Consider the following 57,671-nt stretch of genomic DNA (forward strand, 5'->3'; position numbering starts at 1 on the left):
TTGAGACAGGGTCTTTCCTGCCAAAGGGTGGTTGATTTTAACTAACCCAACAAAATCATCTTCACCAATCACTTGGTGGGTAAATTGCTTATTGGTGTCGATCGGCGAATAGTTGATGGCCGCTTGAATTTCGCCATCGAGCAACTTTTTGAGTGTTTGAGAACCCCAATTCACGATGTTTACTTGTGCGTTTGGTGCCTCTTCAATCACCGCGAGACACAAGCGTGCACCGAGCCAGTTGGAGATAAAACCGTTAATCGCAATGGTAATGTTGCCTTGGTAGTCGGCAGGCTCAAACGTTGGCGAATCTAGAATCACCTCATCCAAACTTTCCATGATCATCGGCAGCTTGTCACCCAGCTCAAGTGCACGAGGCGTTGGCTTTAAGCCAGAGTGAACACGAGTAAACAACTCATCATCAAAGTAATCACGCAGCCTTCCCAACGCTTTGCTGACTGCGGGTTGGCTCAACGCTAATTGGTCACCCGCAATACGCGTGTTCTTAGTTTCAAGTAACACCAGAAAGATACGGAGTAAGTTGAGATCCAGTTGCTTCATCGTGATTCGTTCCCTAATACAACGCTGTTTAGTATCGGCTATTCATTCCGAATCGGTGCGACATGTCATCGTCCATACGACCGCCTTTCCAACCACCCGAACCAAGTAGATTCAGTACATCTTGTGCGGTGTAATCACCACCATCGAAAAAGTCGTTCGAGACATCGGCACGCAAGGAAGTAAGCTCAGCTCTAACTTCTGCGGTCAGTTCTTGAGGATCGGCATACAGAGCCAAAGCGATCTGTTGTTGGCGCTTGCTCAACTCGCTTGTGCTGCTTTGTACTTGTCCGATAGAGAAATACTCGCGACTTCCATAGCCCTTAATCAATCTGGCAGAAAGCAACTTAATGACCTTCTTGATTCGACGACGTTGAATGACTCTCAGCACATTAATTCCCTATTTCTCTTTTCAAAAAAGTATCTGTTATCAAAAGTCACGTTATATTTTGTGCATAACGTGATGATGCTTTAGAGTGTCACGGTTTAGTACAGTGTTCAATAAGCATGGAGCGCCAGTGTGAAAATCGACGATCTTAAACTCTTCATTAAAGTGGTTGAGCTAGGAAGCTTTACCGCTGCGGCAAACGCATTGGATCTGCCGCGCGCGAATGTGAGTCGACGAATTGGCGAATTAGAGCAATCCTTAGGCGCTCAGTTATTCCATCGCACCACACGCAGTTTATCGCTAACCAATAATGGCGAAGCCTACTACGAGAACCTGCAAAAAGCGCTGACGATGCTCGATTCGGCGAACGAACAAGTCAGCAACGACACCAATGAAGTTCGCGGCCGCATCAAACTCGGGTTACTGCCAGAAACCGACGAACTGGTTCGCCCAATTCTGTTTAACTTCCACGATAAATACCCTCATGTTGAGTTGGATATTCGCAACATCAACAATGGCTTTAGTGACATGTTCCAACAGGGCTTGGACATCGCTTTTCATGGTGGCGCCCTATTTGATTCCGACATCGTTGCCCGTAAGCTTTTGACACTCGACCGTTGTTTAGTCGCTTCTCCCAATTACCTTGAAACACACGGCATGCCAGAGAACCTAGAACAACTGAAGGAACACCAGTGTGTCTGTTTTCGTTGGCCAAATGGTGAGGTAGACAATGTCTGGCACTTCCAAGAGCAAAGTGTACAACTGCACCCGAAGCTCATTTCCAACAACATTGGCTTTATTAAGAACGCGACGATTTTAGATCGTGGTATCACCTTTATGCCCAAACTACTGGTGAAGCGAGAGTTGGAATCCGGCAGCTTGGTGCAGCTATTGTCACAATATTCTGTCACTGAAGAATCGGGATGGTTGCTTTACCCTCAGCCTAAGACATTGAGTCAGGCGAGCCGATTACTTATTGACCACCTCATTAAAGAAGTCCCAAAACTCGTTTAGCCGAATACATTGTCTCGTTTTTTGAGACAGTGAGTCTCACTGCCGAGTGATTATCTGAACATTGTACAATTGTATGATGGCACCAAAATTATGGAGCCATCGTATGAATCGTCTATTCAAAACTACTGCATTAGGTGCCGCGACATTGGCACTGTTTGGCTGTAATCAAAGCCAAACCACGTTCACCGAACCAGAGTCCCCTCGCCCAATTCAAGTTGTTGAAGTCACGGGTGAAAATACGGCGTTGAACAAATCGTTTAGTGGCATTGTTCAAGCAAAAGAGACCGCCTCCCTTTCTTTTCGCGTTCCTGGCACGGTTGACCGCGTTTTGGTGAAGAAAGGCGATCATGTCGAGAAAGGACAGGTCATTGCTACGCTTGATCCTCACGATTACCAAGTTTCTTTGGAAGAGCTTCAAGCACGTATGCTGGAAGCGAAGTCTGCGCATAAACTGGCAAAGGCTGAGCTAAAACGCGTGAAACAAGCCACCGATGATGACGCGATTGCCAGTGTGAATTTGGATAGAGCCATCAGCGGTTATGAGCGTAGTTTGTCTGCCGTAAAAGTAGTAGAGAAGAATATCCAACGCGCGGAAGATGCCTTGGCTTACACCACACTGCGTGCACCATTTTCTGGTAGCATTGGCGAGGTACGAATCGACGCATTCGAGCAGACACTGCCGGGCGTTAGCGTCGCTACTCTTCAACAAGACGGTCAGTGGGAAGTGGATATCGATGTGCCTGAGAACATGATTCGTCAGTTTAATCTTGGGCAAACAGCGGCACTGTCTTGGTATGGCTCAGAGCAAACATACCGTGCTAACGTCGCTGAAATCGCGCCTAAAAAGCATCTCATCAAACAAACTTACCCTGTCACTCTAGCTATCGATTCAATTTCTAGCGAACTGTTCAATGGCAAAGCCGTTACGGTCACAACCTCATTTCAGCCCGATCAATCCAGTCATTGCTTCCCCTATTCTGCGATTTTAGGTGAAAAGAAATCGCTACACGTCAATGTCGTTCGTGACGCTATCGTGCACACCGAGCCAGTGAGTTTGCAATCCATCGACTCTCATCAAGCGTGTGTCTCTGGCGCTTTCCACCAAGGCGACTATGTGGTCATCAGCGGCACTCATTATCTTCAAGCTGGCGACAACACGCCGAATTTAACCATCAAAACGCTATAGGCTCGAATCATGATCAATTTAGCTGAATTCGCGATAAGACAGCGCACTTTCGTGTTGTTCTTTATCGCCTTAAGTGTGGTGGCAGGGCTGTATTCTTACTTCGATTTAGGCAAGTTGGAAGACCCTAGCTTCACGGTTAAAACCGCCGTCGTTGTCACCTTGTATCCGGGCGCCTCGGCGGAAGAAGTGGAACAACAAGTCACCGATACCATTGAGACCAAGCTGCAAGAAATGGCCGAGTTGAATCGCCTGCGCTCATTGTCTCGTCCGGGGATGTCGATGGTATTTGTCGACTTGAAAGAGAGCCTCAATTCCAAAGCGCTTCCGCAGCAATGGGATTTACTGCGCCGCAAAGTCGACGACGTAAAACTGCAACTGCCGTCTACAGCGCAAATCAGCATTGTTCAGGATGAGTTCTCTGAAGTGTATGGCATGCTTTTCTCTATCCATAGCCAAGACGCCGCACCTGAAGAATTACGCCGCTACGCAGAAGAATTGCAACGCCAAATCAAAGCTGTAAAAGGCATCAAGAAGATTGAGCTACACGGCGTGCAACCGCGAGTGGTTTACATTGATATGCCTGACGAACGTCTGGCTCAATATGGCTTGTCTGTCGCGCAGGTGTGGAACCAACTCAGCACACAGAACATGACCTTTGAAGCAGGCAAGTTCGATGCTGGCACCGAGCGCATTCGCATCACTCAAACCAGTGAATTTCAATCATTAGATGATATTCGCAATTTAGTCATCAAAGGTGGCGTGAGTGAGCTAGGTACAGGCTTGATTCGCTTAGGTGACATCGCCGATGTATCCATGGGCTATCAAACACCAGCACTAACAGAAAGCCGATTTAATGGTGAGCCTGCGGTGACGCTAGCGGTCAGCCCTGTTGAAGGCATTAATGTGGTCTCGCTCGGCGACACGATTCGCGACATCATCCAAAACTACCAACAAACACTGCCGCTTGGCGTTGATATTTCTACTGTGGCTTACCAGCCTGAAGAAGTACAAAAAGCGATTGATGACTTCGTTGGTAACCTGCTCGAAAGTGTCGGCATTGTGTTTGTGGTGCTGTTGGTGTTCATGGGCTTTAAGAGCGCGACAATTGTGGGTTCGAGCTTATTGCTGACTATCCTGCTCACGCTGATCTACATGAACATTGCAGGCATTGATTTGCACCGAGTCTCGCTTGGTACCTTCATTCTTGCTTTGGGTATGTTGGTGGACAACGCCATCGTGATCACTGACATGATGATCGTAAAACTGAGCAAAGGCATCGAACGCACACATGCTGCGATTGATTCAGTTAAGGAAACCGCCGTCCCTCTGCTTGGCGCAACCGTCATTGCCATCATGGGTGCAAGTCCGGTTCTGTTCTCCAAAACTGACTCAGCCGAATTTGCGGGCTCAGTATTCTACATCGTCGCGTCTTCGCTTCTTTTGTCTTGGTTGGTCGCGATGACCTTCACCGTACTGATGTGTTGGATGTTCATCAAACCAACACCTATCGATGAAAACGCAAAGCCAAGCCGTTACAAGCAGTTGGTGTTTTGGACAGTTGATAACCCAATGAAAGCACTGACAGCATTGATTCCTCTGCTTTTGGTGACTGCTGTTGCTGTGCCTTACGTGGCGGTGAACTTTATCCCGCAATCGGATCGCCCTATCGTGTTCCTTGATTACTGGCTACCGAATGGCGCCAAGATTGAGCAAACCTCAGCTGACATGCGCAAAGTCGAGCAGTGGCTACTCAAGCAACCAGAAGTAGAAAGCATCTCTAGCTACATGGGCGCAAGTGCACCGCGCTTCTCGGTGACCGTAGAACCAGAGCCGCTTGATCCTGCATACGGGCAGATATTGATAAACACCAAGGATTACGAAAGCATCAGCCAACTTGTTGAACGTGGTGACAAATGGTTGCAGAACACATTCCCAGACGCAGAACCTCGCTTTAGAGCATTAAAACTGGCGACCTCAGACAAGTATGCGGTAGAAGCGCGCTTCTCTGGCCCTAATGAAGCGGTGTTGCACCAACTGGCGGATCAAGCAAAAGCCATTTTTGCTACTCACCCAGGTGCCAAATACGTTCGTGATGACTGGCGTCAAGAAAGCAAGGTGCTGAAACCCATCATCAATCAAGACAAGATGCGCCAAGCTGGCATCAACCGTGCGGACATCGCCTTTGCTCTGAAACGCGCTTCTGATGGCATGCCATTAGGTCAGATGAACCTAAATGACGAGTTGATTCCAATTCAGCTGCGTGGCACGTCTCAAAACATGGCGTCACTAGAAACATTGCCCGTGCGTTCGCTACTTGGCATGCACAGTGTGCCTCTAGGACAAGTGGTTGATGGCTTTGAGCTAGTACCAGAAGAGAGCATGATCTGGCGCCGCAATCGCGTCAAAACCATCACAGCACAAGCAGGTGTTGAGCGTCACTCTACGCCAGCAACGGTAAGAAATGCTGTCAAAGAGCAGATTGAAGCGATTCACCTTCCTGTGGGTTACAGCATGGAATGGGGTGGTGAGTTCTACGACGAGCACAAAGCGGTCACAGATATCTTTAAACAGCTACCAAAAGCCATGCTGATCATGGTGATCATTTTGGTCGCAATGTTTAACGGCTTTAAGCAACCAATCATCATCTTTTCGACTTTGCCATTAGCCGCGACGGGCGCCACCTTTGCGCTGCTTGGTTTTGATAAACCATTTGGTTTCATGGCGTTAATTGGTGCAGTAACACTGACGGGGATGATCATCAAAAACGGCATTGTACTGATGGATCAGATTGAACTTGAACGTGCGAATGGCCGCCCTTTATCGGATGCCATCAAAGAAGCCACCGTTAACCGTACCATGGCGATATCGATGGGTGCTTTGACAACGGCTCTTGGCATGATCCCGCTGCTTTCGGATCTCTTGTTCGACCAAATGGCAGCCACCATCATCGGCGGTTTAGCAGCGGCAACCGTATTGTCACTGTTCATCATGCCGGCACTGTATCGCTTGGCATACAAAGACAAACCACAAACGACCCAAACTGACGCTGAATTGAAGGAGGCGTAATCATGAGAAAGTTCGTTATCGCGCCACTGGTGTTGGCAATGAGTCTATCCGGTTGCGCCGTTGGACCAGACTATCAAACGCCAACCACCAGCATGGCAGACACTTATTTGTATGCCGATCAAAATGGCGTCAGCCGCCATGCTGAGAGAGAAGCGTTTTGGTGGACAGAGTTTAACGACCCAACGTTGAACGATTTGGTGCTTGATATGCAAAGCCAAAACATCCCACTTAAGGTCGCAGCAGAGCGCATCAAAATGGCAGACAGCTATAAGACCGTTGTTGAGTCATTCAAAGTGCCGACCATCAATGTTGGTGCCGGATACGTCAATTATCAGCTGAGTAAGAACGACTCGCTGCTTGGCCCTGCGCTGAACCCAATTGGTGATTCCGCCGCTGGCCTGCCACCACAAATTGCCAATACAACCTTGTTGGACAATCAGCACGATGGTGTGTTTGCCGGCGCAAGTATCGCTTGGGAAGCGGATTTGTTCGGTCGCATTGATCGTCAATCCAATGCCGCACAAATTCGTGTTGAGCAAGCAGAGATTTATCAAAGCGGGCTGACGACTTTGCTTACTGCGGATTTGATTCATAACTACTTGCAGTATCAAGGGGCAAGCGAGCGTCTCGACTTAGCTAAATCAAACCTTGAAGACCAAAGGAAAACCATGGACTTGGTCGAGAAAGTGGTTCGTAGCGGTTATGGCTCGGATCTCGATTTAGCGCAAGCCAAAGCGACGCTTGCAGCGATGGAGTCAATCATTCCTCAATTGGAAATCGCGCAGCAAGTACACAAACATCGTATCGCGGTACTGCTTGGTGAGCCTTTATCGAAAGTCGAAGTGCGACTTGCAGAGACGCAAGCTATACCAGCAATGCAAAATGTCGTGCCAATCGGATTGCCTTCAGACTTGCTGCAACGACGCCCTGATATCCGCTTAGCGGAGCGAGAAATGGCAGCCATCAATGAAGAGCTTGCGGCAAGTATTGCCAATCAATATCCGAAGTTCTTCTTAACCGGCGCTCCGGGCGTGTCTGCTTCTAGCTTTGATGATCTGTTTAGCAGTGATTCTTTCGGCTGGGTTGGTGCGGCAGGCATCAGTTGGAATGTCTTTGATGGTGGTCGTGGCGATGCTTTAGAGGGCATCAACCAAGCTCGTTTTGACGCAACAACACTGACTTACCAACACGCCGTAGATTCGGCTTTTGCTGAAGTGGATTCCACCTTATTTGCGTATGGTCGAAGCCAAGAGAATCAGCGTCGTATTGATGATGCTCTAGTTGCGACAGATAAAGCCGTGGAGAAAGCCAAATCCCTCTACCGTGCTGGGTTGATTGACCACTTGTCGGTACTGGATGCTCAGCGCCAGAAACGCATGATGCAAGACCGACAAATCGCAGCCAAATTGCAAACGGCTCAGGTCACTGTCGCACTCTACAAATCACTGGGTGGCGATTGGGCATTAGAGCAATCTCCACAAAGTTAAACCGAATGAGTTAAGTAACGATTTTGGGGAGTGGGTTAGCTTCATCTGGGACCTCGAATCTAACCCCTCCTCTTTTTTATTGTGGATATACCCAAGTGACTTCAAGATGCAGGATTCAGAGCGTTGTCATTGATTCGAGAGCAAGGAAAACAACGCAGTGTAATAGCCAGCTATTTCCAAGTTGTTTGACGCAGAAATCGACTCAATGACACGCTCCCGAAGGGCGAGTTGTCTTGGCTTGCATACTTTGTTGCCGATTCTTGATTTAGGCCCACTAGACCTTTAAATCGACGCCGCGTCTGCAAACCAAGTCATTCTCGCTGAACCAAGCATCTCGAAGTTATTTGGGTATAAAGTCGCGCATTAGCTCGCGTTTCCTATAGTTAAAAGGATTGAAATCAGAGAGTAAGGAAGGAACTCCCTCATGATGACATTAATCTTTTTGCTGTTATTGATTGCGATGCTCAGTGCATTTTTAGGAAAGAAAGCGGTGGGCTATGCCTTCTTTGCTTCCTCGGTGATCATTGGACTGTATTGGTTCAATCATCACGCCACCGACCCTCTTTCCATCTTGTTGTAAAGGGGATTGCACATGAATCGAAACTATCTGGCTTTACTCAATACCCTTGGTTTACTGGGCATGACAGCCGTTTTATTGATTGGCTTTGTTCTGCAATTTGTACTGAATGAGTTGCCTTGCCCTTTGTGTTTATTGCAGCGCATTGGCTTCATCATGATCATGTTCGGCTTCTTGTTGAACGTGGTGTATGGGCCGCAGCCTCGACATTATGGTGTGGTCCTTATCGGTGCACTCTATGGCGTCGCTACGTCACTGAGACAAGTCTCTTTGCACGTGATTCCCGGTACGCCTGGATACGGTAGCCCTATCTTCGGGATGCACTATTACACTTGGGCGTTTGTGTTGTTTGTTGCCACCATTTTCGCGGTCGCCGTTATTCTGATGCTGACCAGTAAAGAGGAATCTCCAGAACCTTACGAAATGAGCAACCTAGGTCGCATCACATGTTTGCTAGCGATTTCTGTTGTGGCACTCAATGTGATTGGGACTTTTGCCGAATGTGGTCCTTATCAATGTCCAGACAATCCGGAAAGCTACTGGCTATTTAACTAACGAGTCCTTAATCGAAGTAAGAGGAGTCATGCATAGGTACATGTGACCTTGTATTACTCCTCTTTTCTATCGGTTACGAAAATACGATTCTCAACACAATCCGACTTGGTTCAAATTCGTTGGTATGCAATTGGATGTCATACAAACATGTCAGTATGTTTAGAGATAAACGTACCGATTAATTCTCTCATCATGTTTTACCAAAGCAGGAGTGGTTATGAACTTTGTCGACGGTGTATTACAGGTCGAATCTTTTCTCGCGGTGACCCTCGGGATCATCGTGTTGTTTTTAGGCAGGCGCCTAACCCAAGCCAGCAGTTTCTTAAAGGAATTCAGTATTCCTGAACCGGTTTCCGGCGGCATCTTGGTATCGGTGTTGTTCGCCATTATCCATTACGTCACTCAAATCGATGTCCAATTTGATCTTGCTACCCGAGACTTGTTGTTGGTGTATTTCTTTACCACCATCGGCATCAACGCTAGCCTTCAAGATCTGTTCAAAGGCGGTAAGCCATTATTGATCCTGCTTTCGGTCACCATCGGTTATATGTTGATTCAAAACCTAACCGGCATTGGAATTGCGACCATGTTAGGTCAACCAGAAGCGGTGGGCTTGTTGAGCGGCACAGTGTCTCTGATTGGTGGACACGGCACTGCGATTGCGTGGTCACCTCGCATCGCTGAAATATTCGATCTTGATACCGCCATGGAAATCGGTATCGCAAGTGCAACGTTTGGCTTGATCTTAGCAAGCTTGATGGGCGGGCCGATTGCAAAATACCTGATCAACAAACACAACCTAAAGCCAGCTAAAGTGGAAGAAATGGACGTGGGTACGGCGCAGGATGAACCGCAACCGTCTATCAATGCTTATGACTTCTTAGATGCGATGTTAGCAATCCATGTTTGTATTATCTTGGGTGCGATTTTGAACGAAGGAGTAAGCAGCTTAGGACTGGAATTACCGTTGTTTGTGACCTGTTTGTTTGCCGGTATTTTGATTTCTAATCTTATTCCCGCCTCTTACCCTCGCCTTACCGGTACTCGTTGGCCAGCAAGAAAACCAGCGGTTGCGTTGATTGCGGATATGGCGTTGGGCGCGTTCTTAGCCATGTCACTGATGAGCATGCAACTATGGGCTTTGGTCGATTTGGCTGGACCTATTTTTATCATTCTTGGCGCGCAGTTCTTGGTGGCAATTTGTATCGCGATATTTGTCGTCTTTCCATTGATGGGGAAAAACTACGACGCTGCAGTGGTGTGCTCTGGGTTTGGCGGCATATCTTTGGGTTCTACCCCAACCGCTATGGCCAACATGTCTGCAGTTGCTCAGAAATACGGTAACTCGCATCAGGCTTTTATTATCGTGCCTTTGGTTTGTGCATTCTTCATCGATTTAGCCAATGCTCTCATCATTCCGTACTTCATTAATTGGATTGGATAATTAAGACGTCATCTGGTTAAAAAGAGGTCACTTCGGTGGCCTCTTGTCATATTCATGCAAATATTGCTACCACTTCCCCCCTCACTCAGTTGTATAATGTTTCTCTTGAAATATTTTGTTACGAAGTCAGTAACTCTTGAGATGAACATGAACAGCAGTAGATGGGTTGGCCTTTCCATTGGCACACTCTTTTTAATTGGCACACTTATTCTATTTGGATCGACCGTACATGCGTCTTGGTACAAGATCCCGATGGAAGCCGTGAATGGCATTGCATTCACCTTGTCTTTTGGATTAGGTTTGAATCACTTTATTGCCTACATTTCTGCGTTCGTTACGCTCGCAGCGCTGTTTTATCTTGGTTATGCAACCGGTTACCGCATCCATCAAAAACTCAAGTAGACATCTCAAACTTAAGACTGATTTCACTCACACCTCATAGCACTTAAGTATTAGTTTTTCCTCGATAAATTTGCTGTTAACCCACTTTTTATGCGGACATATTGAGATCGGGGCATTTTCCCGAAAACCGTATAGTTTTATGCAACCTCGCCTCATAGAATAGTTTATAAAAACGGCAGTAGGTATCGAGCATCTTTATGAAATGCAGTGTCGCTTGCAGACGAGAAAAACGCCCGAAAAAGCATATGCGCCTCGCATTTCCAAATTCATGCGGTGCAAACTCTTTGTTTCTCACGTTCTCTATCCACACTCAATCCATACTGAACCCTATCTCTGACTGCCCATTATTTGCTGTTCCTTTGAGACATAACTATGGACAGAACGCAGTTCACCAAAATTTTTACGCGCTACTACATGCGCTCTACAAGTTTGGGGATTCTTATTACCCTATTCGCTTGTGCAATCAGAGGGGTTAATTATGTTGTATACCTTCCTTACGTGTTATCCGCGGTTGCTTGTTTTACCTACCTTTGGGTGGGGCGAACGTTCGCATTTGAGCAAAGACATCGCTCTGTCGTCATTGCTCTGATCCTCGGCTACACCCTCACTTTTTACCTGTACTACTTCTTAGGCGGCCACTTCCTCTTTTCGTCATTAGTCACAATAAACCTTCTTTTAGCCTTAATTGAGTTCGGTGTTTTTTGGTCATTAATCACATACACCCTATCAATGGCAGTTTGCTTTAACATTGATTTGATAACCGCAGGCAACGACCTGTTTAAACTACAGGGTTTAAGTGAGTTCTCCATTCGGAGTACGTTTCTGTACTTGTTCAACCTATTTATTTACAAAGGGTTGCGCTCTATCGAGAGCTATTGGCACAGCGCATGGCAAACCCAATATGAACAAGTTGAAAAACTAGAAAGACTGCTCGAGATTGACGAGCTAACAGGGTGTTATTCCCGCTTTAAAGGCAATCAGCTGATAGAACGACAGATACAGCGTGCTCAACCGTTTACTCTGTTTTATATCGACTTGGATGGCTTTAAAGCCGTGAATGACGAATTCGGGCATGATGCCGGAGACAAGGTTTTACGCATTACCGCCCAACGTATTTTGCATCTACTAAGTGATGGCCAGTTCGCAACGAGAATTGGTGGCGATGAGTTTATTCTTTGTCTACCCGAGCTAGAACATACAAAGGATTTAGAACAGTTTCAGTCTTTGCTGCACCAAGCATGTAGTGCACCTATTTTTATCCATTTTCAAAACGTTCACATCGGTCTGAGTGTCGGTGTCGCGCGCTTCCCTTATGAAGGGAGCTGTAGTGACTCCTTAATCCAGCACGCAGACCAAATGATGTACCTCACTAAAAAATCAAGAACATAGAGTTTTGGCTCGTTCCGAGCCGCTTCGAAGCAATCAAAAAATATAATGAGTTCAGGACGTAGATATATGGTTAGCAAGTTAGAATTTTCGCATGCGGTCGCTGCAGTTCGAAAGGAGAGGGGATTAACTCAAGGTCAATTGGCGGACGACTTAGCAAGGAGTTACAGCGCTTTTGAAAGCTTAAACCAACCCACGTTAAGTCAGTGGGAAAGCGGAAAAGTCACACCGAGTTTATTAAAGCGACTCGCCTTCTCTCACTATATTGGCGAGCAGTACGAATACACTTCTAGCGAGTATAAACGGATAAAAGCCTCGCAAAGTAAAAACATCTATTTGAGCTTTAAAGACATTGTTTACGAGTATCAGGTTACCGATGTGAAAAGTTGTTCTCTCAGCCAAATCAGCGATTCAGAGTTCGAACAGATTGACGCCGTCCACAAGCAGTTAATTACCCCCGGAGGTGTAGAGGACACGCTCAACCAGTTTGGTGAATCCCCCAGCAAGGCCCGCCTCTACTATTGCAAGGGCATGCTAGTTGGACATTTGATTTACCAAGAGCTGAGGTCTGAATTTCGGATTCTCAGCTTATGGCATTTAGGGCGCTCAATTTTGAAATTCTTGGTGACTGACATCATCCAAGTTATGGGCAATGCCATCATCCATTTTCCGGTTCATGAGCCCGTAATTAAACAACTTCTATTCGACATTTTCATACGGGATTTCTACCACCACCGGCGGGTCACGTTTTTTAAAGCCCCCGCGACACACATATTCGAGAACCCCATGGTGAAGCATTGCTTTGATGGACTCTTAGACCTGGTGCTCTATCGCTTCCATCAAGTAGGAAATGAATTTATGCAGTCTCGACAGGAGGCCCACTAATGATAAATAACAACGCAACCAACAGTACCATCTTATTGTTTACCTTCAATAATATACAAGGTCGAGGCTTACAATCGGCCATCGAGCAACAGCTTGGACAGCCAGTGCTATTAGCAAAAGGGGCTGAAGTAGAATTACCTCACTATAGAGATGAGCACTACATGGCGATCGTCGACAGTTCCCTGCCCGATCTCTCGGAGGTCAAAATGACGCTCAGTGAATTGGAACATGTTGATGCGACGGTGTTGGTGAACGCTGAACCCAACTTGGGCGTGGAGAGCCTGCTCACTTGGTCAAACCTCAAAGGCTTGTTCTATTTTGAAGATGACTTCGACAAGGTAATCAGAGGCTTGAAAGGTATTCTGAGTGGGGAGAACTGGCTCTCTAGAGATATTCTCAATCGACTGCTTGGCTATCTAGTAAATCTTAACCACACGGTTACTGAGCTGGATACGAAACTCGAAATTGAACTCACTCGTCGAGAAATGCAAGTGCTGACCGCCCTGTGCCAAGGTGGCTCTAACCTTGATATTGCAGACTCATTGTTTGTCAGTGAGCACACGGTGAAATCGCACCTGTATAGCATTTTCCGCAAACTGGAAGTGAAGAACCGAATGCAAGCGGTCGCTTGGGCAAAACGTAACTTGTTCTAGCCCCGTCCAAAACAAAGGGAGCACGGAGGCCCCCTTTAATACATTTGATTTGCTTCGGCTCGCTAGAGCTTTCTTATTGCATCAAATGATAGACGCGCAGCGATTCTGCCATCGTTGCTAAATCTTCACCTAAGAATTCAACCGTGACAGGTTGGTTCGCCAGTAGCGTGATGCTTGAGTCGTCAAAGCGTCCTGCGGTATCACATTCCAAATGAACAAAGAACGCTGGTTTATCTGCGACGAGTGTGACTTTGTTGGCTTCAATCGTTACGTCAATCTTGGCGCTTTCCATTGGCAATGTTTTTAGCTCGTGAGTACTAAACCAAGTGTTGGTGATACTCTCTTGACCTACTTGCCCTTCTACGTAGAAGAAACCTGATTTCAATTCAGACGAATCAAATGCCTCATCCAACTGCCAAACGACGGTATTGCTGTCGCTAGAAACCGTGTGCTCTAGCGACCAAGTTTGCTTCACTTCACCTTGCCAGTTCACCCAATGTAATTGCGCACTCACATCAACAGGGTCTTTGGCATCATTGAGCAAATGAAGGCTCAGCTTGCCCGTGTGTTCTGAAAACACCAAATACTGCGGCGCAAAGAAGCGTTTCGCATGGTAATGCAATTGCTTCCAACGGCCACTGTACTCCAAACTAGACCAAGAACTCACTGGCCAGTTGTCGTTGAGTTGCCAATACAACATGCCGCGACATATTGGAGAGATCGCACGCCAATGATCACAAGCGGTTTTGATTGCCATCGCCTGTTGCACTTGGCTGAGGTACAACATTTGCTCAAAGCCGGAAGGGAAACGGAAATAGCGAGTAAACATCTCCGTGATGATGCTGTTACCGCGAGGGTTCTTTTGATGCTGCTCAAAGGTTGGTGAGGTGACGTTCCAGTCTTGCTCGGGTACGAACTGTTTTGCTTCAGCAAACGAAGGCCAAGATTGGAAACCAAACTCGGAACAAAAACGCGGGTTAATGTTTAGATAAGCATTAAACGATTTTCCTGAGTGCCAGACATCCCAGAAATGCATATCGCCTTTGCTGTCATCATGCCACGCATCACCAAAATCCAACTCACCGTTACAAGGCGAGCTTGGCCAAAAACGGCGTGACTCATCTTGCTGGCCAATCACCTGCTCTATCATTCGATTCAGACGATCATAATTCACCGTGTATTTGACTTTGTTGTGCTTGGATTCGTCGTACCAACCAATCGCACCAATCACTTCGTTATCACCACACCACAGTGCAATCGACGGGTGCTCTTTCAAACGTGGGATTTGGAATCGCAACTCTTGTTCCACATCTTTCAAGAAATCATCATCAGATGGATACAGTGAGCAAGCGAACATCATGTCTTGCCAAACCAACAGACCTAATTCATCACACAGGTTGTAGAACGTTTCGCTTTCATATTGGCCGCCACCCCAGACACGAATCATGTTCATATTGGCATCGACCGCGCTTTGCAAAAGTGCACGATAGCGGCTTTCACACTCACGCCCCGGCATGGCATCCACAGGAATCCAGTTTGCACCCTTCGCATTGATTGGCACGCCATTGACGACAAACTCCATCGCCGAGCCATGTTCATCAGCTTGGTTGTTTAGACTCAGCTCTCGCAAACCAATCGTGCGTGACAGTGATTGCTCACCACAAATGACTGTTATCGGATATAGATGTGCTTCGCCATAACCCGCAGGCCACCAGCGTTTTGGCTCGGAAATATGGAACTGGCAGTGATAGTGACCACTTCCTTCGGTTTGAATCGATTGGCGCTGACCATCAAATTCAATCATGATTTCATGAGGTTGAGTATCAGTTTCTACTTCAACTAATACATCAACCAGCACGCTACCGTCAGCTTGCCATTGTTGCTCTGTCGAGAATCCTTTGAGCCACACATCGTTTATGACATCAATTTGAATCGGGTCATAAATGCCAGACACCATCAAACAAATGCCCCAGTCCCACCCCGAGTGACATTGGGTTTTGCGAATCAAGTTCATGTGCGGGATCTGGTTGTTCCCCATCGCCGAAGGAATAGGAAATGGCAATTTCTTCGCACGCTCTAGCCCCTCTAAATCCACACGGGCAAATTCAACTCGAATCGTGTTAGTGCCTTGTTTTAAGTAAGGTTTGATATCAATACGTTGCTGGGCAAACATGTTGCTGCTAGTTAGTGCTTGCTCACCATTGATATAAAAGGTCGCTAAGGTGTCTACGCGGGTGAGCGTCATCCACACTTGTTTGGCAGAGAGCACAGAGCCATCGACATCAAACTCGCGTGAAATGTGCCAATCGTAAGTTTCAATCCAACGAACTTTCGCTTCATTATCAGCAAAATAGGGATTCGGGATGAGCTCTGCTTGTAACAATGCGGATACATTGTCACCGGGCAAAGTCATAGGAATATCGATATCTGGGCGCTGTGGCGAGGTAAGTTGCCACGTTCCGTTAAGTTCAAAATGAGCCATAGGGTAAGACCTTTAATTTTTATTAGAACAGGTTGGCTCAATGTAATCTTGCGGTGTCCTCACAAGAATAAGGGGAATGTCATTTCCGTATGAAATGCGGCGCACTTCACGTAAAAATTCTCTAACCAGAAATCAGTAATTTGGCTAGGAAAACGACATTTAATCCGGTTTCACGGTTATATTGAGCATCTCAACGTGCTAGTATCAGCGGCTTTTTGATCATCCTCACACTTTTCGAGCCATTTGTGTGAGGGAAATGCACGGCTTCCGAGCCCTAAAAAGCGAAGTAATTATGTCAAATATGACGAACGCCGCCTCTCATGCTCCTATTCAGGAGGCAGACTATTCTGCGATTCATCCTCCTTCCCTACTTAAGCGTCTTGAACTCACCAACCCAGTATTCTGGCTAAGTGGTAGCTTCCTCACCGTGTTTGTATTGCTTGCTCTGACGAATACAGACTCTCTGACCGCAATGGTTAACGCAGGCTTCGGGTTTGCGACTCAATACTTCGGTGCCTTCTGGCAAGTATTACTCCTACTAAATTTCCTTATTGGTTTGGCTATCGCGCTAGGTCGTACGGGTTACGTGCGCTTGGGTGGTTTAGCGAGACCAGATATCGATACCTTCAAATGGTTGTCGATCGTACTTTGTACCCTACTCGCGGGCGGAGGTGTTTTCTGGGCCGCAGCTGAGCCTATCGCGCACTTTGTTTCTGCGCCGCCTCTTTACGGTGAAGCATCACCAAAAGCATCTGCAATTAATGCACTTTCTCAGTCTTTCATGCACTGGGGCTTCCTTGCTTGGGCAATCTTAGGTTGTCTTTCTTCTGTGGTGTTGATGCACCTTCATTACGACAAAGGCTTACCACTAAAACCGCGTACTCTGCTTTACCCAGTGTTTGGCGACAAAGCGATCAACGGTTGGATTGGTGACGTGGCTGACGCCTGCAGCATTATCGCCGTAGCCGCTGGTACTATTGGTCCAATTGGTTTCTTAGGCCTGCAGATCAGTTACGCGTTGAACTCGCTATTCGGTTTGCCAGATACCTTCATCACTCAAAGCATGGTGATTGTAGCTGCAATTCTAATGTACACCTTGTCAGCGCTAAGCGGCGTGAGCAAAGGCATCCAGCTTGTGAGCCGTTACAACATCATTTTGTCTGTGGCTCTAATTGGTTACATTCTGTTCTTCGGCCCAACCAGCTTTATTGTCGATGGTTATGTGCAGGGCATTGGCCGTATGGTGGATAACTTCTTCCCGATGGCGCTTTACCGTGGCGACACAGAATGGCTAAGTTGGTGGACAGTATTCTTCTGGGGCTGGTTTATTGGTTATGGTCCGATGATGGCAATCTTCATCGCGCGTATCTCACGCGGCCGTACTATTCGTCAGTTGATCCTGTCTATCAGCATCGCTGCGCCTTTAATCACCTGCTTCTGGTTCAGTATTGTTGGCGGCAGTGGTCTGGCATTCGAGCTAGAAAACCCAGGTTTGATTTCATCCGCATTTGAAGGCTTTAACCTACCAGCGGTTCTGCTTGCCATTACCTCTGAACTGCCATTCCCAATGGTGATTTCGGTATTGTTCTTGATACTGACCACGACGTTTATCGTGACCACAGGTGACTCAATGACTTACACCATCAGTGTGGTCATGACAGGTTCAGCAGAGCCAAACGCCGTGATTCGCTCGTTCTGGGGCTTAATGATGGGTGTGGTGGCTATCGCACTTATTTCGATGGGCTCTGGCGGCATCTCTGCTTTGCAATCTTTCATCGTGATCACGGCCGTGCCCGTGTCTTTCATTTTGCTACCAAGCATTTGGAAAGCACCAAGCATCGCCAGCCACATGGCAAAAGAGCAAGGTTTGGTTTAATCACTTGGTTTAATCAAACAAGCCTTACGACAAACATAAAACAAGCGCCGATTTAAGGCGCTTGTTTCTTATTGAGCCATTGTAATAACAGCTTCAGTACCCAAGGTATGTTACGACCCGATCTCTTTGAGTCGAGCAGTAAAGTGACGCAGGACTGGCGGTTCGTAAGTGAACTCCAAACCTTTGACATTATGTACATTCTCTTTCACTTTTTGGAATGCTTCGATAACGTAATCCATGTGCGTTTGAGTATAAGTCGCCCTTGGCAAAGTCAGACGTAAAAACTCCGCAGGACAAGGCAGTTGCTTGCCTGTTTCAGGGTCTCGTCCGAGTAACAGTGAGCCAATCTCCGGCGCTCGAATACCAGCAACTTTATACAACTCACACGCCAGAGCATGAGCAGGAAATTGATCACCCGGAATATGCGGTAGAAGTTTCCCGGCATCAACAAACGCAGCGTGACCACCGGCTTGCTGGCAGACAATACCTATCGCCTCTAGCCCTGAGACCAAGTATTGAATCTGAGCGATACGGTACTCCAACCATTCCTGTCGCATCCCGTCATAAAGACCAACCGCAAGACGCTCCATCGCGCCTCCCTCTAAACCGCCGTAAGTAGGAAAGCCTTCTTGCACAACACACAGAGTTCGACATTCGTTGTAGACATCGATAAAGCTGTCATCCTTGAAACACAACAATCCGCCCATCTGAACCATTGCATCTTTCTTTGCGGACATGGCTAATGCATCGGCATATTTGTAGCTCTCGAATGTGATCTCTTCAATCGTCCAATCTTGGTAGCCCGGCTCTCGTTGTTGAATAAAGTAAGCATTTTCCGCATATCGAGCTGAGTCCATGATGACAGGAATATCGTATTTCTGACCAATGGCATACACCGCTTTTAAGTTCGCGATAGAAACAGGTTGGCCACCGGCAGAGTTGCACGTAATGGTACTGACGATATAAGGAACGTTTTTCGGGTCGGCATCAAGAATCGCTTGCTCAAGCTTATCGATATCAAAATTGCCTTTGAAATCAGCATTGACTGACGTATCAAACGCTTCTTCCGTATAGACATTTTTAGCCACACAGCAATTGATTTGCGTATGCCCCTGAGTGGTGTCAAAGAAGTGATTCGACAATGCGACCATTTTGGTTCGGTCGAGCCCTTTCTCTTTTTCACGTTTGGCGATCAAGACCGGAATATAAATCTGTTCTGCACCACGGCCTTGGTGAGTAGGAATCGTCAGCTCGTAACCAAAAATGTCTTTCACTGCATTAGCCAGCGCATGATAACTACGGCTGCCGCTGTATGCCTCATCGCCTCGAAACATGGCGGCCTGCATATCTTGAGTGATCGACCCAGTGCCACTGTCTGTGAGCAAATCAATAAACACATCATCGCTTTCAAGCAGAAATGGATTCATTCCTGACTCTAAAATGGCTTGTTCACGATACGCTCTTGTTGTTCTTTTTACGGGTTCAACGACTCGAATACGAAACGGTTCTGGCAAATGTTTAAAGTTTTCCATCAAAAATACCTTACTTCCAGATAGCCGCACACGCCTCTTCCATAAACGAAAAGTACAAATGTGCGCACTAATTTAATAGCAAATAATTGTTCTAAAGAGAGATAACTTTTGAACAGCAAACTCAGCGAAGGGCTCGCTTAGTCAGCGCTACAACGACCGTATTACATAGCCAACGATCAGTTAAAACGGACTCTGCTGTTAAAGTCGGATTGCATTAAGAAAGGTAGATTTTAGAAAGATAGGCACGTTGCGGATCACGCGTGTACCAAGCAATAGAGCTTGAGCACTGCTTGTGTCGCATTAATAAAGGCATACGCATCTTACATCCTTTTCAAGCAGTCAATAAATGAAAACACATGAGTTGTGTTTCCCCCAAAACCAAGCTTAATCACGAATTAGCATTGGTTGATTTTTAGTCTATTTCGTCGTTATTACTAACACTAAACTTTAACCACCACAATCGCTGCGCGCTCGTACCGTCAAGGATATGAGAATAGAATCACAAAAAAATAGCCTAGTTATGCAATGGCTCTCAGTCACATTTACGCAGAAAAAATAGCGAAATTTGAATCGCTTGCTCAGAAAAAAACAGCCCCGACACATAACCTGTATCGGGGCTGTTTTTATGAGTTGGATTCGAAAAGCTTCACTGCTTACAGGTGAAGTTTACGCAGCTCTTTCTTATCCACTTTACCGACGCTGGTCTTGGCGATCTCGTCCACCAGCTTCACTTTGAGTAGTAACGCTTCTCTGGCAAGAATGCCTTTGCTGATAAAATCTTTAGCAAAACCTAACAGCTCTTTCTCAGTCATCTCTGCATCGTCTTTTAACGTCACCAACGCTAGCGGCACCTCGCCCCATTTGTTGTGTGGCATGCCAATTACAGCGACTTCCGACACGGCCTGATGCTGGTGCAGAATGTCTTCCAGCTCCAAAGAACTTACCCACTCACCAGAAATCTTAATCATGTCTTTTACGCGGTCAGTGATCTTGATAAAGCCTTCATTATCGATATGCGCGACATCGCCAGTGTGTAGATAACCACCACGCCACAAGGCTTTAGAGTTCTTGTTGTCTTTGTAGTAGCTTGGCGTTAACCACGGCGCACGCACTACCATCTCACCCGCACTCTCACCATCGTGTGGGAGTCTGTTCATCTCATCATCGACAATATGAGCTTCCACCAGCGCGACTTTCTTACCTGTCTTCGAGCGGTATTCTGCTTGCTGATCTAGGTCGAGTTCAAGCTGTTCTGGAGTCAGTTGAACAATAGACAAAATTGGTCCTGTTTCACTCATGCCGTAACCCGCAAACACATCGATATCGCGCTCAAGGGCTGATTTACACAACGCTTTTGGCAGCGCTGCACCGCCAATGACGACTTTCCAACCAGAGAAATCAATCGACTTGGACTTTGGTGAGCTCAATAACAGATGCAGGATGGTTGGCACACAATGTGAGAACGTCACCTTCTCTTGTTCAATCAAGTTAAGCAGAACATCTGGGACATACTTGCCTGGGTAGACTTGTTTCACGCCAAGCATGGTCGCCATGTACGGAAGCCCCCATGCGTGGACGTGGAACATTGGCGTAATCGGCATGTAGATATCACCTTGATGCAATCGGCCTTGCGACGCATTGGTGCCGATGGTGCTCAATATGCCCATGGTGTGCAGAACCAGTTGGCGGTGAGTAAAGAACACCCCTTTAGGGAAGCCCGTCGTACCCGTGGTGTAGAAAGTGGTCGCGATGGTGTTCTCATCGAAATCAGGGAAGTTGTATTCGGTGCTTTCTTGCTCCAGAAGGTGCTCGTATTCACATTCATCGTTATCGCGTAAAACCACGTAACGCGTCACCGTATCAATACGACCTTTGATCTGTTCCAGAATTGGCAGAAACTCTTCATTGATCAGGATAATGTCATCTTCCGCATGGTCGATGGTGTAAAGGATCTGTTCTGGAGACAAGCGCACGTTGATCATGTGCAGCTTTGCACCAATCATCGGGATGGCAAAGTAGCATTCAAGATAACGGTGTGAGTCATAATCCATTACCGCTACCGTATCACCTTTCTTCACGCCCATTTTGGTTAGTGCGTTTGCAAACTGTCTCACTCGGTCATGAAACGTTTTGTAGCTGTGACGACGGTGGTTCGCGTAGACGATTTCTTGCTCGGGGTTGAAAGCAACTGGGGAAAACAGCAAGTTTTTAATTAACAACTGATAATTGGATGGATCATTTACATACTGGTTCATATCGGGGATTCTTTTTGTATTTTTCTTAACGTTCGCTTTGCGCGAGTGGCGCTATTATCACTCAAAGACAAGACTGTATTCAGTACACAATATTGAGATCAGGTTCGAAAGACGCCATATATCTATAGTACGCAGTTTCTAAAGTACCCCTGTATTGTAGCCTTCTATCACCAAGTCAGAAATGCTTCATCCCACGACTTAATCATTAAGTTTTGTCATGGTCAGAAAAAGTGCAACGAAACCGTCACAGTTTGTCGTTAGCATACGTCCCACACTCGTAAACCTCGCTCTATACTGACCGACACGTTACATCGACCTCAATCCAAACTGTGAGAAGCCAACTATGTCCAAGCCTTTGTATGTTTTTGATCTGGATGAAACCTTAATCAACGCTGACTGCGCAATGATTTGGAATGAATTTATGGTCGAGAAAGGCATCGCCACTGCGTCTAACTTTATTGAGGAAGATAAGCGTCTAATGGGCTTGTACGCAGAAGGCAAACTGGACATGGAAGATTACCTAACGTTCTCCATGAAGCCGCTAGAAAACATGCCTATTGAACAGGTAAACGCCTTAGTGGAAGAGTGCGTTGAAAACCATATTCTGGCTAAACAATTCCCTCAAGCCAAAACACTGATTAAACAACTGTCTCGTGATGAGATTGATATGATCATCATCTCTGCCAGCGTCACTTTTTTGGTTGAGGCAGTTGGTCGACGCATCGGCATCCCTAACGCTCTCGGCATTGATTTAGTCGAGCAAGGCAACTGCTACACCGCGGAAATAGAAGGCATCCCGAGTTATCGCGAAGGCAAAGTTATACGCTTAAAACAGTGGCTAGAGGCTCAACCTGAGACCTATTCAGACATCCATTTCTATACGGATTCGATCAACGACTTACCACTGTGTGAATACGCTGATTACGCCTATCTGGTCAATCCATGCCCTCGCCTAAAAGAGCACACCAATAGACCAAATTGGACTGTGTTGAGTTGGGGGTAAATCGGCTCAACATCACTTATCCTCTTCACGAGATATAAAAGAGCAGACCTTACTGCTCTTTTTTGTGCCTCTCCCTCACAAATTAATCACTTGATTAAATACTGATTAATTTTTCGCATGTCGCATGAGAAATCAGCGTCTTATAATTAATCAAATGTTTAATATTTTGAGAGACGATTGTGACGGAAGCTCATCGAAGGGCGGGAAGACCCACAGATAAAATCGACGCACGGGAGAAGCTGATTTTCCATGCGCGAGAACTCTTCACCATTATGGCTTACGACAAAGTGTCTACTCGCTTAGTCGCGCAGAAAGCAGGCGTCAACGTGGCGATGATTCGCTACTACTTTGGCAACAAAGAGGGCTTGTTCGAGACCATGTTGCGCGAAACCCTGTCGCCGATGCAAAAGCAGATGCAGGCATTGATATCCGACAGTAACGAGAAAAACTTCCTCGACTTAATGCGTACCTACTACCGCGAGATGATCAAAGCGCCACAGTTCCCGCGTTTGATTGCCCAAGTCATGCATATGCCTCCTTCAGAGACCCAGCGCAAGCTGCTCGAAAAAGTTATCGCTGATATCAGCAAGCCAATGCAAGGCGTGATCTTTGATAAGTTGATCGACAGTGGCGTTTTACGAAAAGACGCCGACCCTCAACTTTGTCGCGTCTCTTACATCAGCTTAATGGTGTTTCCTTTTATGGCACCACCTTCGTTGCTCGCCCTTCATGGTATCGAGCTCTCAGAAGCCTTCTTGAACCGATTATTCGAACACAACATACAACTGATGAAACATGGATTTTTAGACTCGGGCGACCAATATGAAACTGAATAAAAAGCTGCTGTTCTTTCCTGCCCTTGCTGTTGGGGTCGTCATTCTATTTTTGGCGATTAGCCTCAAGCCAGATTTGCCCGTCAAACCAGCCGGTGATCGTGCAAGGTTGGTCGAGACAATTCCTCTTGAGCTGAAAGCAATTGCACCTGTTGCTATTGGCTTTGGTAAAATCGCTCCGAAAGTTGAATGGAAAGCGATAGCCGAAGTGACCGGCAAAGTGGTTTACCGTCATCCGCAACTGGAAAAAGGACAAGTGTTGCAAGCAGGAACGGAAATCTTGCGCATCGACCCACTCGATTACGAGTTGAAACTGGTTCAAGCCCAAGCCGATCTCAAATCTGCTCAAACCTCTCTGGCTAAGCTGAATCAAGAAGAAGCGAATCTTAAAAGCACACTCAAGATAGAAGCCAACCGTCTGGTTATCGCCAACAAAGAGTTAGACCGTAAACAAAACCTGCGTAAGAAAGGTCTAACGTCTCAATCAGACGTAGATCAGCAAGAGCAAAGCGCGCTCTCTCAACGTAAGTTGGTGTTGGATATCGAAAACCAAATTGGTTTGATGCCGGATGAAAAACGTGTCGCGGAAGCCCTAGTTAAGGTCAATGCATCAAAGGTGGACGAAGCGAAACGTTCACTTGATAAAACCATTATCACCCTTCCTTACGATTTGCGCATTGCAGAAGTCGAAATTGAGCAAAACCAAGTGGTTAATCTACAACAGACCATGGTGACCGGACATGGTATTGATGTCATGGAAGTGGAAGCTCAACTGTCCATTCATGACATGCAAACTTTGGCAGCGAGCATCGGTGAGTTTGTTCGTGATGAATCTGGTATTCCACAACCTGATATGAACGCGATTCATGCCAACATTGAACTCAGCAGCGGTAACCTCTCTGCAAGCTGGCCAGCAAAAGTTGCACGCATCAGTGAAACGGTTGATCCAAGCCAAGCGACTGCGGGTGTGATTCTGGAAATTGAACAAGACTACCGTGCATTAAACCCAACTTCTGCTCCGCCATTGGTGAACGGCATGTTTGTGCGTGCCTTGATAGAAGGGCAAGAGAACCCGAGTTGGGTTATTCCAGAGCGTGCGCTTCATGGCGATAAGATTTACCTGATGGGCGAAGACAATCGTCTTAGAGTCGTGACGGTTGAAGTGTTATATCGCCGCAATAACCAAGTGGTGATCGATGGCGAATTGGAACAAGGTCAGAAGCTGATCATCAACGATCTGCTGCCTGCGATTAACGGCATGCTATTGAAAGAGTCACCTGAACAGTCAGAGGCAGCTATTGAGGAGTCTGATTCATGATCCGATTCTTCGCCAAGCACCCAACAGCAGCCAACTTGCTGATGCTAACGCTGCTGATATTGGGGATATCTTCACTTTCCACGATTAAGCGGGAAACCTTTCCTGAGTTTGACCCGCCATACATCCTAGCTGGTGTAGTCTACCCAGGTGCTTCCCCGCAAGAAGTCGAAGAGAGTATCTGTGTCCGAATGGAAGATGCTGTTGATGGTCTTGCTAACATTGAAGAAACGCAATGTGAAGCGATTGAAGGCTCTGCGCGTCTTATCTTAAAACTGAATGAAGAAGCCGACATCGGCCGCATGTTGGTTGATGTTCAAACTCAGATCAATTCGATAAACGACTTCCCACAAGAAATTGAGTCTCCTGTGGTCCAAGAGCTAGATTGGAATGAGCCAGTTGTGGATGTCGCGATCACTGCAGACACCACATGGCCAGAGCTAAAAGCCTATGCAGAACAACTTAAACGCACATTAAAGCTCGATTATGATGTGTCTTTGGTTGAAGTTGCAGGCTTCTCTGACCACCAATACCGAGTAGAGCTAGACACTCAAGCTATTCGACAACTTGGCTTAAGTGTTGGCGATATTGCTGAGCAGATTGGTCGTCAGAACGTCAAGTTGCCAAGTGGTAATGTCGAGACGCCAGATAAGAACTTTCTGATCCGCTTTGATGAACGACGTGTGACGCCAGAAGAGCTTGAGACTATTGTCGTGGGCTCTGGTCCAAATGGATCAATCATCCGTCTAAGAGACATTGCGACGATTACCGACCGATTTGAATTGGACGAACAGAAAGTCCTCTTTGATGGTCACCCTTCTGCCCTACTAAAAGTCAGCAAAAACAAAGAAGACGATGCACTGCGCATTAAAGAACGTGTTGCTCAATTTGTCGAAGAACAACAAGCCATCGCGCCAGACGGTGTGATGCTACAAATGACCAATGACCTTTCATCCGTGCTTTGGGATCGCCTGACCATGATGGTCAAAAACGGTTGGCAGGGTATCATTCTGGTTTTCGCCACCATGTGGTTGTTCTTTAGTTTTCGCTACTCTTTTTGGGTCGCAGCTGGTTTGCCCGTAGCCTTCTTAGGTGGCTTATTTTTGATGGCGCAACTTGGCCTGTCCATCAACATCATGTCTTTGGTCGGGTTACTCATGGCCATCGGTATCATGATGGATGATGCCATCGTTATTGCCGAATCGATTGCCGCTCACCTCGACCGAGGAGAAGAGATCGATGATGCCGTTATCAAAGGAGTGAAAAAGGTACTGCCAGGGGTAATTTCTTCCTTCCTAACCACGGTGTGTATTTTCGGTAGCTTGTTATTCCTGCAAGGTGAAATGGGTGCAGTACTTAAAGCGGTGCCTCAAGTTCTGATCCTCGTTTTGAGTTTGAGTTTGGTGGAAGCCTTCTTGATTCTACCTAACCACCTTTCTCACTCACTACACAAACAAAAGCAAGAGCGAAAAACACCGAAGTTCAAACAAAAGCTGCTCGCTTCTTTTGAAAACTTTCGCAACACCACCTTGGTCAACGCAGTGGATAAAGTGGTCGAGTATCGCTATGCCTTTATGGGTGGTGTGGTTGCCTTGCTTCTTATCTCCGCAGCCACGTTAGTCGGTGGTTTGCTCAAGTTTCAACCCTTCCCTGAATTGGATGGCGACATTGCAGAAGCGCGCATTATTCTTCCACCAGGTTCTTCTCTGTCTCAAACGGAAGCTGTCGTCGATAAGATCGTCGCTTCCGCTCAAAAGCTAGATAAAGAATGGACAGAAAAAGTGGAAGACGGCAATCCATTGGTTCTGCACATCACCAGTCAATTCAACGCTAACGCCGACGCGAATGAATCTGGCCCTCACATTGCCACGGTACGTCTGGATTTGCTGGGCGCAGAGAGTCGTAACACTCTCATCGATGAATTTATCGATGCATGGCGCGAAGACATTGGTGAACTTGCCGATCCTATCTCACTGGTATTCAAACAACCGACCATGGGGCCGGGCGGACGAGCAATTGAAATTCGAGCGAAGCATGATGATCTGGATGCGCTCAAAGCGGCTTCTATCGACATTCAGCAATACTTGAATGAGTTTGACGGTGTCCATGGCGTATTAGATGACATGCGCATGGGTAAAGAAGAAGTCTTGGTTAAACTGCGTCCGGGGGCAGAAGCTTATGGGATTAACGGCCAACTCATCGCCAATCAATTGCGTGCGGCTTTCTTTGGCCAAACTGCAGACGAGATCCAAGTTGGGGTAGAAAACATTTCCATCGAAGTTCGCCTTGATAAAGCACAAGCTGGTGACTTACAGCAATTGGCAAACTTCCCAATTATCTTGTCCGATGGAAGTCAAATTCCGCTCGCGACCATTGCTACTTTGGATTTCCAACGTAATTACGTAAGAATCCAGCGCATTGATGGCTTGCGCACCGTGAGCGTATTCGGCGATATCGACAATACGAAAGCCAACTCAACCGCCATTATTCGTCAGTTCCAACAGGATGAAGCGCCAAAGCTTATGCAAAAGTATCCTGGTCTTCGCTTTGATTTTGAAGGCGAAGCCAAAGATACCGCAGAAACTGGCGCATCAATGGGTAAAGGCTTCTTGCTTGGTTTGTTTGGCGTGTTTGCGATTCTGAGTTACCAATTCCGCAGTTATTTGGAACCATTCGTCGTCATGCTCGCGATTCCACTCGCCTTTATTGGCGTGGTATGGGGACACATCCTACTCGGTCACTCATTAAGTATGCCAAGTATGATGGGCTTCGTCTCATTAGCAGGGATTGTGGTGAATGACTCGATTCTGTTAGTTCAGTACATACGCCATCATGTCGATGAAGGGGATAATGTGCACGACTCGGTCGTCAAAGCCAGTCGGGAACGCTTTAGAGCAGTATTCCTGACATCAATGACCACTGCAGCAGGTTTGCTTCCGTTACTGACTGAAACCAGTTTGCAAGCACAGGTTATCCAACCACTGGTTATCTCCATCGTGTTTGGTATTTTCGCATCCACTCTGCTGGTGTTATTTATGATCCCTGCCGCGTATGCCATTTTAGCTGACTTCGGCCTAGTTCATAAACACGAAGAAATCTAAAACGACTGATAAGTAAACTTATCAAAGTGAACAAGAGCGGCTTAGGTCGCTCTTTTTGTTTTCAGTGAAAAGCGTTAAAAACAACACAAACACTTAACAAATACAGGGTTATTATGTGGCATTAAGTGCAAATATGAACAATTGAGAATGCGGTATGTCGAGTTTTATATAACCAACCCCAATGATCACCGTAGGACTTATGATAAGTTTTATTATCAAAAACGACATTTAGCACAGTATAAATACACACAGACAACACATTCACAATTTGAACTAACGATAATGAAATCATTGATTGAAGAATTAACATTTTAACAATGATTACAACAATGTTAACTTTAGCCTCGTTGGTCGCACTGGTGGTAAGCCTCTCACCAAGCCTATTGTCAGTATGATATGGACGTTCGACCATCTCCAAAATGAATAGACACCCAATTTGGTGCCCTTTTTTCGCCCGTGAAGGTATTCTTCGCGGGCTTTTTTCTATCTGCCGTATTTCTCCTACTCAATTCCCAGTTTTAGCGTCCCCTCCTTAATCAACAGGCATAAAAAAGCCAACCCATTAATAGGTTGGCAAATAGAGCAACAAGGTTGACGCTGACTGCTCACTAACGTCGTGCTTGTATCGGATGCACTCTGGTTAATCACTCGTCCTTGTGACTAACACGGAATCTTTGTCGTCAGAGGTTATGACTTGGTTGCCTCTGTCTTCTGGCATTTGATCTTTACCAGTTGAGCTTGTTGTTCTTTGATGTGTTTAACAATGCGTTCATCGCGTTCATCAATAGCGTCCATGTTCATTTGTTGGATGTCCGCAACCGCCTCATGCTTCATTGTTGTAAACTCTTGACGTAAATCCGCACTCCACTCTTCTTTGTCTAGAGTGTTAGCAGCAGCGATTGGTGATGACATTACAGCAATAAGACCTAGAGTAGATAGAAATACGCTTTGCATAATAAGCTCCTTAGGGATTAGCAGTTCATTGGGTTGCACTCTATACATTGCACATAGGATGCCAACTTTTTAAACCTTTAATATCAACAACTTAAACAAAAGTCTATTTTTCTACCATCTGCTCAATGGCGAATTTCACACACACAGTGTTAAATTAACCAACGATATTTATGAACATTTAACCATTCAGTCAGCTTATAGTATAGATAACCCATTTCAGTTCGCTTGAGGCACAAAAAAAGCAGCCCGAAGGCTGCTTTAGATTTTCGCTTTGGGTGAAACTAGCTTTGCGTGCTTTCGTTGCCGACAGTGCTTGATGACTGTGATTTGAACTTACCTATCAAACGACCAAAGAATCGTTTAACAATGCGGAAGATGTTTTTAATATCCTCTAGCATCAGGTACAGACAAGGCACCAGAATCAAAGTAAGGACAGTTGCAAACAGAACGGCAAAACCAAGCGCGACCGCCATCGGGATAACAAAACGCGCCTGCAAGCTGGTTTCAAACATGATAGGAAGTACACCAGCGAAGGTGGTAATAGACGTCAGCGTGATCGCTCGAAAACGAGCACAGCCTGCTTCAACAACCGCTTGCTTAATGCTCATGCCTTTTTCTCGCACTTGGTTAACGTAATCTGTCATCACCAAAGAATCGTTGATAACCACACCCGCTGCCGCGATTAAACCAAACGTCGACATCATGCTGATGTCCATATCCAACCAGAAGTGTCCCCAAATCGCACCCGTTAAGCTAAACGGAATTACCGACATGACGATAAGCGGTTGGGTGTAGCTCTTAAGCGGCACGGCCAGCAAGATGTATACGATGATCATGCCTGCAATGAAGAACATGATTTGCTCGTTACGCTGCGCAGCTTGCTCTTCGATGTCACCACCCAATTCCGTTTTCACACTTGGGAAGGCTTGCTTCATGTCCGGTAAGATGTTGTCGTCGATAACTTTCACGACTTCTTGAGGTTCAACCAACTCTTCATCTATAGAGCCATAGACATAAACGGTTTGATAACCGCCTTCACGTCGAATGGTACTCACACCCGGTTGCTCGTTGATTTTCACCACATCACCAAGCATGACCTTCTTGCCTGCTGGTGTGGTAATCACAGCGTAACGTAGTGATGAGAAGGCTTCACGCGTCAGTTGCGGGTAACGCACCATGACCTTAATTTCTTCGCCATCACGAATAATGCGCTGCGCTTCACCACCGTAGAAACTGCCACCTACTTGCTCTGCTATCATGGTGAGATCCAAGCCCAAATCATAAGCAACAGGGGCCAGTGATAGCAGTACTTCTTTACTACCGGAATCGATAGACGAAGAAATATCGTACAGACCTTCTTCTTGCTGAAGTCGGCCAATCAGGTAGCGCCCTGCTTCGTTTAGCTCGTTAATGTCCGAACCAAACAGCAAGTAACCAAACTCATCGCGGTCACCACCACCTGCACTTTGCTCACGGATCTTAAAGCTCTTCATGCCCGGAATAACTGGCATTGCCTCACGCCAGCGACGTGCAAGTTCAAAGGTATTGAATGGGCGCAGTTCTTCATCCACAAGCGGCACAAGAATACGACCTTCAGTACGGCTGCGGTTGTAAGAAAGCACATCCCGAATCATCCCCTGACCATGCTCATCAATGATCTGGTTTTCGATTTTCTGCATCACGCCTTCAATGGTTTTTAACGCATTGATGGTTTGCTCGCTCGATACCGTGTCATTCATCTCAATCGTAATCGCCGGATAATCCGTTGGTACTTTCGGGTTTGGAATCACACGCACGTAGTTCGAGCTAACTAAAGCAGCACTAATCAGTAACAGACCACAGAAGAAGGCAAACACGGTCCAACGCCAATGTGTACAAGCTTTAACAAAGCTGCGGTAAGGACCATTAACAAAACCGAAGAAGCGCTTGTTGAAATTATCCCGCCAACCGCCTGCTTTGATTGGCGTAAAGTTGGTGTGAGCTAAGTGAGCTGGAAGGATCAGCTTAGACTCAATCAAACTAAAGATAAGACACAGGATCACCACACCCGCAATGCCGTAGAAGAAGGCACTATCAATCCCACTTGAGAGTAGGAATGGAGCAAACACCGCTATCGTGGTTAACACACCAAAGGTAGCCGGAGTCGCGACACGCTTAACACCCGTCACAACATTCTCAACACCACCACCCTTTTCTTCGATCTCACTGTAGGCACTTTCCCCGGTTACGATGGCGTCATCCACCACGATACCGAGCACCATGATAAAGGCGAACAAAGACACAATATTCAAGGTGATACCCAGCATTGGCATCATCATTACTGCGCCTAAGAAACACACTGGTAGCCCCAACATTACCCACATTGCTAAGCGGAAACGAAGGAATACCGAGAGCATGATGGCAACCAACGCGGCACCTTGAAGAAGGTTCTTCAACATCATGTCGAGACGACCATTTAGGTAGTAGGTCATATCGACGAGAACTTTCAGTTGAATGTCGTCAGGTAAGGTTTTGTTCTTTGCTTCGATGTAGTTACGAACGGATTCAGCAACTGGGATGATGTTTTGATCACGCGTGGCTTGAACCGCCATGTAGATCGCGTTTTGACCCGAGTATTCGAAGTAACGGTCTTCTTCTGTGAAGCCGTCTTTAATCGTTGCGATATCTTGAAGAAGTACCTTCGCACCATTCGCTCCGAGCTTCACTGGGATATTACGAAACTCATCACCGCGGTAGTACTGGTTTTCAATACGAACTGCGATCATGCCTGCGTTGGTTTTTACTTCACCTGCAGAAAAGTTCGCTGAATAACGACGAATCGCGTTGCTCACATCACTTAGCGTTAAGTCATATTTACGAAGAATCAGCGGATCGACTTCTATAGCAATCTCTTCTTCTGGTGCATTAAGATCCACCAGCATGACATTTTTCAGTTGCAGTAATTCGTCTTCGACTTGTTTGGCGATAGGTTTGAGCTCTTCCAGTGGTCTATCGCCCACTAAGCCCATTTCTATCACCTCCTGTCGCCATTCAACCTGATAAACGTTGATGGGTTCCATGCCTGCCGGCAAATTGGATAAGGTGTCTACCCGTTGCTTTACATCGTCCAATACACGTTTGATGTCGGCATTCACATCTACTTCTATCGATACGTAAGCGCTGCCTCGGGAAGCTCGTGCCACGGTCTTTTTGATGCCAGTGACGTCTTTGATCGATTCTTCGACTTTAACCAAGATACTCTCTTCAATCTCTTGCGGAGAGGCGCCCGGATAAGCCGCTCGAATGTTGATGTAGTTAACTTCTACGTTCGGGAACATTTGTCGTTGAATGAACATGAAGCTCACGATACCCATCACGATGATGAACACCATCATTAGGTTCGCGGCGACAGAGTTATTCGCAAAATAGGCAATGATGCCCTTTTGTTGATTCTCTTCCATGATTGACTCCTACTTACTGTACGACGGTTTCGGAGTCGTCACTCTTTTTTGCGACTTGGACAGCCATGCCTTTTTGCGGGTACTCAGGTAACGTCAGAACCAGCTTGTCTGATTGCTCAAGACCTTCTCCCACAAGTAGGAACTCACCCTCTGCACGAAGTACGTTGACCGTTCTAGGTTGCAGTTCATTTTCGCCATTCACTACCCAAACGGTGCGGTTCTTAACTAGCTCTTGAGGGAGACGATAAATGTGCTTGAGTTCTTTACCGGTAAAGCTCACTTCAACGTATGAACCAAACTTAATCGGTGGCTGATTGTTGTCTAGACCATATGGGTCACGAACTTGAATCACCATATTGATCATGCGCGTCGCGCTGTCGATCATGCCGAGATCGCGAACCACTTTGCCTTCACGAGTCGTCGATAGAATGCCTTGCTGCGTTACAGTCGCACGTAGTTCTTTCAAAGATTCAGGAAGGAATGCGCTGTCAAAACCAGCGATAGGAACGTGGATCTCCGCCACTTCGATATTATTCAAGGTTGCAACGCGGGAGCCGGAAGAGACAAACTGCCCCACACCGATATCACGCTCAACAACAAGTGCATCGTATGGCGCAATCACTTTACAGTTTTCTAAGTCACGGTTAGCTCGCTTCAACGCAGCTTGAGCAGACTTGACTTGCGCCTGAGCACTCAAGACATGGGGCTTACGTAAGTAAAGGTCTGTGACTTGTTTGTCGCTTAACTTTTTCGCTTGGCGTTTTGCGACTTCCGCTTTGGCTTGTTCCTCGATCAACGCAGCACGTGCACTTGCCAAGCCCGCTTCTGCTTGTAGAACAGCCGCTTCATAGTTATCACTTTCAATCGTGAATAACACTTCACCACGTTTTACGATTCCACCCGTCACAAAATTTGGGTGCCAACTGATCACTTCGCCGCTAACTTGCGCTGCTAAGTGCGTTTTTTCGAATGGACGCATTTCACCGTGACTGGTGATAACAACTTTATGATCGGTAGGAAAAAGTGAAGAGGTTTGTACTGTGGGTTCAGTACTGGTGTCTTTGATTGACTCTTTTTCGGGCGCAGTAGCGGCAATCGCGGCATAACCCGCATAAGAACCACCAACTACGACGAAGGGTAAAAGCCAACGTAATACTGGTTTTGCTAACATCAAAAATCCTTTTTTATTTTTGTATTCTCCTGTTCATCCTCGTCAGGCCTTCGCCTTAGAGCTGAATTAACAAACGGAACGTTCGATAACCCAATCTCCTACTCCCCGCGGACAAACAGTGAGTGTTTGCATCTGAAATAGACAACTTTATAAGAGCGCCGTGCTTCTGCTGTGTTTCGCGATTATCAATCACAAAAGAACTATCCATGGCAAGTTAATAAAATTAACAAAAACTTAACCATCTCCGCAAGTTACGACCTCTCACGCTCACTGTTTATACGCAATCGTCATGCCAAACGCTTACCCTTTAAATATCAACAAGTTAAGTTAAATTGGTAATTTCTCTCAGTGCAGTGTTGGTAATTACCACCAGATATTAGTGATATTGACCATTCCTAAGCAAAACATAAGTAAAAAACATGATATTGTCCGCCCGAATAATATGCTTTCCCAAAACCATATCGAGTCATTCAGATTCGGTTGCTTTATTGAGAAATCTGCGACTTGGCTACAATCACTCGCGTTACCCAGATTTAAAGCTTGATATATAATCAAAGAGTTACGTTGTGTATTAACAAGGAAGTGTGCATTGCTACGTTCTCTCTCTAAAGCCTTACTCGGTTCAATGCTTGTACTTGTCTCGGCTTGCTCCTCAATTCAGCCAAGAGATCCAAGTGAGAAATCCACCAGTTTTCAGTTCGGATATCAAAGCGACTCATCGTTGGCAGAGTTCTTTGAAAGTTACGATAAAGACCCTAACTCAGACACTAGCTTTTACCCTCTTAATCAGGGAAACGACGCGCTATTAGCTCGAATCGCACTGATTGAATCTGCCGAAAAAAGCCTAGATTTGCAGTACTACATCTATCGCAGTGACGAGACCAGTCAACTGATGACTTGGCGTTTGTATGAAGCAGCACAACGTGGCGTACGCGTTCGCCTGCTTCTCGATGACATGCAAAAGCGAAATGATGCAGGAATGGCAGAGTTGAACGCTCACCCAAACATCGAAATCCGACTGTTTAACCCACACCAATATAGAGATGCGCGTGTATTTGCATTGGCAAGTGACTTTGATCGCCTTAATCGTCGCATGCACAACAAGGCTCTGATTTCCGATAGTGTGTCTGCCATTGTTGGCGGCAGAAACATTGGTAATGAATACTTCTCTTTCGAGTCCAATGTCGAGTTTGGTGATTTCGATTTGATGCTTTATGGCGAGGCAGTGACGCAAACGGCGGACCAATTCGATTTGTATTGGAATAGTCTCTATGCCATCCCAATGGAATGGATTGTGCCTGAGTCTGAAAAAGTGGCAGACGATGCGATTCAAGCGCAAGTGAAAAAGCTCAAATTGGAAGAGAAGTTTTCTACCGGTCCTTATAACTTCAAAGAGTTAGACCTTTACGAGGAGCTCCAACAAGGCAAACTGAACCTGTATTGGGGACAAGGCCAAGTGTGGTTCGATTTACCCGATAAGGTTGCCACTCAAGAAAGCCAACTCGTCGCGAACTTAGGTGAACTCCTTGAGAGCGTTGAAGACTCTTTTGTCCTGATTTCTCCTTACTTTGTGCCAACAGAATCCGGAACAAAGGCTCTAACTGATGCGGCAAAACGAGGGATAGATATCACCATCGTGACCAATAGCTTGGCATCAAACGATGTATTTGCTGTGCACGGTTGGTACGCCAAGTACCGTGAAGATTTGGTCAAAGCGGGCATTAAACTATGGGAAGTAAAAGCCAGCGCGAAAATCAAAAGCAAATGGAGCTTAACCGGTAGCAGCCGAGCGAGCCTGCACGCCAAAGCCATGATGATCGATGGGAAAACCTTGTTTGTAGGTTCGATGAACTGGGATCCGCGTTCGGCTGAGCTCAATACAGAGATGGGCGTAGTTATAGAGCAACCAGAGTACGTGCAAAAACAACAAACCGTTTTGCCAGAGCAGTTGAAAGAAAATGCCTATCAACTCATCATCAAAGATGGTGATATCGCATGGATTGATCAAGCAACAGGCGAAGAATTTGATTCAGAGCCAGAAGCCAGCGTGTGGAGAAAAATGGGCGCTTGGTTCTCGGGCATTCTGCCAATCGAGGATCAGCTGTAGCTTCCCTGCGAGGATAAAGTCAACAAAACTAAATCCAAACGCTATTCAGGCACTGAGTAGCGTTTTTTACACATAAGAAAGGAATCGCAATGTCAGTAACATGGAACGATTACTATCAAAAGGTTGCGAGCCAACCTCACCGACCAAACGTAGAACGTGCCGCCTACCTGCTTACGCTCGACAACAAAATAGCCATTGATGCAGGATGCGGTACCGGTCGAGATTCCAACTACCTCCTCAATCAAGGCTTTACGGTTTACGCGTTTGACACTCATCAAGATGCGGTGGAAACTTGCTTGACGCGTTTCGAAGGCAATCCTAACTTTTCCATATCGCAGTCTTGCTTTAGTGACTTTGATTACCCGCCATGCAGCTTGTTCATTGCCAGTGCGAGTTTGTTCTTCTGCCCTAGTGAGCACTTTGAAAGCGTGTGGCAGAGAATCGACTCAGCCTTAGTCTCCGGTGGTGTTTTTTGTGGGGATCTACTGGGCGTGAAAGACTCTTGGGTCAAAGCCAAAACGCATCCAGACATCAGTGCGTTCACCAGAGAGCAAATCGAAGCATTGTTTGAAGGATATGACATTCTCCACTTCCATGAGCGGGATGAAGATGGCAGCACTGCTCTCGGCAATGCAAAGCATTGGCACATGTTCAGCGTCACTGCGGTCAAACGTTAATTCGTTACTCTTATTCGTTACTAAAAGGAGTGTTATGTACCATTTCCAAGGCGTCACATTAAGGCGAGCCGTTCCGGAAGAAGCCAAAGCGCTCTATAAGCTCATCACTGAGGATGAACGCTGGGCGCAATTCAATGGTCCTTACTTCCCTTATCAAACACCGACATTAGAAGGCTTTCGTAACCACACCTTTCAACGCCTACTGAAAGGCGAGGACATGTTATTGATTGAGTTCGAAGGTAAGCCCGTTGGCTCAGTGAGCTGGTATTGGGAATGTGAAAGCACTCGCTGGCTTGAAGCTGGTATCGTCATTTACGATTCGAACTATTGGGATAAAGGGTTGGGATTTTGTGCGCTCGTACCTTGGATTAGCCATATATTTGAAACCCAAGACATAGCACGAGTTGGTTTAACAACATGGTCGGGTAACCCAAGAATGATGCGTTGCGCAGAAAAGCTTGGCATGCAACAGGAAGCCCGGATTCGTAAAGTGCGTTACTACCAAGACGAGTATTACGACTCCATCAAATACGGCGTATTAAGAGAAGAATGGCAAACGCTGATCCAACGGCTCTATAGCCAAGAACAATTAGCGTAAATCATCGTAGTTAATGAAAAGGCTTGGCAACGCGCCAAGCCTTTTTCGTTGGGTTACTTGGATATAGGGTAAACCACTCTAAAATGCTCAAGTACCAACAAACGTTGCTCATGCCAGTCGATGCCAAGCTCTTCACATTCCGCTTTAAAGAATTTAGTGTGTGCTTCTCTCCACCAAGTTAACGTGCGATCGCCTTCCCCTTCAGCTTGGGCAAACTCCTCACTCACGTCTGCATATCGACAAGTACTAACATCCGTGATTAGAATGATGCACACAGGTTCACCATCCCAGTTTGTCACCACTTGTAAGTGCCCCACCTGAGGCATCCCCTCTCCGTGTTCGCTGTACCAGAGTTCCATACTGCAAGAGGCCGTTTTCTGGCCAATTCTCACCAGCTCAGCGCAAGTATTAGCGTTGTACTCGTCAGCACAATAATAATCAGCGCTTACGGAGGGAATCGCTGCTTGCTCTTGTTGAGAGAGCGTCTCCATATATTGGTTGAGATAAGCTTGTGCTTTGGCGTCCATACTTCTGTTCCTTGGTTCTGCTTTTCCATCGCTTTACTAGCCGGAAAGAGTATCCATTCATCATCAAAAGAACAAGATACGAGCCCATCAGAACGCTTTATAAAACAAGCATTTTTCATCTGTTTTTTGCTAAACCTTGTCGGTATTTGCTATGGTTTCAGAGATCCATCCATTCTCGACGCAAAAGGACGTTCTATGCGCTTAATCATCGGCATCTTCTTCGCTGCTCTGCTCTCCTTTCCAACTCTTGCATCCGAAGAAAAGTATTCAGAATCCGACCTTTTGGATAGACCATTAATGGAGCGTTATATCCTTGATGAGTTGAAGTCGCTGCGTCAGGAACAACAGGATTTAGAACGAAGAATGATTGTTGAAATCACCGACCGTGAGTTAACGGTGGCTGATAAATCTTTGAACTACGCTAACGTGACGGTTACCTACTTCTTCTACATCATTGCGGGTGTCGCTTCACTCATTGCTTTTGTTGGTTGGCAATCTCTGCGCGAATTTAAGCACAATACCAAAGAGATGGCAGACAAGCGATTAGAAAAGATCGCTCAGGAATATGAGAAAAAGTTCGTGGCGCTGGAGCGTGACTTGAAACGTAAAACCCGCATCATCAGCGAGAACAACAAAGAGATTGAGAAGATCAACGAAATCCATAACTTATGGCTTCGTGCACAAAGCTCGCAAACACCGGAACAACGCATCGATATCTACGATGAAATTTTGCTTGTTCGCCCTGGTGATTTAGAAGCGCTGACTTACAAAGCCGACGCCGCTATGGAGATCAAAGAGTACCACTGGGCACTGAGCTTATGTAACAGAGTTCTGGAAGTGGACGATACGAACGGCCCAGCCCTTTACCAACGCGCTTGTGCCTACTCTCGTTTAGGGATTGAAGAGCAAGCGATTGAAGACTTAGAGCGTGCGATTGATACCAGCCCTTCCATTCGCGATCTGTTAGCGGAAGAACAAGATCTCGAGCTGCTTCACGGCAATGAGCGCTTTGAGCAGCTCTTAGCAAGCAGCACGCCTGAGTCTCAAGCATGAGCAGCCACTTTAACCTCGAAGATGCCAGCCAAGTTTTAGTTGGCGCTTTTGCTCTCGCCGTCCCAATTTCTTTCTCGGAAGAAGCGTGGCGCTTGGGTGAAAGCTTGCCGATGTTGAATTTGCTGATGCTATTCAGCTTGTCGGTACTCTTCTTAGGTTTTTTCGCTTATCAAAGCGTATTTCAAAGCAACATAAAAACGCGCGTTGCCGTTTTCATCTTTCGTGTGGTAATTGCCTACTTCATCGCTGCTGTGGTGGTGGCTTTAGTGCTATTCTGCATCAACAAACTTCCTTTATTCACCGACCCACTTATCGCCCTCAAACGGGTGATTGTGATTACTATGCCTGCTTCAATGGGCGCGATTGTGGTGGATAGTTTCGATAAGGAATAACCAGCTCAGCCGTTGTTATGACTCTTGTTCGTCGAGAGTCAGATTCGAACCAGCATGATCTTTACCAAGCACATCTTCAGGGTTTCTTAATGCACAAGTTTCTAGTGAGAGACACCCGCAACCAATACAACCACCCAAATCGTTTTGTAGCGCTTTGAGCTTTTGAATCTTTTGTTCTAACTGCTCATGCCAATGACTGGCCATGGTTTCCCATTGCTGCTTGTTTGGCGCTTGATGCTTGGGCAGCTCTTCTAATGCCACTTTGATCTCTTCTAACGACAATCCAACTTGCTGTGCTGCTTTGATCACCGCCACGCGGCGAAGCACGCTGCGATGGTAGCGACGTTGATTGCCTTGATTTCTCCAGCTTGAAATCAATCCCTTTTGCTCATAAAAGTGCAGCGCGGAAACCTTCACTCCAGAGCGCTTTGCCACCTCGCCTACGCTGATTTCCATTTCTGACCTCTTCTTTAAAAAAACGCTTTACCTCAAGTTTACTTGAGGTTCTAAAGTTACACCACGTTAACAAATTAAGCAGATAAAAACGATGAAAAATAAAACGCTGCCCTACTTGGCTGGGCGATTCTTCGATAGCATTTCTTCCGGATTATTTATGATGGCACTGCCATGGGTAATGTTGGCTGAACCCGGAATGGGAACCTTTGTTGCTTTGGTCTCACTCTCTTGTACTGCGGTTTCTTTCTTGGCTACACCTTTCTTCTCCACTCTTATCGACCGCCATTCAAGAAAGCAGTTACTCGTGCTCAATCAGTGGTTACAAGCTGGTATGGCGTTCATCATTTTTGTCGCGTACTGGTTTGAGCTTGGCTCACATTGGTTGTTAGCGTTTGCACAATTGGTCTATTGGGTATCCAGTAACTTCGCATGGACAACCAATAATGCTTTCACCCAAGAGAACTACCAACGCCATGAATACGCCAAAATTTCCGGTCAGCAAGAAATCGTGATGCAATCGACCACGCTGGGCGCAGGCGCTCTGGGTATCGTGTTATTAGAGATGTGGGGCATGAAGGAATTTGCTTTGTTTGCTGCCTCAGCTTCTTCTATCGCCGCCCTTTTCTATATGGCCACGCCGTACGTGCAGCAAATCAGAGACACTCACACTGTTGCCTTTATGTCGCAGTTAAAAGAGAGCAAGCAAATCTTTGCTAAAGAGCCGACCTTTTACGCTTTCATTTTGCTGTCTTGCTTGTCTTATCCCATTCTGACTTATCTTGGAAAATTGGTGCCTATTTGGTTCTCGGAGCAAGGTATCTCGGGTGATTGGTACGCAGGGTTTAACATCAGCTTTGGCTTGGGTTCATTACTAACCGGACTTATCGTTACCAAGGTACTGAATCAGTTTGGTCACACCAGCATTATTGTCGTATCGATGAGCGTGTTAGTAATTGCTTTAATTGGAATGAGCTTATCCGCACATCCACTGACCATTCTGATGTTTACTGCACTCTTTGGCACATTTAACGCGTTAAATCGAATCGCAAGAATCAATTGGATGCACCACACTGTCTCTGTCCATCAACGAGGGCGAGTCGACGGCGGAATCAGCATGTTCGCCACTACCGTGCAATCTTTAAGTTATGTTGTTATTGCGATGTTGAGCCACTATGGTTTGACCGAGTATGGCTTCATTCTGGCGGCTGGCACCATGGCGATGGCAGTCTGTGTGATGTGGTATTTGAATCATAAAATGAATGGCGATGGCCAACTTGCCACAAGCCAATAACAAAAAGCCCAGCAATCGCTGGGCTTTTGGCTTCCAAAGGGAGGAATTAGAATTCGTAGTATAGGCGAACACGCGCACCGAAATCGTCTTCTTCAGCAAAGGCAGTTGCATCCGATTGCTGCGTCAGCTTGTTGTCGACCATAGTGTAGTAAGTACCTAATAGGATTGAGAAATCCTGAACTTCTAGCACATCACGGAATGCGTAAGAAGCGTACCAAGTTGACACGTTTACGTCACCTTCCGCCCAAGAAGAAAATTCTTTGTTTTCGAATTCGTTCGTTGAGTAGATGTAACCAAGACCTAGGTTGTTCCACAATGCGTTCACACCTGCCGACATGTTGTTCTCGTCTACTGCATCTAGGTAAGAAACACTTGCGTTCACAGACCAATCACCGCTTGTCCAGTTACCTGTTAAGCCGTAACCCGTACGATCTGAGATGTCCACGCCATCGGCAACAATAGCGTCAGAAACTAGGTTAGTCTCCATCGATGCTGCGACTGTGAAATCACCCATTTGGTAAGCAACGACAGGTCGTAGTAGGAATGCATCTTTGCTTTCTGTGATTTCTTTACCGTGGTAATAACCACCAACGCCGCCATCAAATAAGTTAGAACGGTCACCCAACATCGCACCCACTTCTACATATAGGTTGCCGAATGTTTGGTTGTACATGATCTGACCATCAGAACCACGACCGCGCGCTTCTTTCATTTGGTAAGAGTATGCCGCACCGTCTGCGTATAGGTCATTCGCCGTATCGCCTGAATACTCAAGGAATACGTCTAGGCCCACAGGGAACATATCATAAGCTTCGAAACGACCCGCTTTAATCGCCCAACCGTCTTTCTTACCAAATTCAAAGTACGCGTCATCCAGTGCGATGTTGCCTGTACTTTCAAAAAGAGGCTGTGCTTTGACACCCACATAGTGACCGTTGCTGGTGTACTTCTCGCCCGCAAACTCGATAAGTACGCGACCGTCTTGATTGAACTCGCTGTCGTCATTGGCGTTTGATTCACGATCTTCAAAGTTGAAGTTTAGCTCTACGTTACCGCCAACCGAGAAGTTACCTTCTTCGTTGTCAACGATGCTGATACCTGCGTTTGCAGTCATTGCTGTTGATACTAAAACAGCCGCTAGCGAAAGCTTAAAAGTGTTGTTCATGTGAACCCCTATATTTGTATTTTTTAATAGTTTGCCCGCCTTAAAGGAGGGCTTATGTGTAGCTATGGACAAAAAAGAACTGCTAATTAACTGGCCGATCATTAGCAGTGGACGGGGCTAATTCTTGATCAACAAAACCAGCAAAACAATACTGCTAAACCGTTTTTGCTTGACGAGATCACGATTTTAGATCTTTAGTTATTTACCTTTAATTACAGCAACTTAAATATAAAAAATTATAATTATCGGATTTTAAAGCATTTTTTTGAGTGAAATTGATAGAAATCAAATTCATTCATATGAGCATTGTGACATGACAGATATCACAAAATTTATGAATCAATTTCATTGCTAAATAGCAGGCACAAAAAAGGCCACCAAGTTGGTGGCCAAAAACCAATCCGAAACTGCTAGCAGTAAGAGATTGGGGACAAGTAATGCAGTGTTGCTTGAGCCTGTTCGAGCTCGATGTTGCACAGATCATCAATAAAGATCCGCGAAGTGAAAACCGTCTTACCACTGTCGGCAAAAATCTCGATAGCAGAGTTATCCACGAAGAGACGAATACGCTGTGCTTGTTCAAATCGCTTGGCATAACGAACGGTACCAAAAGCCTCAGCATGCAAATGAGAAACATGAGTTCGATCTAGGGTGAACTCATGTTGATCACCACTAAATACCATTCGCTCACCTTTCTGGTTGGACAGAACCAAAGAGAAAGCGCCATCAACATGAAGCTCGACCTCAAATGCTTGAGAATCCAACGAGTGTGATTCTTCGACTTCGACAGAGTCTTTGCGTAACGCTTCCAATTCTTGTAATGGGCTTTGAATGAGGTAATCCCCTTCAATGGTCAAGACTCGAGGTAACGTCAGCATATGCGCCCAGCGGTTCTTATCGGTTGGGTATTCACTCTTCGAGTTACCCAACCAACCAATCAGAATACGTCGCTGCTGATCATCGAGATAGGTCTGAGGAGCGTAGAAATCAAAGCCTTTATCCAACTCTCGGTAACCCTGATTAGGAAAGACTTTGTTCTCAAAATCAATGCGCTCACCCACCATGTACACCACAGAGAAAACGTTCTTCAGGTCATATTTACTCTCTGAGCTTACGCCTTGAGGAGAGAAGATAAATACGCCGTTTTCATCTTGTTCGTAATAATTAGGGCATTCCCACATATAACCGAAATCACCCAGACCCACATCAATATTGCCTTGATAGTGGTAATCATCGATATCGGAACCGTGATAATAAGCAAGCTTGCCTTTTTCATCATGCCCTTGGGCACCTATCAGCATGTGGTAACCGTCGTCACGAGTGACTAATACTGGATCACGGAATTCTTGCGTGTACGCATCAGAATTAAACTCAACCACAACGCCTTTTTTCTCGGTCTTGCCTTGTTTATCCATCACCGCGAGTGCTTGTGTTGGCAAGCCTTTCCCCTCTTCATTCAGAAGGTTGGCGGTGTAAAACAAGTACAATTCGTCATTGTGAGGAACACCCACGCCCGTGTAACAACCGTGATGGTCATAATCTTGGTCTGGATACATCGCAATGCCGCGATCGTTAAAGTTGACGAAATCTTTGGTCGATACGTGATACCAATGTTTCAAACCGTGCACGGGGCCTAGTGGAAACCACTGATAGAAAATATGATGCTCACCATTAAAGTAGCTCAGACCATTTGGGTCATTCACTAAACCATGATGCGGGGCAATGTGGTAGCTCGGATAAAACGGGTCTGTTTTCGTTTTATGCTTAATGTCTGCCAAATATTCCGCGCTCACCTCATCGATTCTCACAAATCGATTTTGGCGATTAGAAAAATCCATAACGACTCCAAAAAGAGAAAGCACTCCCGCTAAGTAACGGGAGTGAAAAGAATTACTTTGGTTCTTTGTAGAACAGTTTTGTTAGAGCGAAAGCCGACACTGCGCCCACCAGCATGACAAGCATGTACATGCCTAGACCACCGCCGAGGTACAACAACATACCCGGTAGCATGGTTGCGCCTGTACCCGCGGAGCCGATGCCTGCGATAGCACCAAGACAGCCACCAATCGCACCACCGACACAGCCGTATAGGAAAGGCTTAACGCGAGGAAGCGTAATCGCAAACATTGCAGGCTCTGTGATACCAAATAGTGCAGGAAGTGCGGCGCCAAACATGCCAGAGCGTTTTACTTTGTCTGTTTGCATAGTCATGACCGCCATCGCCGCACCAAACTGACCAGCAATCGCCGCTGTACCAAGTGGGTTGATGTAGTCGAAGCCTGTGTCTGTCACCATCGCAATCGTGATTGGAACGATGGTGTGGTGCATACCTGTCACGGCCATAAATTGAATAGCACCACCGTAAATCAAACCGCCGATACCGTAAGGAATTTGCAAGAAGTACAGCACCGCCTCAGTAATCAGTTTCTCGATACCAAGCAGAAGTGGGCCTACGAACACCAAGCCAGCAATCAGAGACACCAACAAGGTAATGAAAGGTGTGAGGATTAAGTCCAACACTTCTGGAATGTGTTTGCGCGAAGTGCGCTCCACCATCGCCGCGAACCAACCCATAAATACCGCAGGAAGAATCGAGCTTTGCAGACCGGTTACTGCGATATCAAACCCCATAAACGGAATGATCATGGCTTCTGCGTTGCCAAAGGCTACATCCCACTTACTCGCCAATTGCGGCGCAACTAGCATCAGGCCGAGCACAATACCGAGAACCGGGTTACCACCAAACACGCGCATCGCAGACCAAGTCACCAAAACTGGGATAAAGATAAATGCCGTGTCGGTCAGAACTTGCGAAAGCGTGTTTAACTGTGGCGATAGCTCCATGCCAAAACCGTTGACGAGCAAACCACGTAAGCCCATCAAAAGACCCGTAGCAACCAGTGCTGGAATAATGGCAACAAAGATATCAGAGAAGGTACGCGTCACTGCTTGAAAGGTGCTGACTTTGTCTTTCCTCTCTTCGGTTTGTGGCGCTTCTTCAATCGCTTCATTGCCTTTCATAATGGCAAATACTTTACCCACAAAACCAGTACCCAAGATCACTTGGTGCTGTCCGTTTTGGAAGAAGTAACCGTGTACCCCTTCTGTCGCGCTGAGTCCTTCCGCGTCTACTAGTCCATCGTCCTTGGCCACAACACGCAGTCGTGTTGCACAGTGATTAAGTTGTGCGATGTTGCCCTCACCACCTAGCAAGGACATCACTTTACTCGCTACAACTTTCGCATCTCGCGCCATAATTTTTGTCTCCAAAGAGTGCAAAGAAATAACAACCTGTATTCAACTTGTATTTATCGTAATACAGGTTAGATACAGGTTGTATTTTTCATTCTCGTTTTTTGTCACACGTCACACTTGTTATTGATTCAAAATGCATGGAGTTGCTTAGTTATTAAACCTATAAATAAAAAAATAGCCCACATCGGTGGGCTATTTTTCAATTCGTTCAATATTCGTTTAATTCAAGGTCTTTAAACTCGTGCGGTGATTTCAAAGTCGTACAAACTCGACTTGTAGTAAACGATGGAATACTCGTATATCCCTTGTTCTTCATAGAAGTTCTGAGATTGGTTGATCAAGATAGGATCCAGCTTATCGACCACCAACAGTTTCTGTGCCGCATCATCCGGTAAGGCAGGAATCAATTTCTGCTGCGTTTTCACCATCTCAATGCCATGACGACTTAAGTATTCGAACTTTGAGCCTTCAAGGTCTTGTTGCGTTAAATTAGGCAAAAGAACACGAGGAATATAGAACTCCTCATAAGAGACAACCTGATCATTAATCAGACGTAAACGACGAGCAAAGTTAACTGGCTCACCTTGCGCAATATTGAGTTTTTCAGCGACTAACTCGTCTGCAGGAACCACTTCAAACGCATCAACAATGTTCTTAGCTTCTAACCCTGAGCCTGCCGCTTCTTGAGCAAAGCCGGACATGGACAAGAAATCATGACGCAATTTGTTGGATTTAACGAACGTCCCTTTGCCTTTTTCTGAGAAGGTGTAGCCCAAATTATTAAGCTGTTGGAGCGCTTTACGAACCGTCACTCGACTGACTTTGAGTAACTCCACCAGTTGATTTTCCGATGGAAGCTTACTGCCTGCAGGGTAAATACCTTTATCAATTTCGCGCTTTAATTCATCCGCGACTTGAATGTACAGCGGCTGCAAACTTTTTTGATCAAATAACTCAGTCATAATTCCGTGAAAACTAAGGGGTTACCAACTCATCTTACTCAAGCTGAGGGCAATTACCAACTATTGTTAAAAGGCGTAAGAATTGGATAAGCTAGCTTCTAGCTCAAACGAAACAACAGGAAACCGCAGTGAATTTAAGACAATTGGAAGTCTTTTACGCCATCATGCAGACCGGAACCGTGTCTGGTGCCGCGCGCCTATTGCATGTATCGCAGCCTAATGTCACTCGGGTACTTGCCCATACGGAACAACAACTTAGCTTTGCCCTGTTTGAGCGCGTCAAAGGCCGCTTAGTACCGACCCAAGAAGCCAAAGCCCTACTGCCAGAAGCCGAGAAAGTCTACCAACAACTTGGGCAGTTTCGCTCCCTCACCAATAAGGTAAAACAAGGCACTCAGCACTTGAGAGTCGGAGCGCCGCCTGTCTTGGCTTCCCAACTGCTTGCCCCAACGGTTGCTACGTTGTCGAAGCAACAAGGCATCTCATTTGAACTATTAACGGCAAACCGTGATGAGCTGTGTTCAGGCTTACTTAAGCACGAATTGGATGTAGCGATTGCCTTTGGTGAAGAAGCGCCACCCGCGATTTTGAGTGAGGTTTTACTCAAGCAGCAACTTGTTTTGATTGCACCAAAAGAAGCGCTCAATTCGACTGACGACGCGATATCGTTTGATGATTTGATTCAGCACGAATTGCCAATCATCGGCTTGGACAGTCGAGACCCACTCGGTTTGTTGCTACATCAAACACTCTCTGCGCGTGATGAACATTATCACCATGCGATCACAGTACGTAGTTACGCCGCTGCCGCCGAGCTAGTCAAGCATCATGCGGGTTTTGCGATTGTCGACCCATGGACAGCAAAACAGTATCAAGATGACGAATCAGTCAGCGTGCGCTCACTTTCTCCGGCGCTGTCATTTTCTATCTCTATCTTGTTTGCAGAACACTCGCCGCAATCCATATCGACCAAGCTTTTTATTGAGTCGCTAAAGCAACATGTTAATCAGTAAGTTAGCACTAACTCCCGCCTATAACCTCAAGTTATAGGCACACAACAAATAGGCATTCGGCTTCCCTCTTCAAACTGACTACATTGTCTGAAAACGTACGAATGACAGAGGGAACCATCATGCAAATTGCTCAACCTTACCTACTTTTTCTTGGCGACGTCACTGATCCATTAGCCGCAAAAACTGCACGCGGTATCCATCAATGGCGCCCAGAGATTTGTTTGGGTCAGCTTCGTCTTACGTCAGAAACCGTCTCATTAGGTTTAACCGACATGACGCTGCAACAGGCTCAACAGCAAGGCGCGAAAACGCTCGTCATTGGTACAGCAAACCCTGGTGGTGTCATTCCTGAATCATGGCAGGCGACGTTACTGGAAGCGGCGGAAATGGGGTTTGAAATTGCCTCGGGTATGCATCAACGTCTTTCTGAGTTCGCGCCTTTGAATGACTTACAGCAACGCGGTTTAACCAAATTGCACGATGTGCGCCATTATGATGAACCGCTGAAAGTAGGCAATGGTAAAACGCGCTCGGGTAAACGCTTGCTAACGGTTGGCACCGATTGCTCGGTTGGAAAAATGTTCTCGGCCCTCGCGATTGAGAAAGCCTTGCAGCAAGCTGGTTGTAAAGCTGAGTTCAAAGCCACAGGTCAAACGGGCATCTTAGTCGCGGGCAGTGGTATTTCGATTGATGCGGTTGTCGCGGACTTTATCTCTGGTGCGGTGGAAGCCATTAGTCCTGAGTTTACTGACCACGAATGGGACATCATTGAAGGACAAGGTTCACTATTCAATCCGTCTTTTGCTGGCGTGAGTTTAGGCTTGCTTCACGGCGCACAAGCAGACGCTTTAGTATTGTGTCACGAGATCGGTCGCCCGCACATTCGCAACCTTCCTCATGCTAAGTTGCCAACGATTGAACAAACCATCGAAGCGAATTTACAAGCTGCACGTTTAACAAACTCTGACACACGTCTTGTCGGAATCTGCTTGAATACTTCTGCAATCAGTGAAGATGATGCCGCACAGCTTTGCCAAGACTGGACGGAGAAATACCAAGTACCAGTGACCGATCCTGTGCGTTTTGGCGTAGAGCAAATTGCTCAACAGATTATTGCGATTTAAGTTGCGATTTAAGGATTGTAGACGCGATGAAAATTCATGTAGAGCCCGTCACCATTGCGATGGCGACGCCTTTCCGTATATCACGTGGCAGTCGAACCGAATGTCACGTGGTACGAGTAACCATAGAGCAGAACGGCATCAGTGCCCAAGGTGAATGTACGCCTTATCCCCGTTACGGCGAGTCGGTGGAATCGGTGATCAAAGCCATTTCTCAAGCCGCTCATGAACTGCAAGGTTTGTTTGCCAAAGGCGATGCGAACATAGTCTCCCTTAGAGAAAAGCTGCAAACCCTTCTCCCTGGTGGTGCTGCACGTAATGCACTCGACTGTGCGATGTGGAACTTGCAAGCTAAACTAGCGGGCAAGCAACACACTCAAGATTTATTTGAACTGCCAGCATCGATTGTCACTGCGATGACCGTGTCGATTAACACGCCAGAGGCAATGGCAAACCAGACCTGTAGTTACATCGAACAAGGCGCAAAACTACTTAAAGTGAAGCTCGATGGCGAACAAGTGATTGAACGTGTTCGCGCAGTTCGTGAAGCGGCAGGCGATGCGATGATCGTGCTGGATGCGAACGAAGCATGGCAAGAGCTGGATTTAGACGCCACCTTTGCCGCGCTAGCGCCACTGAATATTGCGATGATTGAGCAGCCTTTACCCTCGAATGACGATGAAAAGCTAAAAGACATTTCGCACCCTATTCCACTTTGTGCCGATGAAAGTTGCCATACGCGCCAACAATTGCATGAATTGGTAGGCAAATACGAAATGGTCAACATCAAGCTCGACAAGACAGGTGGTCTAACCGAAGCCTTATTGCTTGCAGAAGAAGCGAAACGCCTTGGCTTTACCTTGATGTCAGGTTGCATGTTAGGCACTTCACTAGCGATGCGAGCAGCTCTACCCATCGCTGTTCAATCGAAAGTGGTCGACTTAGATGGTCCGGTTTTACTGGGTCAGGATGTTGAGCCTGCTTTGGTATATCGAGAAGGTGAAATCGTCCTGTAAAGGGTCACTGATCACCCCATCACCCATTTCATGACCTAGATTAAAAAACAATCACCGCCAGCATGAAATAAGTCACATAAATTACGGGGTTATTACGGCATGCTAATAACGTAGTAACCTCTAATGCGCTTTTTCAGCAAGGTGGTGGTTGTATGTATAGAGTCATCCGAAAAATGACATGGAAGACGAAAAGGCGGTAAACCCGCCCTACTCCAATGCAGTTCGTGCCTGATATCAGGTTTGCTTTGGAACCGTTGATTGGCCGCTAAAGGCTCACTCGGTTTCGCACGTCATTTGCAAGGAGGCTCTATGCCTATCAATAAGATCCGCAACGTCGCCTTTGTCGGTCAAACGGGTACCGGCAAAACCACACTGATAGAAAAACTGCTCTACACCTGCCAAGCTACCAACCATTTAGGTTGTGTGGAAAAAGGCGATACGGTGACCGATTTCGACCAACAATCCATCCAATATCAACACAGTATCGAAGCCACCCCAGTTGCCTTAAGTTGGAACAAACACCGCCTCAATGTCATCGACACTCCCGGACAAAGTGAATTACTCGGACGCACACTCAGCGTGTTCCCTGCCGTCGAAACTTCCGCGTTGATCATCGACCCACAAATGCCCATCAACCAAACTTCTGACCGCTTGTTCGCCTTTGCTAAAGAGCAGCAAAAGTGCCAGATGATCATCATCAACAAGCTCGACAATCACGGTAACCAACTTGAAGCCGTGATGGAAAACATCATCGAACACTTCGGTGACAACTGCTTACCAATCAACTTACCTTCTGCCGATGCTCAATCGGTAGTAGATTGCTATTTCGAACCAGAGATCGAACGCGACACCTTGCTCGCCAAAGTCGAAGAAGCGCATGAAACCTTGATAGACCAAGTGATTGAAGTCGATGAAGAGCTGATGGAACTGTATCTTGAACAAGGCTCAGAACTGACAGCAGAACAGCTGCATGATCCGTTTGAAGAAGCATTGAGAACCGGACACGTAATTCCAATCTGCTTTGTGTCGTCCGAAACTGGCGCAGGGGTAGAACTGCTACTGAGAACCCTAGCTGAAATCATGCCGATGCCAAATGAAGGTAACCCACCGCTGTTGGAGAAAAACGGTAAAAAGGTCAAAGTAAACTGTGAAGCACTTGAGCACAGCGTAGCGCATGTGTACAAGATCAGCGTCGATCCTTACATGGGCAAACTCGCCTACTTGCGTGTTTACCAAGGTGAAATCAACGCAGGCAGTCAACTCTACATTGGCGAAAGCAACAAAGCGTTCAAAGTCGGTCATCTCTACCAATTGCAAGGCAAAGACAGAACGGAGATCCCAAGGGCGCTTGCCGGCGATTTCTGTGTACTCGCCAAAGTGGATGAGTTGGAATTTGATTCCATTGTTCATGACTCTCATGAAGAAGATGGCGTGCAACTTAAAACCCTCAACTTCCCTGATTCAATGTACTCGCTGTGCCTAAAACCTGTTAAGCGTGGCGACGAGCAAAAACTTGGGGATGTACTGAATAAAATTGCCAGTGAAGATCCTTCTCTTCGAATCGAACATCGTGCGCGCACTAATGAAACCATCATCAGTGGTCAGGGTGAATTCCACCTAAAAGTAGCGCTGGAGAAAATGTCTTCTGTTTACAAATTGGAAGTGGAAACCAGCCAACCAAGCGTCGAGTACTTTGAGACCATAACCAAACCAGCAGAAGGTCATTATCGTCATAAGAAACAGAGCGGCGGGGCCGGTCAATTTGGTGAAGTACAATTAAAAGTACGCCCACTCGAACGCGGTGCAGGCTTCAAGTTCATCAATAAAGTGGTAGGCGGCGCGATTCCTACGGCGCTGATCCCAGCGGTGGAAAAAGGCATTGTCCAAGCACTAGAAGAAGGAGCGATTTCTGGTAACCCAATCAAAGATGTCGAAGTGACTGTTTACGATGGTAAATACCACTCGGTTGACTCAAAAGAAATAGCGTTTGTCATCGCTGGTAAGAAAGCGTTTTTAGATGCGATCAACAACGCAGACCCGATTGTGCTCGAACCGATTGTTCAAATGGAGCTTCATATTCCAACCGCGAATGTGGGTGATGTATCCGGCGACTTATCCGGTAATCGCGGCCTTATTGAAGGTACTGAGCCTATCGATGCGAACTTCACTATGTTAAGAGCCAAGTCTCCGGTCAACGAGCTGCAAGATTATGCTCGTCGTCTACGCTCAATTACTGGCGGTGAAGGCAGTTTTAACATGACGCTCAGCCCTTACGAAACAGCGCCACCAGCAGTACAAAAACAGGGCTGCAACGAAGCGACGCAGCAAAGCTAAGACTTAACACATTTAACTTCACCAACAAAAAACGCCCTCGAAACTTGAGGGCGTTGTTGTATTCAGTTGAGGTCTATTTGTCTAACGACATACCAATATCTTCAAGCTTGGATTGGAACTGTTCAACACTGTCGGCTTTATAGGTAGGAGAACCGTTAAAATAGCGCGGCTTCTCTGGCAACATCGCGTTCTTGAGTTCTTGTTCCTGATCGACATTGTCATGGTACACCGTTACACGGTTTGGGATATCCTGTTTCATAAATGCCATTTTGGTTCTCCTTTGTTAAGACGAACCTTAAAGCTAAAGGTGGTTAAAAAATAAGCAAAACAAGTTGTGTAAAAATTAGACATTCTCGACAGTTTTTATTGTTAAATTCAAAGCATTTTATAAACTAGACATGAACTTAATTTTGACACTACGTCATCGAACTGGCAGCGAACTCATCCTATCCCCTACCAAACGTGCGCCTATTATCATTTCCACAAATTATGTCTTTTTTTTGAGATTTTAGTCAGTAATGTGTGGATGCAAATAGCCTCATATTCAACTTACTCATAGAGGCGACCTTTTTCTTTTTGAGTTTTACTCGACTTGCTGATTCAGATGAATAGACGTGTTTTTGATAAACGCCCAACCATCGGCATCATCTTGCCTATGTTGAGCGGTTTTTATATGGGAGAGCTTAACGCCACGTTGCGCCAAATGGCTAAGCAACATGGGGTTAATTTGGTATTTATTCGTAGCGGGCATCGCCGAGACTTCGACCTGTCTGTTGCTTTGCATCATCTCGATGCATTGATGGTGGTTTTACATTCTGCATCCGATCATCTTGTGCAAACGGCGCTGAGCAAAGGCATTCCAGTTTTGTCTTTGGGCGCAAGCTACGCACCGCTTGATGTTGAGCAGTTCATCAGCATTCAAAGTGACGGCGTAAAAGCCTTGTATCGTTGGCTGTTGGAGCAAGGACATCAACGCATTGGTTTTTGTGGTGACTTGTCGGTCAACGATGTACGTTCACGTTTTAAAGCCTACCAACATGCTGCTACACAGCATCAAGGAGCGTTCAATCCCGAAGATTTCTTTAGCGTTAGCAACTGCTCATTAGCGGGTGGACGAGAAGCTGCCGTTGAGTTCGTGCAGCGCAACTCGCAATGTACGGCGGTTATTTGTGCTACCGACCACAACGCTATTGGCATGATGGAGCAGCTTAAGCACTTGCAAGTTGCCGTACCAAATGAAGTCGCCGTGGTTGGTATTGATAACGTCTTCTTCGGCAAACAAACTCAGCCACCGTTAACCACTGCCGATCAGCAATTAGAAGTTCTGGCACGCCGAGCATTTAGCCGAGCTATTGAACGCATTCAAGGGGCTGCGTTTTCAAACCAGATTAACCAAGTGCCACAGAAATTGGTTATCCGTCAGTCCTGTGGTAATCGTAATCCAACCTATGAATCAACAGAATGTCCGAACTCAATTCGTCATGCGCTGCTGAATGTGGAGGGCCGCTCTCCGGCAGAGATTTTTGAGAACTTCTATTCTCAAGCTCAGAACGGTTTTAACTCCATCTTGGACGCTCAAAGCTTGTATGGCAACAACCTCGATTGGGCATGTTTAGCGCAGTGCGATCAGGAGCAATACCATATCGAGAGTTGGGTCGAACAAGGCATGACCCAACCAACCACGCTGCCAAAACAAAGCACCGCAAGTGATGAAATTCGTGACTTCCCTTTCCTTGAAGGCTGCGAACACTTTGTTGCAACAGTGATGCCAATTGCTACGGGGCAAAAAAACCAGTGGCAGTTAGTCGCCGTGGTCGATTCGCTTGAAGATCAGCAAAACATCGGAACCCAATCGGTGTTCAACAACTATCTCGATATGTTGTCTCTGTTTATTGAACGTGATGCGCTACTCAACACCAGCACCTTACGTCAAAAGAACTCACAGCAACTGCTGCAGCAACTCAAGGTGGTATCAAACAGCTCAAATGACGGTATTTGGGACTGGGATTTGACCAGCAATAAACTGCGTTGGAACAGCCGCTTGGTCAACATGCTCGGCAATGAAAACATCTCCCACAAACGCTACATTGATTGCGATCAGCTGTTCCAATTTATTCATCCAGAAGACATCGACCAATTAGAAGAACACATCCAAGCTCACTTGGTCGATAAAGTGGCGTTCAAAACCGAATTTCGTATTCGCAAACACGACAACAGCTATATCTGGGTACAAGCCAATGGCTCTGCAGTACGCAACGCACAAGGTCATGCGGTGCGCTTTATCGGCTCAATGACGGATGTGACCGAGCAACGAGAAAGCGCGGCGAAGATCCATCATATGGCCTATTTCGATGCGCTAACGGGTGTCGCCAACCGCCGCAAAATCATGGAAGAGATTGTTGAACACATCAGCGTCAACCCAGATAAGCCTCGCGCCATCATGTTGATGGATCTCAACCGCTTTAAAATGATCAACGACTCTTTCGGACACCATGTCGGCGACGCCTTGCTTTGCCACATAACCAAAGAGTTAGAGAGTGTTTTGGTTGAGCCTCATACCATTGCGCGACTCGGCGGAGATGAGTTCTTGTTCTTCTGCCATGTTAGCAATGCCGCCCAAGCCAACCAGATTGCTAGCATGATTTTACGTACCATCGAAAAGCCAATGATTCATGAAGAGATGGAATTGGTCAGCCAAGGCAGTTTAGGGATTTCCTTCTACCCATCGGATGGCCATAGCCCTGAAGAGTTGGTGAAAAAAGCCGATATCGCCATGTATCAAGCGAAGCAACTCGGCGGGCGCAAAGTGGTGCATTACAACGACACCATGGAAGCGACGACACAAAGCTTAATTAAGTTCGAACACCACCTAAATCGCGCTTTAGAACAAAGCGAAATTGATGTGTTCTACCAACCTCAGCTGTGCCACAAAACGCAGCGTGTGATTGCAGTAGAAGCCTTGGCTCGTTGGCAATCTGAAGCGCTTGGCTTTGTCCCACCAAGTCAGTTTATTCAAGTCGCCGAGAACGCAGGTATGATCTCGCGATTGGGAGAATACATTCTCAATCGAGTCTGTCGTGACGTGCAGCAATCCGCTTGGTTACAATCAATGAGCCATATTTCGGTCAACATCAGTGCACGTCAGTTGGTACAGCCTTATTTTGCAGACGAGGTGATTCAAACCATCCTTAACTACCGATTGCCGCTGTCTCTGTTCTGCATCGAAATCACCGAAACAGCAGCCATTAGTGATTATGACTTGTGTGTGAAATCGCTTGAGAAGCTCAGAAAAGCGGGCATTACCATCTCTTTGGATGATTTCGGAACAGGCTTCTCTTCGTTGTCGTTATTGAAGAAGTTGCCATTGAGTGAAGTCAAAATCGACCGTTCTTTCATCGCCGACATCATCAAAGATCAATCCAACCTCGATTTCGTTTCCACTATGATTTTGATGGGTAGAAGTTTGGGTTATCGCGTGGTCGCAGAAGGGGTAGAAACCGCAGAGCATGTCTCTAGCTTAAGCGAACTCGGCGTGGATTTACTGCAAGGTTATTACTTCAGCAAACCCCAACCTATTTCTCAACTAGAGCAACAATACACACCACTTGGAGCCGTTTAAAAGCAACAAGGCGAGCTCATGTGCTCGCCTTGTTCTGTTCTTCACCGTTGGTTTTAAATACTTCGCTTTAGAAAACCTTCTTGTCTAATCCAACTTCATTTCCATCAACGGTCGCCACATCTCGATAATCTCTTCTTCCGATGGCATTTCGCTTTGCTCGATGGTTTTCACTACGCGACATGGACTCCCCACTGCAACGCAATCTGCTGGGATGTCTTTGGTCACCACGCTGCCTGCCCCAATAATCGCTCGGTCACCAATTGTCACGCCATCCAAAATGATGGCACCAGCACCAATCCACACACTATCACCGATGGTAATTGGGTTGCCCGTTGCTATCGGACGAACACGTTCAGCGAGATCAAAGGGGTGTCCTGCCGTACTGATCACCACATTGGGACCAATTTGCACGTACTCGCCAATATGAACAGGCGCAAGATCGAGAATGGTAACGCCAGCATTCAGGAAGCCACCTTGGGTAAAGTAAATGTTCTTGCCCATGTCACAATAGAACGGCGGCACGATGTTCACGCCGTTCGCACTGCCAAGAAGTGATTCGATGATCTCGGCTTTCTTTAAATGCTCAGAAGGTCGTGCGTGGTTAAAGTCATACAGCTTCTCCTTCACTTCGGTTTGAAACTCAAACAACTCAGGCGTAATAGGAATATGTACAGAAAAATCAGCCAGTTTACTACTCATCGACAACCTCTAAAGAACCAAGAACACATCGATAAATAATCGTAAATTCAGCCAGTTAACTACCAATTTTTCGCATCATTTCGCTAGGTATTTGCGAGCAACAACGCATTTTGATGTTGGCAATTGGACGCTCGATGTTTATCTTGAAATTCCATTCAGCATGGAAAGCAGATTGATGCCACGAAAAGAGCTAAGCCAGATGGGCAGCGCCCAAGTGTTCCTAACAGAAAAAGAAGGCCTTAAAGTCATTGAGAAACGCAACCCTACGCAGGTTGAAGTAGCGTTTTACCAAAATCAATCTGCCAAATTTAATCAGCAAGGTATCCTTGTCCCAGAATTCATTGGGTTCGACGCTGAGCAAAATACGTTATGGATTGAGTACATTCCTCACCCAGTAGATCAAGCATTCCTTCAACAAGATCCAAGAGTTTTGAGGCGCCTTGCCCAAATTCATCAAACTCCACAGCCCACCAATAACACCATATTTAAATCCCATACGTGGACAGATGAAGCAACAACATCAGCATTTGAAACCCTCCATCTCGATGCTCAAACCGAGGCTCACCTCCGACGCCTTCAAACCCAAGCAAAATGCCTCTTCAAACCCCAAACCCTGCTTTCCGGAGACAGTAATGCAGGCAACTGGGGGCTAAGGGATAATGGCGAGTTGGTACTGTTCGATTGGGAACGTTTTTCTACTGGTCATCCTGCGATTGACCTATCGCCCTTAGTGGCAGGAATGGGCACCATGGAAGACTACAAACAAGTCGCAAAACAATACATAGCAATGGGTGGAAAGGGGATAGAATCAGAAATCACCACTGCAGTCCTACTAGCAAAAGCTTGGATCGTAATTGAAGTGACAAATTTGCTGGTTTCCAGAAACAATCCGCAAGCCAGCAAATATATAGAATGGTTTAGACAGACATTACCAAAGTGGTGCAAATCGGTGTCATTAGAGGCAGGTTTAGCTGAGCGTTAGCTTATCGAACTCGGCTCTTGGATCTGATAGAGGCGGCGCTCGTTGTCTGCACAAGTAGTCTCACAGTTACACACTTTATCAACGCCTACGTTATTCAAACCACCGCAACTGCCTTGAATGCGTTTGTTATGAAAGATCACGCCCAGTGACATCAACAAAATGATGGCTAAGAACCCAAGAAAAGTGAACAACCAAACCATTACTTCACCTCTTTCACGTAAGAAGAAACCAATGCTTTGAGTTTCATCGGACGAAGCGTCATGAGTGTTTTTTTGGATTGAGATTGAGGATTAAGCAATAGCGACGGCGCTTTTTTGCTGCCACAACCTCCACAACCACCTTTCTTGGCGTGGTTGGTAGAAGGTCGACCTTGCGTGGCAAGCGTTAATGGCGATCGCGGCACACCCATCACGTCATCCAGTGAACTGCGAGTCGATAGCTTAAAGACTTGCTTACCACTGCTCAAAAGCTTACCCAGCGCACGTTCACCAATGTTGCGAACCAACACCGCATCCACTTTGTATTCTTGCAAAGATTGGATAAGTTGTGATTTTGCTTTGCAGCCAGCTTGTGGCATAGAAGCAATGTTAGCTAGATTCTTTAACAGTCCGTCTGAATCGGAATAAATCGCAATGTATGGGGCTTTAACAAAGTGATTGGCGACGCGTTCGCCGTCATTCGGAATAGCGTAAATCATGAGTTTGACTCCTGGTCAGGAAAAACAAGTGCATGACCCTCAACTAGGCTTTTCGCGACTTTAAAACGCGCGCTTTTAACCGTATTACCAAAGGTCTGGCGAGAGACTCCCATTTGGTCAGCGGCTTGTTGCTGGCTCAATCCTTCC

At 46.4% G+C, this 57,671-nt stretch carries 47 protein-coding genes (2 of these 47 running past the window's edge); 28 read left to right on the forward strand and 19 right to left on the reverse strand.

The annotated features are described in order from the left end of the window. Both ATB78_RS01065 and ATB78_RS01070 read right to left on the reverse strand, forming a co-directional pair. Window positions 1-558, reverse strand: partial view of a LysR family transcriptional regulator gene (locus tag ATB78_RS01065; RefSeq protein ID WP_039840430.1) — the 5' portion only. Its footprint begins 357 nt before the window's first position; only the first 558 of its 915 coding nucleotides appear in the window; it begins with the start codon at window positions 556-558; its stop codon lies off the left edge, out of view. A gap of 28 nt (window positions 559-586) precedes the next feature. After that, a complete protein-coding gene (locus tag ATB78_RS01070; protein ID WP_041056625.1) occupies window positions 587-946 on the reverse strand; it encodes a DUF6559 family protein in 360 nt (119 codons plus the stop codon). 129 nt (window positions 947-1,075) lie between these two features. On the opposite strand from ATB78_RS01070, the gene ATB78_RS01075 reads away from it, so the two are divergent. From ATB78_RS01075 to ATB78_RS01120, 11 genes are all read left to right on the forward strand, one after another. Continuing rightward, window positions 1,076-1,957, forward strand: a complete 882-nt coding sequence (locus ATB78_RS01075; protein WP_020196069.1) for a LysR family transcriptional regulator — start codon at window positions 1,076-1,078, stop codon at window positions 1,955-1,957. A gap of 103 nt (window positions 1,958-2,060) precedes the next feature. Continuing rightward, window positions 2,061-3,143 carry an efflux RND transporter periplasmic adaptor subunit gene (locus ATB78_RS01080; RefSeq protein WP_061007568.1) on the forward strand — a complete coding sequence of 361 codons (1,083 nt, stop codon included), beginning with the start codon at window positions 2,061-2,063 and terminating at the stop codon, window positions 3,141-3,143. A 9-nt stretch (window positions 3,144-3,152) separates the two neighbouring features. Next, window positions 3,153-6,209 carry an efflux RND transporter permease subunit gene (locus ATB78_RS01085; RefSeq protein ID WP_061007569.1) on the forward strand — a complete coding sequence of 1,019 codons (3,057 nt, stop codon included), beginning with the start codon at window positions 3,153-3,155 and terminating at the stop codon, window positions 6,207-6,209. Between the two features lie 2 nt (window positions 6,210-6,211). Continuing rightward, window positions 6,212-7,696, forward strand: a complete 1,485-nt coding sequence (locus ATB78_RS01090; protein ID WP_061007570.1) for an efflux transporter outer membrane subunit — start codon at window positions 6,212-6,214, stop codon at window positions 7,694-7,696. 424 nt (window positions 7,697-8,120) lie between these two features. Further along, window positions 8,121-8,276 carry a DUF5993 family protein gene (locus ATB78_RS29800; protein ID WP_005429588.1) on the forward strand — a complete coding sequence of 52 codons (156 nt, stop codon included), beginning with the start codon at window positions 8,121-8,123 and terminating at the stop codon, window positions 8,274-8,276. Between the two features lie 12 nt (window positions 8,277-8,288). Continuing rightward, window positions 8,289-8,828, forward strand: coding sequence for a disulfide bond formation protein B (locus tag ATB78_RS01095; protein WP_041056611.1), 540 nt, complete (start codon window positions 8,289-8,291; stop codon window positions 8,826-8,828). A 217-nt stretch (window positions 8,829-9,045) separates the two neighbouring features. Further along, entirely contained in the window at window positions 9,046-10,272 is a 1,227-nt protein-coding gene (gene gltS / locus ATB78_RS01100) for a sodium/glutamate symporter (RefSeq protein ID WP_061007571.1), read from the forward strand. Between the two features lie 147 nt (window positions 10,273-10,419). Continuing rightward, a complete protein-coding gene (locus tag ATB78_RS01105; protein WP_005441438.1) occupies window positions 10,420-10,674 on the forward strand; it encodes a hypothetical protein in 255 nt (84 codons plus the stop codon). A 372-nt stretch (window positions 10,675-11,046) separates the two neighbouring features. Further along, window positions 11,047-12,063 (forward strand): GGDEF domain-containing protein, encoded by a 1,017-nt coding sequence (locus ATB78_RS01110; protein WP_005441440.1) that lies wholly within the window; start codon window positions 11,047-11,049, stop codon window positions 12,061-12,063. 66 nt (window positions 12,064-12,129) lie between these two features. After that, complete coding sequence (locus ATB78_RS01115) at window positions 12,130-12,945, forward strand: helix-turn-helix transcriptional regulator (RefSeq protein WP_061007572.1); 816 nt, start codon at window positions 12,130-12,132, stop codon at window positions 12,943-12,945. Continuing rightward, window positions 12,945-13,598 (forward strand): LuxR C-terminal-related transcriptional regulator, encoded by a 654-nt coding sequence (locus ATB78_RS01120; protein WP_039988263.1) that lies wholly within the window; start codon window positions 12,945-12,947, stop codon window positions 13,596-13,598. The genes ATB78_RS01115 and ATB78_RS01120 overlap by 1 nt, the downstream gene beginning before the upstream one ends. 73 nt (window positions 13,599-13,671) lie before the next feature. On the opposite strand, the gene ATB78_RS01125 is transcribed toward ATB78_RS01120, so the two are convergent. Beyond that, window positions 13,672-16,080 carry a glycoside hydrolase family 2 protein gene (locus tag ATB78_RS01125; protein ID WP_061007573.1) on the reverse strand — a complete coding sequence of 803 codons (2,409 nt, stop codon included), beginning with the start codon at window positions 16,078-16,080 and terminating at the stop codon, window positions 13,672-13,674. A 292-nt stretch (window positions 16,081-16,372) separates the two neighbouring features. Here ATB78_RS01125 and ATB78_RS01130 point away from each other — a divergent pair, with 292 nt between their 5' ends. Beyond that, window positions 16,373-17,956: a BCCT family transporter gene (locus tag ATB78_RS01130; RefSeq protein WP_009706347.1), complete on the forward strand. Its 1,584-nt coding sequence runs from the start codon at window positions 16,373-16,375 to the stop codon at window positions 17,954-17,956. Between the two features lie 110 nt (window positions 17,957-18,066). Here the strand turns inward: ATB78_RS01130 and tnaA are convergent, their stop codons facing one another. Together tnaA and ATB78_RS01140 are read right to left on the reverse strand one after the other, a co-directional pair. Further along, window positions 18,067-19,488, reverse strand: a complete 1,422-nt coding sequence (gene tnaA / locus ATB78_RS01135; protein ID WP_061007574.1) for a tryptophanase — start codon at window positions 19,486-19,488, stop codon at window positions 18,067-18,069. 653 nt (window positions 19,489-20,141) lie between these two features. Then, window positions 20,142-21,743 carry a long-chain fatty acid--CoA ligase gene (locus ATB78_RS01140; protein ID WP_061007575.1) on the reverse strand — a complete coding sequence of 534 codons (1,602 nt, stop codon included), beginning with the start codon at window positions 21,741-21,743 and terminating at the stop codon, window positions 20,142-20,144. 343 nt (window positions 21,744-22,086) lie between these two features. Between ATB78_RS01140 and ATB78_RS01145 the strand changes: the two genes are divergently transcribed. From ATB78_RS01145 to ATB78_RS01160, 4 genes are all read left to right on the forward strand, one after another. Continuing rightward, on the forward strand, window positions 22,087-22,746 hold the full coding sequence (locus tag ATB78_RS01145) for an HAD family hydrolase (protein WP_061007576.1): 660 nt from the start codon (window positions 22,087-22,089) through the stop codon (window positions 22,744-22,746). Window positions 22,747-22,925: 179 nt separating this feature from the next. Next, a complete protein-coding gene (locus tag ATB78_RS01150; RefSeq protein ID WP_061007577.1) occupies window positions 22,926-23,582 on the forward strand; it encodes a TetR/AcrR family transcriptional regulator in 657 nt (218 codons plus the stop codon). After that, window positions 23,569-24,897, forward strand: coding sequence for a hypothetical protein (locus tag ATB78_RS01155; RefSeq protein WP_061007578.1), 1,329 nt, complete (start codon window positions 23,569-23,571; stop codon window positions 24,895-24,897). The genes ATB78_RS01150 and ATB78_RS01155 overlap by 14 nt, the downstream gene beginning before the upstream one ends. Next, window positions 24,894-27,995 carry an efflux RND transporter permease subunit gene (locus ATB78_RS01160; protein ID WP_020196082.1) on the forward strand — a complete coding sequence of 1,034 codons (3,102 nt, stop codon included), beginning with the start codon at window positions 24,894-24,896 and terminating at the stop codon, window positions 27,993-27,995. Before ATB78_RS01155 ends, ATB78_RS01160 begins: the two co-directional genes overlap by 4 nt. A gap of 687 nt (window positions 27,996-28,682) precedes the next feature. Here the strand turns inward: ATB78_RS01160 and ATB78_RS01165 are convergent. The 3 genes from ATB78_RS01165 to ATB78_RS01175 form a co-directional block, all read right to left on the reverse strand. After that, window positions 28,683-28,949, reverse strand: a complete 267-nt coding sequence (locus ATB78_RS01165) for a hypothetical protein (RefSeq protein WP_005429553.1) — start codon at window positions 28,947-28,949, stop codon at window positions 28,683-28,685. Between the two features lie 281 nt (window positions 28,950-29,230). Continuing rightward, entirely contained in the window at window positions 29,231-32,389 is a 3,159-nt protein-coding gene (locus ATB78_RS01170; RefSeq protein WP_061007579.1) for an efflux RND transporter permease subunit, read from the reverse strand. 13 nt (window positions 32,390-32,402) lie between these two features. Next, a complete protein-coding gene (locus ATB78_RS01175) occupies window positions 32,403-33,560 on the reverse strand; it encodes an efflux RND transporter periplasmic adaptor subunit (protein ID WP_061007580.1) in 1,158 nt (385 codons plus the stop codon). 589 nt (window positions 33,561-34,149) lie between these two features. Here ATB78_RS01175 and ATB78_RS01180 point away from each other — a divergent pair. The 3 genes from ATB78_RS01180 (at window position 34,150) to ATB78_RS01190 (ending at window position 36,942) form a co-directional block, all read left to right on the forward strand. After that, complete coding sequence (locus tag ATB78_RS01180) at window positions 34,150-35,667, forward strand: phospholipase D family protein (protein ID WP_061007581.1); 1,518 nt, start codon at window positions 34,150-34,152, stop codon at window positions 35,665-35,667. Window positions 35,668-35,756: 89 nt separating this feature from the next. After that, window positions 35,757-36,344, forward strand: coding sequence for a class I SAM-dependent methyltransferase (locus ATB78_RS01185; RefSeq protein WP_061007582.1), 588 nt, complete (start codon window positions 35,757-35,759; stop codon window positions 36,342-36,344). Window positions 36,345-36,378: 34 nt separating this feature from the next. After that, the gene (locus ATB78_RS01190; protein WP_061007583.1) at window positions 36,379-36,942 is read left to right on the forward strand and encodes a GNAT family protein; all 564 of its coding nucleotides are present in this window, start codon (window positions 36,379-36,381) and stop codon (window positions 36,940-36,942) included. Between the two features lie 53 nt (window positions 36,943-36,995). Here the strand turns inward: ATB78_RS01190 and ATB78_RS01195 are convergent, their stop codons facing one another. Next, window positions 36,996-37,469 (reverse strand): ASCH domain-containing protein, encoded by a 474-nt coding sequence (locus ATB78_RS01195; RefSeq protein ID WP_061007584.1) that lies wholly within the window; start codon window positions 37,467-37,469, stop codon window positions 36,996-36,998. 195 nt (window positions 37,470-37,664) lie between these two features. Here ATB78_RS01195 and ATB78_RS01200 point away from each other — a divergent pair, with 195 nt between their 5' ends. Both ATB78_RS01200 and ATB78_RS01205 read left to right on the forward strand, forming a co-directional pair. Then, complete coding sequence (locus tag ATB78_RS01200) at window positions 37,665-38,522, forward strand: hypothetical protein (RefSeq protein ID WP_020196089.1); 858 nt, start codon at window positions 37,665-37,667, stop codon at window positions 38,520-38,522. Beyond that, window positions 38,519-38,914: a DUF2391 family protein gene (locus ATB78_RS01205; RefSeq protein ID WP_005441475.1), complete on the forward strand. Its 396-nt coding sequence runs from the start codon at window positions 38,519-38,521 to the stop codon at window positions 38,912-38,914. The genes ATB78_RS01200 and ATB78_RS01205 overlap by 4 nt, the downstream gene beginning before the upstream one ends. Before the next feature lie 15 nt (window positions 38,915-38,929). On the opposite strand, the gene soxR is transcribed toward ATB78_RS01205, so the two are convergent. Further along, window positions 38,930-39,370 (reverse strand): redox-sensitive transcriptional activator SoxR, encoded by a 441-nt coding sequence (soxR, locus tag ATB78_RS01210; RefSeq protein ID WP_005441477.1) that lies wholly within the window; start codon window positions 39,368-39,370, stop codon window positions 38,930-38,932. 91 nt (window positions 39,371-39,461) lie between these two features. Between soxR and ATB78_RS01215 the strand changes: the two genes are divergently transcribed. Then, window positions 39,462-40,661: an MFS transporter gene (locus ATB78_RS01215; RefSeq protein ID WP_061007585.1), complete on the forward strand. Its 1,200-nt coding sequence runs from the start codon at window positions 39,462-39,464 to the stop codon at window positions 40,659-40,661. A 46-nt stretch (window positions 40,662-40,707) separates the two neighbouring features. Here ATB78_RS01215 and ATB78_RS01220 read toward each other — a convergent pair whose 3' ends face one another. The 4 genes from ATB78_RS01220 to ATB78_RS01235 all read right to left on the reverse strand — a co-directional run bounded on the left by ATB78_RS01220 (window position 40,708) and on the right by ATB78_RS01235 (window position 46,043). Next, on the reverse strand, window positions 40,708-41,826 hold the full coding sequence (locus ATB78_RS01220; RefSeq protein WP_020196091.1) for a carbohydrate porin: 1,119 nt from the start codon (window positions 41,824-41,826) through the stop codon (window positions 40,708-40,710). Window positions 41,827-42,236: 410 nt separating this feature from the next. Beyond that, complete coding sequence (locus tag ATB78_RS01225; protein WP_061007586.1) at window positions 42,237-43,664, reverse strand: sucrose-6-phosphate hydrolase; 1,428 nt, start codon at window positions 43,662-43,664, stop codon at window positions 42,237-42,239. 52 nt (window positions 43,665-43,716) lie between these two features. After that, window positions 43,717-45,081 (reverse strand): PTS transporter subunit EIIC, encoded by a 1,365-nt coding sequence (locus ATB78_RS01230; RefSeq protein ID WP_061007587.1) that lies wholly within the window; start codon window positions 45,079-45,081, stop codon window positions 43,717-43,719. 233 nt (window positions 45,082-45,314) lie between these two features. Beyond that, window positions 45,315-46,043 carry a GntR family transcriptional regulator gene (locus tag ATB78_RS01235; RefSeq protein ID WP_061007588.1) on the reverse strand — a complete coding sequence of 243 codons (729 nt, stop codon included), beginning with the start codon at window positions 46,041-46,043 and terminating at the stop codon, window positions 45,315-45,317. A gap of 128 nt (window positions 46,044-46,171) precedes the next feature. On the opposite strand from ATB78_RS01235, the gene ATB78_RS01240 reads away from it, so the two are divergent. The 4 genes from ATB78_RS01240 (at window position 46,172) to fusA (ending at window position 51,527) form a co-directional block, all read left to right on the forward strand. Further along, entirely contained in the window at window positions 46,172-47,056 is an 885-nt protein-coding gene (locus ATB78_RS01240; RefSeq protein ID WP_061007589.1) for a LysR family transcriptional regulator, read from the forward strand. A gap of 119 nt (window positions 47,057-47,175) precedes the next feature. Further along, complete coding sequence (gene dgcN, locus ATB78_RS01245; RefSeq protein ID WP_061007590.1) at window positions 47,176-48,180, forward strand: N-acetyltransferase DgcN; 1,005 nt, start codon at window positions 47,176-47,178, stop codon at window positions 48,178-48,180. Between the two features lie 26 nt (window positions 48,181-48,206). Next, window positions 48,207-49,193: an N-acetyl-D-Glu racemase DgcA gene (gene dgcA / locus ATB78_RS01250; protein ID WP_061007591.1), complete on the forward strand. Its 987-nt coding sequence runs from the start codon at window positions 48,207-48,209 to the stop codon at window positions 49,191-49,193. Between the two features lie 309 nt (window positions 49,194-49,502). After that, a complete protein-coding gene (fusA, locus tag ATB78_RS01255) occupies window positions 49,503-51,527 on the forward strand; it encodes an elongation factor G (RefSeq protein ID WP_061007592.1) in 2,025 nt (674 codons plus the stop codon). A gap of 73 nt (window positions 51,528-51,600) precedes the next feature. Here the strand turns inward: fusA and ATB78_RS01260 are convergent, their stop codons facing one another. Continuing rightward, complete coding sequence (locus ATB78_RS01260; RefSeq protein WP_020196099.1) at window positions 51,601-51,795, reverse strand: hypothetical protein; 195 nt, start codon at window positions 51,793-51,795, stop codon at window positions 51,601-51,603. 336 nt (window positions 51,796-52,131) lie between these two features. Between ATB78_RS01260 and ATB78_RS01265 the strand changes: the two genes are divergently transcribed. Further along, window positions 52,132-55,146 carry an EAL domain-containing protein gene (locus ATB78_RS01265; RefSeq protein ID WP_081096547.1) on the forward strand — a complete coding sequence of 1,005 codons (3,015 nt, stop codon included), beginning with the start codon at window positions 52,132-52,134 and terminating at the stop codon, window positions 55,144-55,146. Between the two features lie 84 nt (window positions 55,147-55,230). Here the strand turns inward: ATB78_RS01265 and ATB78_RS01270 are convergent, their stop codons facing one another. Continuing rightward, window positions 55,231-55,845 carry a sugar O-acetyltransferase gene (locus tag ATB78_RS01270; RefSeq protein WP_061007593.1) on the reverse strand — a complete coding sequence of 205 codons (615 nt, stop codon included), beginning with the start codon at window positions 55,843-55,845 and terminating at the stop codon, window positions 55,231-55,233. Between the two features lie 175 nt (window positions 55,846-56,020). Here ATB78_RS01270 and ATB78_RS01275 point away from each other — a divergent pair, with 175 nt between their 5' ends. Continuing rightward, on the forward strand, window positions 56,021-56,827 hold the full coding sequence (locus ATB78_RS01275; protein ID WP_061007594.1) for a phosphotransferase: 807 nt from the start codon (window positions 56,021-56,023) through the stop codon (window positions 56,825-56,827). On the opposite strand, the gene nqrM is transcribed toward ATB78_RS01275, so the two are convergent. The 3 genes in view from nqrM to ATB78_RS01290 are tightly spaced (each overlapping or abutting the next) and all read right to left on the reverse strand, a layout consistent with a single transcriptional unit that may run on beyond the window. Beyond that, a complete protein-coding gene (nqrM, locus tag ATB78_RS01280) occupies window positions 56,824-57,027 on the reverse strand; it encodes a (Na+)-NQR maturation NqrM (RefSeq protein ID WP_009706374.1) in 204 nt (67 codons plus the stop codon). The genes ATB78_RS01275 and nqrM overlap by 4 nt on opposite strands. Continuing rightward, window positions 57,027-57,524 carry a NifB/NifX family molybdenum-iron cluster-binding protein gene (locus ATB78_RS01285; RefSeq protein ID WP_045483823.1) on the reverse strand — a complete coding sequence of 166 codons (498 nt, stop codon included), beginning with the start codon at window positions 57,522-57,524 and terminating at the stop codon, window positions 57,027-57,029. Before ATB78_RS01285 ends, nqrM begins: the two co-directional genes overlap by 1 nt. Next, window positions 57,521-57,671: the 3' portion of a DUF134 domain-containing protein gene (locus ATB78_RS01290; protein ID WP_005452940.1), read on the reverse strand. Its footprint extends 140 nt past the window's final position; only the last 151 of its 291 coding nucleotides appear in the window; its start codon lies off the right edge, out of view; its stop codon occupies window positions 57,521-57,523. Before ATB78_RS01290 ends, ATB78_RS01285 begins: the two co-directional genes overlap by 4 nt.

The sequence above is a fragment of the Vibrio sp. CUB2 genome (assembly GCF_001557945.1).
Lineage (GTDB): Bacteria > Pseudomonadota > Gammaproteobacteria > Enterobacterales > Vibrionaceae > Vibrio > Vibrio owensii.

Excerpts from the sequence above, each read along its gene's own strand:
- ATB78_RS01080 (WP_061007568.1), top strand. The coding sequence starts at position 2,061 with ATGAATCGTCTATTCAAAACTACTGCATTAGGTGCCGCGACATTGGCA.
- ATB78_RS01085 (WP_061007569.1), top strand. The coding sequence starts at position 3,153 with ATGATCAATTTAGCTGAATTCGCGATAAGACAGCGCACTTTCGTGTTG.
- ATB78_RS01090 (WP_061007570.1), top strand. The coding sequence starts at position 6,212 with ATGAGAAAGTTCGTTATCGCGCCACTGGTGTTGGCAATGAGTCTATCC.
- ATB78_RS29800 (WP_005429588.1), top strand. The coding sequence starts at position 8,121 with ATGATGACATTAATCTTTTTGCTGTTATTGATTGCGATGCTCAGTGCA.
- ATB78_RS01095 (WP_041056611.1), top strand. The coding sequence starts at position 8,289 with ATGAATCGAAACTATCTGGCTTTACTCAATACCCTTGGTTTACTGGGC.
- gltS (WP_061007571.1), top strand. The coding sequence starts at position 9,046 with ATGAACTTTGTCGACGGTGTATTACAGGTCGAATCTTTTCTCGCGGTG.
- ATB78_RS01105 (WP_005441438.1), top strand. The coding sequence starts at position 10,420 with ATGAACAGCAGTAGATGGGTTGGCCTTTCCATTGGCACACTCTTTTTA.
- ATB78_RS01110 (WP_005441440.1), top strand. The coding sequence starts at position 11,047 with ATGGACAGAACGCAGTTCACCAAAATTTTTACGCGCTACTACATGCGC.
- ATB78_RS01115 (WP_061007572.1), top strand. The coding sequence starts at position 12,130 with ATGGTTAGCAAGTTAGAATTTTCGCATGCGGTCGCTGCAGTTCGAAAG.
- ATB78_RS01120 (WP_039988263.1), top strand. The coding sequence starts at position 12,945 with ATGATAAATAACAACGCAACCAACAGTACCATCTTATTGTTTACCTTC.
- ATB78_RS01125 (WP_061007573.1), bottom strand. The coding sequence starts at position 16,080 with ATGGCTCATTTTGAACTTAACGGAACGTGGCAACTTACCTCGCCACAG.
- ATB78_RS01130 (WP_009706347.1), top strand. The coding sequence starts at position 16,373 with ATGTCAAATATGACGAACGCCGCCTCTCATGCTCCTATTCAGGAGGCA.
- tnaA (WP_061007574.1), bottom strand. The coding sequence starts at position 19,488 with ATGGAAAACTTTAAACATTTGCCAGAACCGTTTCGTATTCGAGTCGTT.
- ATB78_RS01140 (WP_061007575.1), bottom strand. The coding sequence starts at position 21,743 with ATGAACCAGTATGTAAATGATCCATCCAATTATCAGTTGTTAATTAAA.
- ATB78_RS01145 (WP_061007576.1), top strand. The coding sequence starts at position 22,087 with ATGTCCAAGCCTTTGTATGTTTTTGATCTGGATGAAACCTTAATCAAC.
- ATB78_RS01155 (WP_061007578.1), top strand. The coding sequence starts at position 23,569 with ATGAAACTGAATAAAAAGCTGCTGTTCTTTCCTGCCCTTGCTGTTGGG.
- ATB78_RS01160 (WP_020196082.1), top strand. The coding sequence starts at position 24,894 with ATGATCCGATTCTTCGCCAAGCACCCAACAGCAGCCAACTTGCTGATG.
- ATB78_RS01165 (WP_005429553.1), bottom strand. The coding sequence starts at position 28,949 with ATGCAAAGCGTATTTCTATCTACTCTAGGTCTTATTGCTGTAATGTCA.
- ATB78_RS01170 (WP_061007579.1), bottom strand. The coding sequence starts at position 32,389 with ATGGAAGAGAATCAACAAAAGGGCATCATTGCCTATTTTGCGAATAAC.
- ATB78_RS01175 (WP_061007580.1), bottom strand. The coding sequence starts at position 33,560 with ATGTTAGCAAAACCAGTATTACGTTGGCTTTTACCCTTCGTCGTAGTT.
- ATB78_RS01185 (WP_061007582.1), top strand. The coding sequence starts at position 35,757 with ATGTCAGTAACATGGAACGATTACTATCAAAAGGTTGCGAGCCAACCT.
- ATB78_RS01190 (WP_061007583.1), top strand. The coding sequence starts at position 36,379 with ATGTACCATTTCCAAGGCGTCACATTAAGGCGAGCCGTTCCGGAAGAA.
- ATB78_RS01195 (WP_061007584.1), bottom strand. The coding sequence starts at position 37,469 with ATGGACGCCAAAGCACAAGCTTATCTCAACCAATATATGGAGACGCTC.
- ATB78_RS01200 (WP_020196089.1), top strand. The coding sequence starts at position 37,665 with ATGCGCTTAATCATCGGCATCTTCTTCGCTGCTCTGCTCTCCTTTCCA.
- ATB78_RS01205 (WP_005441475.1), top strand. The coding sequence starts at position 38,519 with ATGAGCAGCCACTTTAACCTCGAAGATGCCAGCCAAGTTTTAGTTGGC.
- soxR (WP_005441477.1), bottom strand. The coding sequence starts at position 39,370 with ATGGAAATCAGCGTAGGCGAGGTGGCAAAGCGCTCTGGAGTGAAGGTT.
- ATB78_RS01215 (WP_061007585.1), top strand. The coding sequence starts at position 39,462 with ATGAAAAATAAAACGCTGCCCTACTTGGCTGGGCGATTCTTCGATAGC.
- ATB78_RS01220 (WP_020196091.1), bottom strand. The coding sequence starts at position 41,826 with ATGAACAACACTTTTAAGCTTTCGCTAGCGGCTGTTTTAGTATCAACA.
- ATB78_RS01225 (WP_061007586.1), bottom strand. The coding sequence starts at position 43,664 with ATGGATTTTTCTAATCGCCAAAATCGATTTGTGAGAATCGATGAGGTG.
- ATB78_RS01230 (WP_061007587.1), bottom strand. The coding sequence starts at position 45,081 with ATGGCGCGAGATGCGAAAGTTGTAGCGAGTAAAGTGATGTCCTTGCTA.
- ATB78_RS01235 (WP_061007588.1), bottom strand. The coding sequence starts at position 46,043 with ATGACTGAGTTATTTGATCAAAAAAGTTTGCAGCCGCTGTACATTCAA.
- dgcN (WP_061007590.1), top strand. The coding sequence starts at position 47,176 with ATGCAAATTGCTCAACCTTACCTACTTTTTCTTGGCGACGTCACTGAT.
- dgcA (WP_061007591.1), top strand. The coding sequence starts at position 48,207 with ATGAAAATTCATGTAGAGCCCGTCACCATTGCGATGGCGACGCCTTTC.
- fusA (WP_061007592.1), top strand. The coding sequence starts at position 49,503 with ATGCCTATCAATAAGATCCGCAACGTCGCCTTTGTCGGTCAAACGGGT.
- ATB78_RS01260 (WP_020196099.1), bottom strand. The coding sequence starts at position 51,795 with ATGGCATTTATGAAACAGGATATCCCAAACCGTGTAACGGTGTACCAT.
- ATB78_RS01265 (WP_081096547.1), top strand. The coding sequence starts at position 52,132 with ATGAATAGACGTGTTTTTGATAAACGCCCAACCATCGGCATCATCTTG.
- ATB78_RS01270 (WP_061007593.1), bottom strand. The coding sequence starts at position 55,845 with ATGAGTAGTAAACTGGCTGATTTTTCTGTACATATTCCTATTACGCCT.
- ATB78_RS01275 (WP_061007594.1), top strand. The coding sequence starts at position 56,021 with ATGCCACGAAAAGAGCTAAGCCAGATGGGCAGCGCCCAAGTGTTCCTA.
- nqrM (WP_009706374.1), bottom strand. The coding sequence starts at position 57,027 with ATGGTTTGGTTGTTCACTTTTCTTGGGTTCTTAGCCATCATTTTGTTG.
- ATB78_RS01285 (WP_045483823.1), bottom strand. The coding sequence starts at position 57,524 with ATGATTTACGCTATTCCGAATGACGGCGAACGCGTCGCCAATCACTTT.